Source organism: Noviherbaspirillum album (assembly GCF_035916955.1).
GTDB lineage: Bacteria > Pseudomonadota > Gammaproteobacteria > Burkholderiales > Burkholderiaceae_D > Noviherbaspirillum > Noviherbaspirillum album.
In genome coordinates this window covers 113658-169954 of the sequence record NZ_JAWIIV010000012.1, presented here as the reverse complement: position 1 = coordinate 169954, position 56297 = coordinate 113658, and the positions used below count along the sequence as shown (strand labels likewise).

Annotated in this window: 53 protein-coding genes and 1 pseudogene (2 of these 54 cut by a window edge); 13 read left to right on the top strand and 41 right to left on the bottom strand. The window is 61.3% G+C overall.

All coding sequences use genetic code 11. The features are described 5' to 3' along the window. The 24 genes from RY831_RS16125 to mnmG form a co-directional block, all read right to left on the bottom strand. Nucleotides 1–714, bottom strand: the 5' portion of a protein-coding gene (locus RY831_RS16125; protein ID WP_437126278.1) for an endonuclease/exonuclease/phosphatase family protein. The gene continues 30 nt to the left of window position 1, outside the view; 714 of the gene's 744 nt are visible here — the first part of the coding sequence; it begins with the start codon at nucleotides 712–714; the stop codon falls past the left edge of the window. Beyond that, nucleotides 714–2873, bottom strand: a complete 2160-nt coding sequence (locus tag RY831_RS16120; RefSeq protein ID WP_326507391.1) for a VTT domain-containing protein — start codon at nucleotides 2871–2873, stop codon at nucleotides 714–716. Before RY831_RS16120 ends, RY831_RS16125 begins: the two co-directional genes overlap by 1 nt. A gap of 130 nt (nucleotides 2874–3003) precedes the next feature. Then, entirely contained in the window at nucleotides 3004–3675 is a 672-nt protein-coding gene (locus RY831_RS16115; RefSeq protein ID WP_326507390.1) for a glutathione S-transferase, read from the bottom strand. A gap of 87 nt (nucleotides 3676–3762) precedes the next feature. Then, the gene (locus RY831_RS16110; protein WP_326507389.1) at nucleotides 3763–4275 is read right to left on the bottom strand and encodes a class IV adenylate cyclase; all 513 of its coding nucleotides are present in this window, start codon (nucleotides 4273–4275) and stop codon (nucleotides 3763–3765) included. Between the two features lie 17 nt (nucleotides 4276–4292). Continuing rightward, nucleotides 4293–6335, bottom strand: coding sequence for a primosomal protein N' (locus RY831_RS16105; RefSeq protein WP_326507388.1), 2043 nt, complete (start codon nucleotides 6333–6335; stop codon nucleotides 4293–4295). A gap of 747 nt (nucleotides 6336–7082) precedes the next feature. After that, nucleotides 7083–8165, bottom strand: coding sequence for a uroporphyrinogen decarboxylase (hemE, locus tag RY831_RS16100; RefSeq protein ID WP_326507387.1), 1083 nt, complete (start codon nucleotides 8163–8165; stop codon nucleotides 7083–7085). 132 nt (nucleotides 8166–8297) lie between these two features. Continuing rightward, nucleotides 8298–8795, bottom strand: coding sequence for a hypothetical protein (locus tag RY831_RS16095; protein WP_326507386.1), 498 nt, complete (start codon nucleotides 8793–8795; stop codon nucleotides 8298–8300). 30 nt (nucleotides 8796–8825) lie between these two features. Beyond that, entirely contained in the window at nucleotides 8826–9611 is a 786-nt protein-coding gene (locus RY831_RS16090; protein WP_326507385.1) for an SGNH/GDSL hydrolase family protein, read from the bottom strand. Between the two features lies 1 nt (nucleotide 9612). After that, nucleotides 9613–10419, bottom strand: coding sequence for a polyphosphate kinase 2 family protein (locus tag RY831_RS16085; protein WP_326507384.1), 807 nt, complete (start codon nucleotides 10417–10419; stop codon nucleotides 9613–9615). Nucleotides 10420–10649: 230 nt separating this feature from the next. Then, the gene (locus tag RY831_RS16080; protein WP_326507383.1) at nucleotides 10650–11072 is read right to left on the bottom strand and encodes a F0F1 ATP synthase subunit epsilon; all 423 of its coding nucleotides are present in this window, start codon (nucleotides 11070–11072) and stop codon (nucleotides 10650–10652) included. 100 nt (nucleotides 11073–11172) lie between these two features. Beyond that, nucleotides 11173–12573: a F0F1 ATP synthase subunit beta gene (gene atpD, locus RY831_RS16075; protein ID WP_326507382.1), complete on the bottom strand. Its 1401-nt coding sequence runs from the start codon at nucleotides 12571–12573 to the stop codon at nucleotides 11173–11175. Between the two features lie 60 nt (nucleotides 12574–12633). Further along, nucleotides 12634–13503 carry a F0F1 ATP synthase subunit gamma gene (gene atpG / locus RY831_RS16070; protein ID WP_326507381.1) on the bottom strand — a complete coding sequence of 290 codons (870 nt, stop codon included), beginning with the start codon at nucleotides 13501–13503 and terminating at the stop codon, nucleotides 12634–12636. 35 nt (nucleotides 13504–13538) lie between these two features. Then, complete coding sequence (gene atpA / locus RY831_RS16065; protein WP_326507380.1) at nucleotides 13539–15074, bottom strand: F0F1 ATP synthase subunit alpha; 1536 nt, start codon at nucleotides 15072–15074, stop codon at nucleotides 13539–13541. 71 nt (nucleotides 15075–15145) lie between these two features. Then, nucleotides 15146–15679, bottom strand: coding sequence for a F0F1 ATP synthase subunit delta (locus RY831_RS16060; RefSeq protein ID WP_326507379.1), 534 nt, complete (start codon nucleotides 15677–15679; stop codon nucleotides 15146–15148). Nucleotides 15680–15681: 2 nt separating this feature from the next. Further along, nucleotides 15682–16152 (bottom strand): F0F1 ATP synthase subunit B, encoded by a 471-nt coding sequence (locus RY831_RS16055; RefSeq protein WP_326507378.1) that lies wholly within the window; start codon nucleotides 16150–16152, stop codon nucleotides 15682–15684. A gap of 75 nt (nucleotides 16153–16227) precedes the next feature. Further along, complete coding sequence (atpE, locus tag RY831_RS16050; protein ID WP_326507377.1) at nucleotides 16228–16473, bottom strand: F0F1 ATP synthase subunit C; 246 nt, start codon at nucleotides 16471–16473, stop codon at nucleotides 16228–16230. 76 nt (nucleotides 16474–16549) lie between these two features. Then, complete coding sequence (gene atpB, locus RY831_RS16045; protein ID WP_326507376.1) at nucleotides 16550–17380, bottom strand: F0F1 ATP synthase subunit A; 831 nt, start codon at nucleotides 17378–17380, stop codon at nucleotides 16550–16552. Nucleotide 17381: 1 nt separating this feature from the next. Then, nucleotides 17382–17720 (bottom strand): ATP synthase subunit I, encoded by a 339-nt coding sequence (locus RY831_RS16040; RefSeq protein WP_326507375.1) that lies wholly within the window; start codon nucleotides 17718–17720, stop codon nucleotides 17382–17384. A gap of 411 nt (nucleotides 17721–18131) precedes the next feature. Continuing rightward, a complete protein-coding gene (locus RY831_RS16035; RefSeq protein ID WP_326507374.1) occupies nucleotides 18132–18686 on the bottom strand; it encodes an RBBP9/YdeN family alpha/beta hydrolase in 555 nt (184 codons plus the stop codon). Nucleotides 18687–18691: 5 nt separating this feature from the next. Further along, nucleotides 18692–19591, bottom strand: coding sequence for a ParB/RepB/Spo0J family partition protein (locus tag RY831_RS16030; RefSeq protein ID WP_326507373.1), 900 nt, complete (start codon nucleotides 19589–19591; stop codon nucleotides 18692–18694). A 17-nt stretch (nucleotides 19592–19608) separates the two neighbouring features. After that, complete coding sequence (locus RY831_RS16025; RefSeq protein ID WP_326507372.1) at nucleotides 19609–20379, bottom strand: ParA family protein; 771 nt, start codon at nucleotides 20377–20379, stop codon at nucleotides 19609–19611. Nucleotides 20380–20385: 6 nt separating this feature from the next. Further along, a complete protein-coding gene (gene leuE / locus RY831_RS16020; RefSeq protein ID WP_326507371.1) occupies nucleotides 20386–21018 on the bottom strand; it encodes a leucine efflux protein LeuE in 633 nt (210 codons plus the stop codon). Then, the gene (rsmG, locus tag RY831_RS16015) at nucleotides 21015–21680 is read right to left on the bottom strand and encodes a 16S rRNA (guanine(527)-N(7))-methyltransferase RsmG (protein ID WP_326507370.1); all 666 of its coding nucleotides are present in this window, start codon (nucleotides 21678–21680) and stop codon (nucleotides 21015–21017) included. Before rsmG ends, leuE begins: the two co-directional genes overlap by 4 nt. A gap of 12 nt (nucleotides 21681–21692) precedes the next feature. Next, nucleotides 21693–23618, bottom strand: coding sequence for a tRNA uridine-5-carboxymethylaminomethyl(34) synthesis enzyme MnmG (gene mnmG / locus RY831_RS16010; RefSeq protein ID WP_326507369.1), 1926 nt, complete (start codon nucleotides 23616–23618; stop codon nucleotides 21693–21695). A gap of 391 nt (nucleotides 23619–24009) precedes the next feature. Between mnmG and RY831_RS16005 the strand changes: the two genes are divergently transcribed. Next, nucleotides 24010–25185: an iron-containing alcohol dehydrogenase gene (locus RY831_RS16005; protein ID WP_326507368.1), complete on the top strand. Its 1176-nt coding sequence runs from the start codon at nucleotides 24010–24012 to the stop codon at nucleotides 25183–25185. Nucleotides 25186–25242: 57 nt separating this feature from the next. Here the strand turns inward: RY831_RS16005 and RY831_RS16000 are convergent, their stop codons facing one another. The 7 genes and pseudogenes from RY831_RS16000 to RY831_RS15965 form a co-directional block, all read right to left on the bottom strand. Next, the gene (locus tag RY831_RS16000) at nucleotides 25243–26229 is read right to left on the bottom strand and encodes a branched-chain amino acid ABC transporter permease (RefSeq protein ID WP_326507367.1); all 987 of its coding nucleotides are present in this window, start codon (nucleotides 26227–26229) and stop codon (nucleotides 25243–25245) included. Nucleotides 26230–26334: 105 nt separating this feature from the next. After that, a pseudogene (locus tag RY831_RS33415) lies at nucleotides 26335–27319 on the bottom strand (branched-chain amino acid ABC transporter permease). 356 nt (nucleotides 27320–27675) lie between these two features. Beyond that, nucleotides 27676–28881, bottom strand: coding sequence for an ABC transporter substrate-binding protein (locus tag RY831_RS15985; RefSeq protein ID WP_326507366.1), 1206 nt, complete (start codon nucleotides 28879–28881; stop codon nucleotides 27676–27678). A 44-nt stretch (nucleotides 28882–28925) separates the two neighbouring features. After that, nucleotides 28926–29636 (bottom strand): ABC transporter ATP-binding protein, encoded by a 711-nt coding sequence (locus RY831_RS15980; protein WP_326507365.1) that lies wholly within the window; start codon nucleotides 29634–29636, stop codon nucleotides 28926–28928. Next, nucleotides 29637–30407: an ABC transporter ATP-binding protein gene (locus RY831_RS15975; RefSeq protein WP_326507364.1), complete on the bottom strand. Its 771-nt coding sequence runs from the start codon at nucleotides 30405–30407 to the stop codon at nucleotides 29637–29639. 307 nt (nucleotides 30408–30714) lie between these two features. Further along, a complete protein-coding gene (locus RY831_RS15970) occupies nucleotides 30715–32427 on the bottom strand; it encodes a GMC family oxidoreductase (RefSeq protein WP_326507363.1) in 1713 nt (570 codons plus the stop codon). Nucleotides 32428–32783: 356 nt separating this feature from the next. Further along, nucleotides 32784–34292, bottom strand: coding sequence for a CoA-acylating methylmalonate-semialdehyde dehydrogenase (locus RY831_RS15965; RefSeq protein WP_326507362.1), 1509 nt, complete (start codon nucleotides 34290–34292; stop codon nucleotides 32784–32786). Between the two features lie 107 nt (nucleotides 34293–34399). On the opposite strand from RY831_RS15965, the gene RY831_RS15960 reads away from it, so the two are divergent. Next, a complete protein-coding gene (locus RY831_RS15960; protein WP_326507361.1) occupies nucleotides 34400–35275 on the top strand; it encodes a LysR family transcriptional regulator in 876 nt (291 codons plus the stop codon). A 345-nt stretch (nucleotides 35276–35620) separates the two neighbouring features. Further along, nucleotides 35621–36388: a 5'-methylthioadenosine/adenosylhomocysteine nucleosidase gene (locus tag RY831_RS15955; RefSeq protein ID WP_326507360.1), complete on the top strand. Its 768-nt coding sequence runs from the start codon at nucleotides 35621–35623 to the stop codon at nucleotides 36386–36388. A 731-nt stretch (nucleotides 36389–37119) separates the two neighbouring features. Here the strand turns inward: RY831_RS15955 and RY831_RS15950 are convergent. Together RY831_RS15950 and putA are read right to left on the bottom strand one after the other, a co-directional pair. Beyond that, nucleotides 37120–39096, bottom strand: a complete 1977-nt coding sequence (locus RY831_RS15950; RefSeq protein WP_326507359.1) for an AsmA family protein — start codon at nucleotides 39094–39096, stop codon at nucleotides 37120–37122. Nucleotides 39097–39319: 223 nt separating this feature from the next. Then, nucleotides 39320–43021 carry a trifunctional transcriptional regulator/proline dehydrogenase/L-glutamate gamma-semialdehyde dehydrogenase gene (gene putA, locus RY831_RS15945; RefSeq protein WP_326507358.1) on the bottom strand — a complete coding sequence of 1234 codons (3702 nt, stop codon included), beginning with the start codon at nucleotides 43019–43021 and terminating at the stop codon, nucleotides 39320–39322. Nucleotides 43022–43167: 146 nt separating this feature from the next. Here putA and RY831_RS15940 point away from each other — a divergent pair, with 146 nt between their 5' ends. After that, nucleotides 43168–43626 carry an Lrp/AsnC ligand binding domain-containing protein gene (locus RY831_RS15940; RefSeq protein ID WP_057288946.1) on the top strand — a complete coding sequence of 153 codons (459 nt, stop codon included), beginning with the start codon at nucleotides 43168–43170 and terminating at the stop codon, nucleotides 43624–43626. A gap of 10 nt (nucleotides 43627–43636) precedes the next feature. Here RY831_RS15940 and RY831_RS15935 read toward each other — a convergent pair whose 3' ends face one another. Beyond that, a complete protein-coding gene (locus RY831_RS15935) occupies nucleotides 43637–44614 on the bottom strand; it encodes a GlxA family transcriptional regulator (protein WP_326507357.1) in 978 nt (325 codons plus the stop codon). Nucleotides 44615–44709: 95 nt separating this feature from the next. On the opposite strand from RY831_RS15935, the gene RY831_RS15930 reads away from it, so the two are divergent. The 5 genes from RY831_RS15930 to RY831_RS15910 all read left to right on the top strand — a co-directional run bounded on the left by RY831_RS15930 (nucleotide 44710) and on the right by RY831_RS15910 (nucleotide 48715). Further along, nucleotides 44710–45018 (top strand): DUF1272 domain-containing protein, encoded by a 309-nt coding sequence (locus RY831_RS15930; RefSeq protein ID WP_326507407.1) that lies wholly within the window; start codon nucleotides 44710–44712, stop codon nucleotides 45016–45018. Nucleotides 45019–45160: 142 nt separating this feature from the next. Beyond that, nucleotides 45161–45364, top strand: a complete 204-nt coding sequence (locus RY831_RS15925) for a hypothetical protein (protein WP_326507356.1) — start codon at nucleotides 45161–45163, stop codon at nucleotides 45362–45364. Between the two features lie 351 nt (nucleotides 45365–45715). Continuing rightward, the gene (locus tag RY831_RS15920) at nucleotides 45716–46084 is read left to right on the top strand and encodes a response regulator (RefSeq protein ID WP_326507355.1); all 369 of its coding nucleotides are present in this window, start codon (nucleotides 45716–45718) and stop codon (nucleotides 46082–46084) included. A gap of 142 nt (nucleotides 46085–46226) precedes the next feature. Continuing rightward, entirely contained in the window at nucleotides 46227–46427 is a 201-nt protein-coding gene (locus RY831_RS15915; RefSeq protein ID WP_326507354.1) for a hypothetical protein, read from the top strand. Between the two features lie 62 nt (nucleotides 46428–46489). Then, nucleotides 46490–48715 carry a PhoX family protein gene (locus RY831_RS15910; protein ID WP_326507353.1) on the top strand — a complete coding sequence of 742 codons (2226 nt, stop codon included), beginning with the start codon at nucleotides 46490–46492 and terminating at the stop codon, nucleotides 48713–48715. A 128-nt stretch (nucleotides 48716–48843) separates the two neighbouring features. Here the strand turns inward: RY831_RS15910 and RY831_RS15905 are convergent, their stop codons facing one another. Continuing rightward, nucleotides 48844–49821: a LysR family transcriptional regulator gene (locus tag RY831_RS15905; protein ID WP_326507352.1), complete on the bottom strand. Its 978-nt coding sequence runs from the start codon at nucleotides 49819–49821 to the stop codon at nucleotides 48844–48846. A 187-nt stretch (nucleotides 49822–50008) separates the two neighbouring features. Here RY831_RS15905 and RY831_RS15900 point away from each other — a divergent pair, with 187 nt between their 5' ends. Together RY831_RS15900 and RY831_RS15895 are read left to right on the top strand one after the other, a co-directional pair. Then, the gene (locus RY831_RS15900) at nucleotides 50009–50326 is read left to right on the top strand and encodes a hypothetical protein (protein WP_326507351.1); all 318 of its coding nucleotides are present in this window, start codon (nucleotides 50009–50011) and stop codon (nucleotides 50324–50326) included. Nucleotides 50327–50408: 82 nt separating this feature from the next. Beyond that, nucleotides 50409–50795 (top strand): hypothetical protein, encoded by a 387-nt coding sequence (locus tag RY831_RS15895; protein WP_326507350.1) that lies wholly within the window; start codon nucleotides 50409–50411, stop codon nucleotides 50793–50795. 96 nt (nucleotides 50796–50891) lie between these two features. Here RY831_RS15895 and RY831_RS15890 read toward each other — a convergent pair whose 3' ends face one another. The 4 genes from RY831_RS15890 to RY831_RS15875 are packed head-to-tail and all read right to left on the bottom strand — an operon-like array spanning nucleotide 50892 to nucleotide 52289. Further along, nucleotides 50892–51314, bottom strand: a complete 423-nt coding sequence (locus RY831_RS15890) for a hypothetical protein (RefSeq protein WP_326507349.1) — start codon at nucleotides 51312–51314, stop codon at nucleotides 50892–50894. Nucleotides 51315–51372: 58 nt separating this feature from the next. Then, nucleotides 51373–51633 (bottom strand): DUF5985 family protein, encoded by a 261-nt coding sequence (locus tag RY831_RS15885; protein ID WP_326507348.1) that lies wholly within the window; start codon nucleotides 51631–51633, stop codon nucleotides 51373–51375. 4 nt (nucleotides 51634–51637) lie between these two features. Further along, entirely contained in the window at nucleotides 51638–51895 is a 258-nt protein-coding gene (locus tag RY831_RS15880; RefSeq protein ID WP_326507347.1) for a DUF5985 family protein, read from the bottom strand. 1 nt (nucleotide 51896) lies between these two features. Then, nucleotides 51897–52289, bottom strand: a complete 393-nt coding sequence (locus RY831_RS15875) for a hypothetical protein (RefSeq protein WP_326507346.1) — start codon at nucleotides 52287–52289, stop codon at nucleotides 51897–51899. Nucleotides 52290–52497: 208 nt separating this feature from the next. Here RY831_RS15875 and RY831_RS15870 point away from each other — a divergent pair, with 208 nt between their 5' ends. Further along, on the top strand, nucleotides 52498–55014 hold the full coding sequence (locus RY831_RS15870) for a penicillin-binding protein 1A (RefSeq protein WP_326507345.1): 2517 nt from the start codon (nucleotides 52498–52500) through the stop codon (nucleotides 55012–55014). 15 nt (nucleotides 55015–55029) lie between these two features. On the opposite strand, the gene RY831_RS15865 is transcribed toward RY831_RS15870, so the two are convergent. Then, nucleotides 55030–55470: a GFA family protein gene (locus RY831_RS15865; RefSeq protein ID WP_326507344.1), complete on the bottom strand. Its 441-nt coding sequence runs from the start codon at nucleotides 55468–55470 to the stop codon at nucleotides 55030–55032. 160 nt (nucleotides 55471–55630) lie between these two features. On the opposite strand from RY831_RS15865, the gene RY831_RS15860 reads away from it, so the two are divergent. Further along, nucleotides 55631–56101 carry a Dps family protein gene (locus tag RY831_RS15860; RefSeq protein ID WP_326507343.1) on the top strand — a complete coding sequence of 157 codons (471 nt, stop codon included), beginning with the start codon at nucleotides 55631–55633 and terminating at the stop codon, nucleotides 56099–56101. Nucleotides 56102–56128: 27 nt separating this feature from the next. On the opposite strand, the gene RY831_RS15855 is transcribed toward RY831_RS15860, so the two are convergent. Further along, on the bottom strand, nucleotides 56129–56297 hold the 3' portion of the coding sequence (locus RY831_RS15855) for a DUF2061 domain-containing protein (RefSeq protein ID WP_326507342.1). It continues 86 nt past the right edge of the window; 169 of the gene's 255 nt are visible here — the last part of the coding sequence; its start codon lies off the right edge, out of view — the gene reads right to left on this strand; its stop codon occupies nucleotides 56129–56131.

The window sequence follows — 56297 nt, the reverse complement described above, 5'->3', positions numbered from 1 at the left end:
ATGGTCCGATGCGATCCGGGCCAGCGGCGTGGCATGCACTTCGACATGCACCAGCCTGTGCCGCGGACGGATCCAGATGCGGTCGAGCGCGAACAGCGGACGCCGCGACGGAAAGGTGCGAGGCGCCGGCACCGCTTCGAAATGCGATACCAGCCAGCGCAGCGACTGTCCCCAGACGAACCATTCATTCAGGTCGCCCATCAGGATCACCGGCATTTCCTCGGTATCGAATACCTGCAGCAGGCGCCGCACCTGGTCGCGGCGCTCCGGGATGCGCAAGCCTAGATGGGTGGCCACCACGCGCAGCATGTGGCCGTGGCAGTTGATGTCGGCATCGAGCGCGGCGCGCGGCTCGTGGCTGCCGAACGACAGATCGACGTTGCGTACCGACACGACCGGATAGCGGCTGAGCACCGCGTTGCCGAAGCGCCGCTGCGGCGTGTCGCAGGCCGGCCCTTCGATGGCGGTGAACCCGGTGGCCTGCTGCAATTCCTTAAGCACGTTCGGCGACTTGCCGCCGCCGAGCGGCACTTCCTGCAGGGCGATGATGTCGGCATTGATCTCGCGCAGCACGTTCGCAACGCGGTCGGGAGCGAAACGCCGGTCGCAGCCGACCGCGCCATGGATGTTGTAGGTACAGACCGTCAATGGCCAGGGATCGGTATCGGGCACCGCGGTCGTTAGGCGCGGGGCGCTTGCGCTCATGTCATTCATCAGGCGGGTCGTTCCTCTCTTCGGGTTAGCAGTTTCTGCAGCCCGAGCGCAACGGCGATCAGCGACAGCGCCACGCCGATGAGGACGGCGACGGTGCTCGGGCTGGGGTTGCGCACGGCTTCCGCAAGGTGATGGACGAAGGTCACCGTCATCGCAATGCCGGGCAGCATGCCGAGCAGGGTTCCTATCAGGTAGTCGCGCAGGCGGATGTGCGAGGCGCCCGCAACCAAATTGACGACCGTAAAGGGCGCCACCGGCAGCATGCGGATGACGACGACGGCGACGATGCCGCGCCGGGCCAGGCGCTTGCTCAGGCGGTTGATGCGCGGCCCCAGCACTTTCTGCACGGTCTGCCGGCCGAGCCATGCGCCGATGCCGTAGCTTACCGTGGCGCTCAGCAGCGCGCCCGAGATCGCATACAGCGAACCGGCAACCGGCCCGAAGACGATACCGGTCACGGCGATCAGCAACATCACCGGCACCATCGCCAGGCCCGCCACCACGTAACTCGCGACCACGGCAAGCGGGGTGAACGGCAGTTCGTCAAGGTTGCGCGCAAAGGCCACCAGCGAATCCAGGTTGACCCATTCGCGCAGCGGCGTCCAGCGCCAGGCCACGGCGAGCAAGGCGAGCCCGATGGCGAACAGGCCGATGCTAGCCAGGCGGCGAGGCACCGGCTTGCGGGCTTCATTGGGCAGGAATTCGGTGACCAGTTCATCCGGATCGATCGGTTTTTCCGGATCGAAGATGGCTTGCTCGGGGATCAGGGCATCGAGCTCGGGCGTGGTCTCGGGATTCATTTCCCGCAGGCTGCGGCCATCGGTCCGCAGCGCCGCCACCGTGGCATGCAGGCTGCCGCTCCTGGCCATCTCCGCCTCCACCCGCTCCGGGGCCGTATCGAGATGCTCGCCGAGCAGGCGGCTGCGCAGGCGTGCGATGGCGCGCTGAATGATCGGGTCGCCGTTGGCCTCGATGGCGATGTTGCATTCGGTGTCGGTGGCCATGGAACGGCTGCTGAGATTGGCCGAGCCGATCGAAAACAGGTCATCGTCGACCGCGAACACCTTGCTGTGCACGTTCAGGCACTGCGGCGCCAGCCCAGGAATATGCGGGCAGACCATGCGGTAGCGGTCGAACCGGTCGGACGCCTTCAGCCGCTTGTGGGCACGGGCGCGCAGCACGCCCATGGTGGCCTGTTCCAGCCAGCCGCTTTGCGTCTGCGGGGTAACAATGAGCACCTCCGGCCCTTGCGGCTCCTGCAACCGCTGCGCCAGTGCATCGGCGATGGTGCCTGAAGTGAAGTATTGGTTTTCGAAGAACAGGTGCCGGCGCGCGGCGGCAATCGCATCCAGATGCAGCTGCCTGACTTCATGCACGCCCGCCCTGCCCTCGAATTCCGGCTCGGTGCGGGAGATGGCAATGTCAATGTCGGTCAGGTCTGGCTTGACGTGCGCCGGCCAGGGGTCATGGTCGGACTGGCAGACCACCACCGGCGTTTCGTTGCAGGCAAGCTGCCAGCGCGTGCGCGCAAGTTCCCCGAGCGAGCGCGCGGCATCGCCATCGACCATGGCCTGCACATCGTGAAAAGGGGCATGCGGCTTGCCGTCGCTGTCGCAGCGCAAGGGCGCGTGGCAGGCGTGTTCCGAGGTATCCCAGCGACTGCGGGTCAGGTCGAGGCCTCCGACGAAGGCCAGGCGGTCGTCGACCACGACGATCTTCTGGTGATGCGAGCCGCCGATAGGATGCTTGGCATCCATGCGGAAGGCCAGCCGGCGATGGGTGCGCCAGTCGAGCTTGTAGACCGGCAACCATTCCCGCTCCAGCGCGTACAGCATGGCGAAATCCCAGTTGAGCACGTAGATGCGCAGGCTGGGCCGCCCGGCCACCACCTGATGCAGGAATTCACCGAGCGGCTCCGGATAGCCGTCATTGGCGCCTTCCGGGACCAGGCGCATGCGGCTGTCGATATCCCAGCTCAGAATGAAGACGCTGTGGCGCGCGTTGCGGATGGCTGCGCGTACCGCGCGGAAATACGGTTGGGCGTCGACCAGCATGCTGAAGCGATGGGCGCGCTCGATGCGCCAGCAATTGCGTCCCGGCTGCAGGATGCGGAGGCCGGGCGGGGAAGCGGCGGGTTCGGAGCGCTGTTGTAAAGCCATGCGGTTGCTGTCAAGAAGGAAACTGTGAGCGTTCGACGCGACGCTCGGGATGAAGTTTCTCGACTTGATGCAGGACGCGTGCCCACCTGCGGGAGCTTGCCGCGGGGGAATGCCCTGCCTGGCAGTGCGCTCAGCTCAGCAATGCATATTCACCGCCGCGTTCCAGCGCGCGCCGGTAGGCGGGCCGCTCATGGATGCGCTGCAGGAAACCCATTAGTTTCGGGCGCGAGGCATCGAGCCCGGCGCGGGCGGCCGCAGCTTCCAGCGGGAAGCTCATCTGGATGTCGGCGGCGCTGAATTCCTCGCCGGCGAACCAGGTGCGCTGGGCCAGTTCGGCTTCCAGGAAATCGAGGTGACGGGTGATCTGGGGTTGGATGAAACTGCTTTTGGCACGGCCGGCAATGGCACGGGCAATCGGCTTCACGAAAAACGGCATGGGACCGTGCTCGATGCGGTCGAACACCAGCTTGAGCAGCAGCGGCGGCATCGCCGAACCTTCCGCATAGTGCAGGAAGTAGGTATAGCGCAGCCGGTCCTCGCCGCCGCGCGGAGGAGCAAACCGGCCGTGGCCGTAGCGGTCGATCAGGTATTCGACGATGGCGCCGGACTCGGCGATCGTCAGGCCGTCGTCGGTGATCACCGGCGATTTTCCCAGGGGATGAACCTGGCGCAGCGCATCCGGCGCCAGCATGGTCTTGGGGTCGCGCTGGTAGCGCTTGATCTCGTATTCCAGTCCGAGTTCCTCGAGCAGCCAGAGCACGCGCTGGGACCGGGAATTATTGAGGTGATGGACGATGATCATGGGACGGGGTTCCTCCTGGGGTCTGAATTCGATGGCGGGGCAAGGCGAGGCGATGTGGCTTGCCGATTGTGCCACGTCCGCCGCAGATCAGCCGGACCGCAGCAGATCGAGATAGGCCCCGTGCACCAGTTGATCGGCGGTGATGCCGAGCCGTCCCATCAAGTCATGCGCGACCGCCATGCCCTGCTCCGCCGCCTGCCCTTCGCCCAGCACCACTTCCAGTTCCATGAAATCGCCCAGGCCTTCGACGCGGTCGAGATGAATGCGGGTGGCGCCGGCCAGGTAGAGCGTGCGCTGCTTGATGACGCGTCCGATCTGTCCACAGGCCTCGCTCAGGGTGGCTCGCAGCTGGTCCGGCGCCGCCGTGGGCGTGATCAGGTAGTACGACTCTTTCGGCCCGGCGGTGTCGGCGCGACGGTAATAGATCAGCTGTCCTTCATCGGCGGAAAAAACGCGCAGTTTCAGGCGGCCGTTCGGGCAGGCGAAGAAGGTGTCGTCCTGCGTGATGAAGAACGGGCCCTGGTCGGCGATGGCCGCCGCGCGCGCTTCCAGCTCCTCCGGATGGAGAACGCGCGCCTTGATTTCGATATTGCGTGACATGTCGATGCCCGGTTCGCTCAGATATCCACCGGATCGACTTCCAGCGACCACCGGGCGCGGGTTTTTGTTGCTCTGAGCTGCGCCATCCAGGCCTTGAGGAAGGCTTGCAGCGCGGGGCGCGACGGCGACTCGGCCAGCAGCTGGGCGCGATCGACGTTGGAGACGCGGGTGACCGTCATCGGAATCGGATCGTTGATGATGATGCCTTCATGTTCGGTGCATTGCGCGGCATGCTGCAGGAAATCGAGCGCCGTCTGCAATTCCCTGGCCTCGGCGCGCAGCAGCGCCTGGTACATGAAGGGCGGCACGCCGGCCTGGCGCCGTTCCTCGAGCAGGTCGCTGGCGAAGCGGTCGTAGTCGTGCGCCATCACCGCGCCGTACAGCGGATGCGTCGGGTAGCGGGTCTGGATCAGCACTTCGCTGGCATTGCCGCCCTCCTTCTGTCCGGCGCGCCCGGCGCGTCCGGCCACCTGCATCAGCTGCGCGAACAGACGCTCGCTGGCGCGGTAATCGTGCGAGAACAGCGCGGTGTCGGGATTGAGCACGCCCACCAGCGTGAGGTTGCGAAAGTCGTGGCCCTTGGCCACCATCTGGGTGCCGATCAGGATGTCGACGTCGCCGCGGTGCACGCTGTCGAAGGCCGCCTGCGCGCTGCCCTTGAGCCGCGTGGAGTCGGCGTCGATGCGCATGATGCGCGCCTGCGGGAAGACCCGCTGCAAGCCTTCCTCCACCCGCTGCGTCCCGCGTCCCAGCGGCTGCAGGTCGATGTTGCCGCAGGTCGGGCAGGAACGCGGAATGCGCAGCTCCAGGCTGCAATGGTGGCAGCGCATCCGGTGTTCCGGCTTGTGCAGCACCATGAAGGCGGTGCAGCGCGGGCAGTTTCCGATCCAGCCGCAGGCATCGCAGGCCAGCACCGGAGCATAGCCGCGCCGGTTGAGAAACAGCAGCGATTGCTCGCCGCGTTCCAGCCGCAGCTTGAGGGCGCCGACCAGCGTCGAGGTCAGGCCCTCCCCCGGCTTGTCGCGTTCCATGTCGATCAGCCTCACCTTGGGCAGCACCGCCGACTGCGATGCCCGCTCGCGCAGCTCCAGCTGCCGGTAACGTCCCGACTGCGCGTGGTGCCAGGTTTCCAGCGACGGCGTGGCAGAGCCGAGCACGATGGGAATCGACAACTGGCGCGCGCGCCAGACGGCCAGGTCGCGCGCCGAATAGCGCAGTCCTTCCTGCTGCTTGTACGAGGCGTCGTGTTCCTCGTCGATGATGATCAGTTTCAGGTGCGGCAATGACGCCATGATCGCCAGCCGCGTGCCGAGCACGATGCGGGCATGGCCGAGGTGCGCGGCCAGCCAGTTGGTCAGGCGTTCGCCTTCGGCCAGGCCGCTATGCAGCGTGGCCACGGGTACACCGGGAAAGCGCGAGCGCACATTACCTTCGAGCTGGGGCGTGAGATTGATTTCCGGGATCAGGATGAGTATCTGCGCCTGGGTGCCCTGCTGTTCGGCCGCCGCCAGCACGCGCGAGGCCGCCTGCAGATACACCTCGGTCTTGCCGCTGCCGGTTACCCCGTACAGCAGGGTGGGCGCGAAGCCTTCGGCGGCGGCGATCGCATCGACCGCCTGCTGCTGTCCGTCGTTGAGGCGCGGCGCATCGGCCGGCGCGGGATCATGCGCATGGTCGAGCCTGGCCAGTTTTTTCAGCGCGCGGTCGAGCGATACGGATTTTTCGCCGCGCAGGTTCTTCGGCAAGGCCGGAATCGCGACTTCCCCGAGCGGCCGCTGGTAGTAGTCCGCGGCGAAGCGGCACAATTCCAGCCAACGCGCGGAAAGCGGCGGAAGCTGTTCGCGAATCGCGATGGCGTTCTTGATCTTGTCGGCGGGGACATCCGATTCCCCTTTCACCTCGACGATGATGCCCGCGGCTTCGCGCCGGCCGAACGGTACCAATGCGAGCTGGCCGACCTGCGGCTTGTTCCGCGGCTGGCTGCCATCTTCCAGCCACCGGTAGTCGAAACAGGTGTCCAGCGGAGTGTCAAGCGCAACGGTGATGAAAACGTCGGTCACGAAGTTAAAGTAATTCTTCAAAGATTGCGCTAACACTACGATTCATAAGGCTTTTTTCCGATGTCCACAAAGTCTGTGGATAACTTTGTGGAGAACTCCTGCTTGACAGCGGAACGCGTCAGGCGTGGCGCGGGTTTCAACAAATTGCCTAGCTGAAATGCAAAATTTTTTCCTTTTAAATTCAAAGACTTGGAAAGTGAGATTTTTATCAGGAAATTATTTTGTCCATTAAATGTTGTTGCTCTGCACAAAGCCAAGGTCTGTCCAATTTTGTGAATAAGTGATGGCGGCGGACGATGTTTGTCAATGTTTTTTCTCTTAAGCATCGCGTCGCAAATCCGACACCGCCAGGAATCACTTTCCTTATGGACTCGCGTTATGCGCCGCATCAAATTCGCATGGCCGTGCGGAAATTTAACGGTTTTCTTAAGGAACTGCTGTAAATACCGGTTTCATAAGTGCTTTTTCAACTGTCCACAAATTCTGTGGATAACTTTGTGGAAAAGCGATTTATAAGCGCTTGGAAAGCTTGATTTCATGCGGTTTCCAACAGAATGCCCTATTGAAAAGCAAAAATAGATCTCTTTTAAATCAATGACTTACATCTTCACTACCAGAAGGAAACAGTGTATTAATGCAACAGACGGCATGCTGTCCCGGTGCGCGGAAAATGTGAATAAACGCTGGTTTCCGTCCGGAAGTGTTGCGTCCGTGATAGTTATTCACAGGCGTTTGCAGAGGCTTTTTCTACCCGCGTTGCCTGCGGCTAAAACTGTGGACAGCCTCGACCAAGACCGTGACCGATTCGGGTGGCGTAAACTGCGAAATCCCATGTCCAAGATTGAATACATGGCCATTTCCCGCAGAGGGCGTTCCATAGGAATTGAGCAGCTTTTCCACTTCGGTGCGGATCTGGTCCGGGCCGGCAAACAGGACATTCGGATCCAGATTGCCCTGCAGCGCCACTTTATGGCCGACGCGCGCGCGCGCCTGGCCGAGGTTGACGGTCCAATCCAGGCCCACCGCATCGGCGCCACTGTCGGCGATCTGTTCGAGCCACAGTCCTCCGCCTTTCGTGAACACGATGGCGGGAATCTTTTCTCCGGCATGCTCGCGCTTGAGCTGGCCGAGCACTTCGCGCATGTAGGCCAGCGAGAACTGCTGGTAGATGCCGTCGGCCAGCACGCCGCCCCAGGTATCGAAAATCATCACGGCCTGGGCGCCGGCCTCGATCTGGGCATTCAGGTAGGCGGCAACAGCGGCGGCATTGGTCCTGAGGATGTGATGCATCAGGTCGGGCCGGTTGTACAGCATGGTCTTGACGGTGCGGAAGTCGTCGGAGCCGCCGCCTTCGACCATGTAGCAGGCCAGCGTCCACGGGCTGCCGGAAAAACCGATCAGCGGCACCCGGCCGTTCAATGCGCCGCGGATCTGGGTGACGGCGTCGAACACATACTGCAGGGAGCCTTCCTGCGGCGTCTGCAGGGCCATGACGGCTTTTTCATCGCGCAGGGGACGCTCGAACTTCGGACCCTCCCCTTCCGCGAAGTAGAGGCCGAGACCCATGGCATCGGGCACGGTCAGGATGTCGGAAAACAGGATGGCGGCGTCTAGCGGGTAGCGCTCGAGCGGCTGCAGCGTCACTTCCGTCGCATAGTCCGGATTCTTTGCCAGTCCGAGGAAGGAGCCGGCGCGCTTGCGGGTGGCGCAGTATTCGGGCAGATAGCGTCCGGCCTGGCGCATCAGCCACAGCGGCGTATATTCGGTGGGCTGGCGCAGCAGGGCTTTGAGAAAGGTATCGTTTTTTAGGGGGGCGAAATTGGATGGCATAGGAAGACTTTCAGTGATCCGCCATTATCGCCGATGCCGGACGATTCGACTGCATGCCCCGCCTTCTGCCGTGCATATTTCCTGGTGCGTTCTTGGTGTTCTTGGGCAGCGGGCATCGTCCTGCCTGCCTTGTCATCTTGCAACCAGGATGCCCTGGTGCTCTTCGTCGGCCACGCGCCGGATGTAGTTTGCGAAATCGGGATCCTCGCCGCGCAGCAGTTGAGGCAGCAGGTAGTAGAAATCCTCGCGCCGGCACCATTCGCGCATGTAGTCGTCCCACGAATTCCAGCGACGCAGCGCAACGCCGCTCAGATCCTCTTCGTAGGAAACGATGTAGGCGCGCTCGAACAGGGCGATCAGCATTTCATAAATGATCAGCGTGCGTTCGCGCTGTTCGTCGGTCAGGTTGCTGCTCTTTGCGGTGGTGCGCAGCTGCAGGTCGGGATTGTCGAGCACGATCTTCAGAAAATCGCTGTAGGCATTCTGCAGCAGTTGGTAAGCCTCCTCATCCTCGGCGTCGCGCTCCTTGCGCTGCTCGTACAGGAATAAAAAGATGGCGAACGGCAAACCTAAAGCCGTCACGATGAAGCTGGCCATCTCCCAGAAATCGGCACTGATCAGAAAATTCATAGGATTCTTAAACGCAATAGTGTTTGAATCCTATCGTACCGGCATTCCGCCGGTCTTCGGTAGCCTAGTCGGCGAACCGGAGGGAGGAAGACGCGCGAGTGCGGCCTCCGCCAGCAATTCGGCCCAGGCAGAATAGCCAGCCGCCGAGGGATGATAGCCGTCGCAGGCCAGCAAGGCGGCATTGCGCAGATCCAGTGCAAGCGGCACATGGAGAATGGCGTCGCTTGCTGCGGCGATGCGATGAAGGGAGACGTCGAGGCTACGGGCTTTCAAACCCATCACATAGCGCAGCGGCTGCGGCAGGACCGGCAGCGCGGCCATGGGCGGCACGCCGGACATCAGAATCTGGTGCGGCGTGCAGCGCCGGGTCACGACGTCCAGCAAGACTGAAACATCCCTTTCCCAGCGGGAGACCGAGCGAAACGAGGTGGTGTCGTTGACGCCGAAGGCCAGCAGCACGAGATCGACATGTCGTTCCGGGACGCAGGGCAGTAACTGTTCCAGCGCATCGGCGACCGTCGCGCCGTTCTTTCCGAATGCGCGCCAGCGCACCGGGCGCTTCAGGCGCTCGGCCAGGGCCGAGGCGAACCGGCTGCCGATGGCTTGTTCATAACTGCTGACGCCGACGCCCGCTACGGTCGATTCCCCGATGCAGAGCATCGACAGCGGCTCGGCATCATGTCCGGCCCCGGCAAGGCCTTCCGCAGGGCCGGACGCCTCTGGCAGGCGCAACGCCAGGCGCCGGGTACGCCTTCCCTGAGCAATCAGGTAGGGCAGGATCGTCAGCGCGACCAGTTCCGGCAGGAAGCGCCGCATGCTAGTCGATCTTGAGCTTGGCCAACTCGGTCTTCGGCGGCGGATACGCCAGCTGCATGCCCTCCATCGCCGCCTGCACGACGGTGGCGATCGCAAGATTGCGGTGCGTCTTGGAATCGGCCGGGACGACGTACCAGGGAGCGTGATCGGCATCGGTTTCGCGTATCGCATCTTCATAGGCGCGCTGGTAGTCGTCCCAGTGCTTGCGCTCCTCGATATCCTTGGCGTCGAACTTCCAGTGCTTTTCCGGATTGTCTATTCGCGCCTGCAGCCTTTCCTTTTGCTCGTCTTTAGAGATATGCAGGAAAAACTTCAGGATCGTGGTGCCGGTTTCCGCCAGCATCCTTTCGAAGTCTCGGATTTGCGCATAGCGACGGCGCCATTCCTTGTCATCGATCCAGCCATGCACGCGCGTCACCAGCACGTCTTCATAGTGGCTGCGGTTGAAGATCACCAGCTCGCCCTGCCCGGGCACCTGCTGATGGACGCGCCAGAGATAGTCATGCTCCTTCTCGACATCGCTGGGCGCCTTGAACGCGTACGAACGTATTCCAAGCGGATCGATGCGCCCGAACACGCCCTTGACCGTGCCATCCTTGCCGGAGGTATCCATGCCCTGGAGAATCACCAGCAGCTTGCGCCGGCGTTCGGCGTACAGGACGTTCTGCAGTTCGGCGATGCGCTCTGCCATCTGCTCCGTCTGCTCCTTGTCCCTGGCCTTGTCGCCGGTGCTGAACGGCTTTTCGCCGGCAGCGTTGTCGCCAAGCTTGAAGTTTTTGCCAATGCGCAGATCATCGATTTTCGCCATCGTTTTTCCTTGATTGTTGGAGTTGCCTCATAACAGCTTCTGAATTGGTCCGGACCTGGAATTGCCGATCCGTTCTCTCGTTCGAGCCTAGCATGCCGCCAAGCTTCAGGCATTTGAGAAGTGGCATATCTTGGCCAAGTGCCGTAAGGGCAATCCGTCTTCGCCGCATGGCGCGAGCAGGAAAAGAAAAAGGCAGCCGAAGCTGCCTTTTCATCTGCTGCCGTACTGCATTACCGCTTCTGGCGCAGCTTCTGGATTGCGGCCAGCTGCGCGACGGCTGCGGCCAGTTCGGCCTGAGCCTTTGCATAATCGATCGATGAGTCCTTGTTCGACAATGCTTCTTCCGCCAATTTCTTCGCTTCTGCCGCCTTGGCTTCGTCGAGGTCGCCGCCGCGGATGGCCGTATCGGCCAGCACGGTGACGCTGTTGGGCTGCACTTCAAGAATGCCGCCAGCGACGAAGACAAATTCATCTTCGCTCTGGCCCGGCACCTTGATGCGCACCGCACCCGGACGAATGCGCGTGATCAGCGGCGTATGCTGGGGATAGATGCCCAGCTCGCCCGCTTCACCCGGCAACGCGACGAACTCGGCTTCGCCGGCGAAGATTTCTTCTTCGGCGGAGACGACGTCTACGTGAATAGTGTTTGCCATGTCGGAGCCTTAAGTGTTCGTTCTAAGATCCACGGTGCGCATGCGGCCGCACCGGGTCACTGATTTGCTTCCTTCCCTCGAGGCAGGAAGCAAAACCGCTTTACTGGATCTTCTTGGCCTTTTCGATGGCTTCTTCGATCGTGCCGACCATGTAGAACGCTTGTTCCGGCAGGTGATCGAGTTCGCCCGAAGCGATCATCTTGAAGCCCTTGATCGTGTCCTTCAGCGAAACGTACTTGCCCGGCGAACCGGTAAACACTTCAGCGACGTGGAACGGCTGGGACAGGAAACGCTGCATCTTACGTGCGCGTGCCACCACCAGCTTGTCTTCCGGCGCCAGTTCGTCCATGCCCAGAATCGCGATAATGTCGCGCAATTCCTTGTAGCGCTGCAGCGTGCCCTGAACGGCGCGTGCGGTCTCGTAGTGTTCCTGACCGACGACGTTCGGGTCCAGCTGGCGCGATGTGGAATCGAGCGGATCGACCGCGGGATAGATACCCAGCGCGGCAATGTCACGGCTCAGAACGACGGTGGAGTCGAGGTGAGCAAACGTGGTTGCCGGGGACGGGTCGGTCAAGTCATCCGCAGGGACGTAGACGGCCTGAATGGAAGTAATCGAACCGGTCTTGGTGGAGGTGATGCGCTCCTGCAGGCGGCCCATTTCTTCGGCCAGCGTCGGCTGGTAACCTACCGCGGAAGGCATACGGCCCAGCAGCGCGGAGACTTCGGTACCGGCCAGCGTGTAGCGGTAGATGTTGTCGACGAAGAACAGGACGTCACGGCCTTCGTCACGGAAGGATTCCGCAATGGTCAGACCGGTCAGCGCCACACGCAGACGGTTGCCCGGCGGCTCGTTCATCTGGCCGTACACCATCGCGACCTTGGAGTTCGCGAGGTTGTCCAGGTCCACGACCTTGGAGTCGGCCATTTCGTGATAGAAGTCGTTGCCCTCACGGGTACGCTCACCCACGCCGGCGAACACGGACAGGCCCGAGTGCGCCTTCGCGATGTTGTTGATGAGTTCCATCATGTTCACGGTCTTGCCCACGCCCGCACCGCCGAACAGACCGACTTTGCCGCCCTTTGCGAACGGGCAGACCAGGTCAATCACCTTGATGCCGGTTTCGAGCAGTTCCTGTGACGGCGACAGTTCGTCGTACGCAGGTGCCTTGCGGTGAATCGATGCGGTGCGATCGGCAGAGACCGGACCGCGCTCGTCGATCGGATTGCCCAGCACGTCCATGATGCGGCCCAGTGTAGCGGGACCGACCGGCACGGAAATCGGTGCACCGGTGTTCTGGATGGTCATGCCGCGACGCAGACCGTCGGAAGAGCCCAGCGCAATGGTACGGACGATGCCGTCGCCAAGCTGCTGCTGCACTTCGAGTGTCAGCTCGGAGCCTGCCATCTTCAGGGCGTCGTACACCCTGGGCATGGCATTGCGCGGAAATTCCACGTCAACCACGGCACCGATACACTGAACGATTTTGCCTTCAGCCATTTTCGTTCCTTCAATATTTTTAAGTTTTAAGATTCTTTACGAGCAGTCGCCAGAAGCCGGTTACACCGCTGCCGCGCCGGCAACAATTTCGGACAATTCCTTGGTAATCGCTGCTTGGCGGGTCTTGTTGTAGACCAGTTTCAGTTCGCCGATCACGTTACCTGCATTGTCCGAAGCGGCTTTCATCGCAACCATGCGCGCCGATTGCTCGGACGCCATGTTTTCTGCGACAGCCTGGTAGATCAGTGCTTCGACGTAGCGCAACAACAACTCATCAATGACGGATTGCGCATCAGGCTCATAGATGTACTCCCATGCATGGGATGACGTATCCGCCTTGATTCGCTCCGCTGACAATGGCAGCAGTTGCTCCATCATCGGCTCTTGACGCATCGTATTGATGAACTTGGTGTAGCAAATGTAGACCGCGTCCAGACGTCCTTCTTCGTAGGCATCCAGCAAAACCTTGATTGGTCCAATGAGCTTATCAAGATGCGGGGTGTCGCCAAGCTGAACTGCATGCGAGACGACTCTTGCACCAATACGATTCAGAAAACTGAAGCCTTTGTTGCCGATTGCGACTGTTTCAACTTTATTACCCTGGCCTTCGAGCTCGCGCACCTTGTTGGTCACCTGACGCAGCACGTTGGTGTTCATGCCGCCGCACAGACCCTTGTCGGTCGTGACGACGATGATGCCCACCGTTTTTGCCGCGTCCTGCTTGACCAGGAACGGGTGCGTGTATTCGGGATTGGCCTGCGACAAGTGAGCTGCGATATTACGAATCTTGTCACTGTAGGGACGGGCCGAACGCATCCGGTCCTGCGCCTTGCGCATTTTGGATGCGGCGACCATTTCCATCGCCTTGGTGATCTTCTTCGTATTTTCTACGCTCTTGATCTTGCCGCGTATCTCTTTACCTGCAGCCATGAGGTCTTACTCCTTTAGCCTGAAGCTCCGGCGGCTCAGAATGTTTTCTTGAAGTCGGCGATCGCGGCGGCCAGCGCAGCTTCGCCGTCCTTGTCGAGTGCCTTGGTATCTTCAATCTTCTGCAGCAGGGCGCCGTGGCTGGTCTTCATGAAGTTGTGCAGGCCGGATTCGAATGCCAGCACGCGCTTCACTTCGATGTCGTCGAAGTAGCCCTTGTTCACCGCGAACAGCGATACAGCCATCAGCGAAATCGGCAGCGGCGAGTACTGCGGCTGCTTCAGCAGTTCGGTCACGCGTGCGCCGCGGTCGAGCTGCTTGCGGGTCGCTTCGTCGAGGTCGGATGCAAACTGAGCAAACGCTGCGAGTTCACGGTACTGCGCCAGGTCGGTACGGATACCGCCGGACAGGCCCTTGATGACCTTGGTCTGCGCTGCGCCACCGACGCGGGACACCGAGATACCGGCGTTGATCGCGGGACGGATACCGGCGTTGAAGAGCGAAGTCTCCAGGAAGATCTGGCCGTCGGTAATCGAAATCACGTTGGTCGGAACGAACGCGGAAACGTCGCCGGCCTGTGTTTCAATGATCGGCAGCGCGGTCAGCGAACCGGTCTTGCCCTTGACTTCGCCATTGGTGAAGGCTTCGACGTAGTCGGGGTTAACGCGAGCAGCGCGCTCGAGCAGGCGGGAGTGCAGATAGAACACGTCGCCGGGATAAGCTTCGCGGCCCGGCGGACGGCGCAGCAGCAGCGAAACCTGGCGGTAGGCGACAGCCTGCTTGGACAGGTCGTCATAAATGATCAGCGCGTCCTGGCCGCGGTCGCGGAAGTATTCGCCCATTGCGCAGCCGGAGTAGGCCGACACGTACTGCATCGCGGCGGATTCGGAAGCGGATGCTGCGACCACGATCGTGTATTCCATCGCGCCGTTGGCTTCGAGCGCGCGCACGATGTTCTTGATGGTCGATGCTTTCTGGCCGATCGCGACATAGATACATGTCATGTTCTCGCCTTTTTGGTTGATGATGGCATCAACCGCAACGGCGGACTTACCGGTTTGACGGTCGCCGATGATCAGTTCGCGCTGGCCGCGGCCGATCGGGACCATCGCGTCGATCGCCTTGAGGCCGGTTTGCATCGGCTGCGAGACGGATTGACGCGCGATAACGCCCGGAGCGATCTTTTCGATCGGGGCGGTCAGCTTGGTGTTGATCGGGCCCTTGCCGTCGATCGGCTGACCCAGTGCGTTGACGACGCGGCCGCGCAGTTCAGGGCCGATCGGCACTTCCAGGATGCGGCCCGTGCACTTGACGGTGTCGCCTTCGGAAATGTGCTCGTAATCACCCAGGATAACGGCGCCAACGGAGTCGCGCTCGAGGTTCAGCGCGAGGCCGAAGGTGTTGCCGGGGAATTCCAGCATCTCGCCTTGCATCGCGTCGGAAAGACCGTGGATGCGGCAGATACCGTCGGTCACGGAAATGACCGTGCCCTGGTTGCGAATCTCAGCGGTGTCGCCAAGGCCCTGGATCCGGCTCTTGATCAGTTCGCTGATTTCAGACGGGTTGAGTTGCATGTTAACTCCTAATATTTTTCACTCTGCCTGGCCTTGTGCCAGGAATCAGAAGCAGCCAGTGAGGCAGCCAATCACGACGCGAGGGCCACGTACATGTGTTGCAGCTTAGCGCGCACGGAAGTGTCGAGCACTTCGTCGCCTACTGCCACGCGTACGCCGCCGATCAGGGAACTGTCTACCGTCACGGTCGGATTGAGCTTGCGGCCAAATTTCTTCTCCAGCGTCGCGACCAGATCGTTCACCTGGGCATCGCTCAACGCGAATGCGCTCGTAATCTCCGCATCTGCCGCGCCTTCGGATGCATTCTTCAATGCATGAAACTGCGTGCCGATTTCCGGCAACAGCGTCAGGCGTCCGTTTTCGACGAGCATCGCGACGAAGTTTTTGGCTTCGGGGCTGACATTCGTCTTCAACAGGGACAGAAAGGTATCGACGACCTGCACATCCGTAAGTTTCGGATTGGCGGTGAAAGACTTGACGTCGGGAAGAGCGGCAACCGCAGCCATTTCCGACACGACATCGGTCCAGGCGGCGAGGTTGCCGGTTTTGGCAACACGGAACAGTGCTTCTGCGTATGGGCGAGCAATGGTTGCGAGTTCGGCCATGATTACAGCTCAGTCTTGAGTTGGTTCAGCAGATCGGCGTGCGCCGTTGCGTTCACCTCACGCTTGAGGATCTGCTCGGCGCCGCTGACCGCGAGGGCGGCCACCTGCGCGCGCAGTGCTTCGCGTGCCTGGATGACTTGCTGCTCCGCATCTGCCTTGGCTGCGGCGATGATGCGCGCAGCTTCGTCGGATGCAGTTTTCTTGGCGTCTTCGATAATTGCCTGAGCACGCTTTTCAGCGTCGTTGATACGCTTTTGACCTTCGTCACGAGCGGAAGCCAGTTCAGCTTGAGCACGCTTTTCAGCGGCTGCCATTTCTGCCTTGCCCCGGTCGGCGGCGGCCAGACCGTTCGCAATCTTCTCGGCGCGCTCATCGAGCACTTTCATCAACGGCGGCCACACGAATTTCATCGTGAACAGCGCGAGGATGAAGAAGACCACGAACTGTGCAAACAATGTTGCGTTGAGGTTCACGGTTATTTCCTTCTCAGAATGACGTTTGCCGGGCAATCTGGCCCGGCAGAATGAGACTCAGCGGTAATAGAAGGATTACGCGCCAGCGAACGGGTTAGCGAATGCGAACAGCAGAGCAACACCAACACCGATCAGGAACGCCGCGTCGATCAGACCGGCCAACACGAACATCTTGGTCTGCAGGGAGTTCATCAGTTCAGGCTGACGAGCGGATGCTTCGAGGTACTTACCGCCCATGATAGCGATACCGATACTTGCGCCGATAGCGCCCAAACCGATGATAAAACCGCAAGCCAGGGCAACAAACGCGATGTCAGTCATGACAATTCCTTTAGAGTTAAAGTTGAAAATTAAAAATTGAAACCAAAAAACAAAACCGAAAGGGTACTAATGAATCTTAATGAGCCTCGTGAGCCTGTCCGATGTACACCAGGGTCAGCATCATGAAGATGAAGGCCTGAAGCACAACAATCAGAATGTGGAAGATGGCCCAGACCGAACCGGCAATCACATGGCCGACAAAGCCGAAGATCGTTGCCATGGAACCGAGCAAGGCGATGAGCAGGAAGATGAGCTCACCTGCATACATGTTGCCCCAGAGTCGCATCGCCAGCGATACGGTCCTTGCCACATATTCGATCAGGTTCAGCAGGACATTGAAAGGCGCCATCCAAGGGCCAAACGGTGCCGCAAACCATTCATGGATCCAGCCACCTAGACCTTTTATCTTGATGTTGTAATAAAACACCAGGGCAAGTACGCCCAATGCCATGCCAAGCGTTCCATTGAGGTCGGCTGTGGGGACGACACGGTGGTAGGGAATCACGTCACTCAAACCAAGCCAAGTGAAGAGCTGACCAAACAAGTCAACCGGCAGGAAGTCCAGCGCATTCATCAGTGCAACCCAGACGAATACCGTGAGAGCTACCGGTGCGATGAAACGGCGGTCGCCGTGAACGATGGACTTGGACTGGTCTTCCACCATTTCAACGAGGATTTCCACCATTGCCTGGAATCGACCCGGCACGCCTGCCGTCGCGCGCCTGGCTGCTTTCCACATAAAGAAGCAACCGACCACGCCCATGGCAATCGACCAGAATATCGTATCAATATTGAGGATCGAAAAATCGATCATCTTTTCCTGATGGCCAGTCGACAGATGGCCAAGATGGTGGGAAATGTACTCCGATGCGGTGGGCGCGTGCCCTCCTCCTGCTGTAGATGCCATATCAGTGCCTAAATAATAAGATGATGTAACTTTTCAGCGCCACGATGAAAGCGGCGATCAGCGCCAGCCAGTTCAAATCGTGGTACAGCCAGACCACCGCACCCAATGATGCGAGGGTCAATGCAATCTTGATAAATTCGCCGATGAAAAACGTCATCGGATTGACAGCGCCCGGCTTTCTTGCGCCCATGAACAGCCGCAAGGCGAACAAGCCGTTTGGCACCACACAGCACAGTCCACCCAGAAGCGCCGACACCAGCGCATGCACTCCGCCAAGCAAGCCGGCAATCAGTCCGGCGATGACCGTAGTTGTTAATTGCAAGACGACGAGATGCAGCATAAGAGTCCGAGTCGTGCAATCCGTCGGTACGAAAATCAGCTTCCGAACCGGCTACGGGCCGCGGTGTTTCAACGTGGTGCGTTCTGTGAAACCACGGGATTATAAGTGTTTTCCGCAGCCAGCGTCAAACAATTGCCGGGTTTCAAGCGGCGTTCTGCCTACAGTAAAACTACGATGCGGCTTCCCGGATTTCTGGTCAGCGCAAAGCCCTGATCAACCCGCCCACAGGGAGAGAGTCCGGGCGGCATGTCTCGAAACCATCTTAGTGAAACAAAAGAGTGATTCCAATTACCCGAAAAGTCATGAACCTGCCTCCAATCGGGTCCGTCCGGGCGCTTCCGGAGACTAACACCACGCATCGGACAGTGTGCCCGGGGCATGGAAAGTTTTGTGTCAACGAACGGGCAAGGGTCAATGCGCCAGCTCTTCCAGCTTTTCCAGCCATTCCCGGCCCTGCGGCCAGTCGCCCAGGCCGCTGTCGCCATTGATATGGCCGCGTGCGCCGATCTCGTGAAACCCGGCACCCCAAGCCTCGGCCCAGTCACGGGCGCGCGGCAGCGCGCACCAGGGATCGTTGGACGAGGCAATCACTTTGGCCGGGAAAGGCAGGCTTGTGCGCGGCATGGGCGCGAAACCGGTGACGAATGCCGGAAAATCCTCGCGCTCCACGTCGGGCGGCGCCACCAGCAAGGCACCGCGGACCTTGGCCGCATGCGGCGCATGGGCCCGATCGCTTGCCCACCATGCGGTCAGAGCGCAGCCGAGGCTGTGGGCAGCAAGCAGCACCGGCCCCTCCGACGCGGCAATGGCAGCATCCAGCGTCGCGACCCAGTCCAACCGGTCGGGCTTGCTCCATTCCGTCTGCTGCACGCGCCGTGCGTTCGGCAGGGTTTTCTCCCATAAGGTCTGCCAGTGCCCATCGCCGGAATTGAACAGGCCGGGAAGGATGAGAACGGTCTGCGTCATGGTGGTCAGGCGGGCTGCTTTTCGATGCGGATCTTGGCGATCAGATCATCGAGCGCATCGAGATTGGCAAAGTCGATGATCAGCTGGCCCTTGTTCTTGGCGCCGAGCTTGATCGATACCTGGGTGGCGAGCGTGTCCGACAGCTCTTCCTCCAGCCTGGCGATATCGCGTGATTTTTCCCTGCCGGGTTTCTGCTTGTTGGCGGCAGCCTGCTCGGTGCTGGCGCGAACCACCAGCTTTTCGGCTTCGCGCACCGACATGCGCTTGGCAACAATCTGGTTGGCCAGCGTGATCTGCGTTGCCGAATCGACCGCTAGCAAGGCGCGCGCATGACCCATGTCGATGTCGCCGGCCATCAGCATGGTCTGCACCGGCTTGGCGAGGTTCATCAGGCGCAGCAGGTTGGAGACCGCGCTGCGCGAACGGCCGACGGCGTTGGCGGCCTGCTCGTGGGTGAAATCAAAATCCGAAATGAGGCGATGGATGCCCTGCGCTTCTTCCAGGGGATTGAGGTCCTCTCGCTGGATGTTTTCGATCAGCGCCATCGCCGCGGCGGCCTGGTCGTCGACATCCTTGACCAGCACCGGCACTTCGGACAGGCCGGCGATCTGGGCAGCGCGGTAGCGGCGCTCGCCAGCGATGATTTCATATCTGTCGGAGCCGCTGCTGACCGGGCGTACCAGGATGGGCTGCATCAGTCCCTGGGCCTTGATCGAGGCGGCCAGTTCATTGAGCGCCCCTTCGTCCATGCGGGTTCGCGGCTGGTACTTGCCGGCCTGCATCTGCGCGACGTTGAGGATGGACGGCGCGCCGGGCACGTTCGGCACCGCCTCGGCGATGTCGGAAGAGCCGCCCAGCAATGCCTCGAGTCCGCGTCCGAGTCCCTTGGATTTCTTGATAGCCATGATCAGCCTTACAGTGCCTACAGTGTATGAATGCGTTCAACCATTTCGGCGCCGAAGGCGATATAAGCCTGCGCACCCTTGGAAGATGGATCGAACACGACGCCCGGCATGCCGTAGGACGGCGCTTCTGCCAGCCGCACGTTGCGCGGAATGATGCTCTTGAATACCTTGTCGCCGAAATGCTGCTCCAGCTGCGCCGATACCTGCTGCGACAAGGTCATGCGCGGATCGAACATGACACGCAGCAGGCCGATGATCTTGAGATCGGTGTTGAGCTTGGCATGCACCTTCTTGATGGTGTTGACGAGGTCCGACAATCCCTCCAGCGCATAGTATTCGCACTGCATCGGAATGATGACGCCGTGCGCGGCGCACAGGCCGTTGAGGGTGAGCATCGACAGCGCGGGCGGACAGTCGATCAGCATGAAGTCATATTCGCCCTCGACTTCGGCGAGCGCCAGCTTGAGGCGCTTTTCGCGGTTGTCGAGTTCCACCATCTCGACTTCGGCGCCGGCCAGTTCCCGGTTGGCCGGCAGGATGTCGAACTTGCCGGTTTCCGAAGTCTTGCGCGCGGTCTTCACATCGCTCATGCCCAAAAGCACCTGGTAGACCGAGCTTTCCAGGTCAGCCTTGTTGATGCCGGCACCCATTGTGGCATTGCCCTGGGGGTCGAGGTCGATGAGCAGCACACGCTGGTTGAGCTGGGCCAGTCCGGCTGCGAGATTGACGGCGGTGGTCGTCTTGCCGACGCCGCCTTTCTGGTTGGCGACGCAGAATATTTTGGCCATTTGTTCTTAGTTGGTGGTGAGTTTGATGCCGAAGCCGATCAGGAAAATTCCCGCCGCCTTCGAGGCAAAGCGCGCGATACGCCGGTTCTGTCCAAGGCGTCTTGCCGCGGCGTTGCCGGCGACGACCAGCAGGCTCCCATAGAACAGCGTGCAGCAGGAGATTACCGCACCCATCGCCAGAAAGGTGACGCTTCCCTGATGCGTCGCCGGATCGATGAACAGCGGGAAGAAGGCCATGTAGAACACGATGGCCTTGGGGTTGATGATCGTGACCAGGAAGCCGCGGCGGAAGTCGGCGGCATTCGAGAACGGCACCGGAGCGGCGCTGCCGTCCTTGCCTGCCGTGAGCAGCCTGTAGCCGAGCCAGGCGAGGTAGGCGGCGCCTATGTATTGCAATCCTTGGAACAGCAGCGGGTTGGCCTGCAGCAGCGCTGCAACGCCGAGCGCCGCCATCAGCATCAGCAGCGCATCGCCCGCCATCAGTCCCGCCAGCGATGCATAGCCGCCGCGCAGGCCGTGCCGACCGGTGCTGGTCAGCACGCAGAAGGTGCCGGGTCCGGGCAGCATCAGAAATACCATGGTGGCGATGATCATCTGCCAGACATCGGTGATGCCCAATGCATGAAATGCTTCGGTCATGACTCCCCTTCCCTCTCAATGAAAACCAGATGGCGTTCCGCATCCAGGTTCGGCACCTTGAGCGGCTGCACCTGCGTCACCTTCCAGCCGGCGGGCAGCCGCGCGATCTCATCCTGCGGCATGACGCCCTTGAGCGCAATGAAACGCCCGCCCTGTTGCAGCAAGTGTTGCGACCAGTTGACGAAATCCTTGAGTTCGGCGAAAGCGCGCGAGGTAATGACGTCGAATGGCTGCTGCACGTGCATCCCTAACTGCAGCTGCTCGACGCGAGCGGTATGCACGGTGACGTTGGCCAGGCCAAGCTCAGCCTTGGCCTGCGTGAGAAAGGCGGTTTTCTTGTGGACTGTGTCGATCATCGACACCTGCATGTCCGGCCGGGCGATCGCCAGCACCATGCCCGGCAGTCCGCCGCCCGCCCCCACGTCCAGGATATTAACGGCACCGACAAACGCCGGAACCACGGCCAGGGAGTCCAGCAGATGCTGGGTCACCATCTGCGATGGATTACGCACGGCGGTCAGGTTGTACACAGCATTCCATTTTGACAACAGGCTCAGATAATCCATGAGCCGGCCGATCTGGGCATCGCTCAGATCGAGTTGCAATGTACGCACGCCGTCAGCGAGGGCGGCTGTCAGTTCAGCCCGGGAAGATGCGGTCATCGGACTGCTTCCTCAAGCCGCGGCCGGAGCGGAGACAAAATCCTTGAAGCCGCCTTTTTTCAGATGCACCAGCAGCAGGGAAATTGCTGCCGGTGTCACACCGGAAATGCGCGATGCCTGCCCCAGCGTTTCGGGTCGATGTTTGTTCAGCTTCTGCCGCACTTCCATCGACAGGCCGCGCACTTCCAGGTAATCAAGTTCCGCCGGAAGGCGCAAGCTCTCGTAATGATCGTGGCGTTCGACTTCCCGGGCCTGGCGGTCGATATAGCCGGCATACTTGACCTGGATTTCAACTTGCTCGCGAACCGCATCGTCGGCCACTCCCGGCCCTGCCAGGTCCTGCCCCTCGCTGCCTTTCAGTGTCATCAGGGTCGCATAGGTGACGTTTGGTCGGCGCAGCAAATCAGTGAGCGCATACTCGCGCTCTATCCCTTTGCCAAGAACGCGTTCTGCTTCTGTTACGGGAATAATGCGGGGATTGACCCAAGTCGATTTGAGCCTTTCCATTTCACGTGCAACCGCCTCGCGCTTTTTCTCGAACAGCTCCCATTGGACATCGCTTACACAGCCGAGCGTGCGACCGATTTCGGTCAGGCGCATGTCGGCGTTATCCTCGCGCAAGCTGAGACGGTATTCCGCCCGGCTCGTAAACATCCGGTACGGTTCCTGTACACCCTTGGTGATCAGGTCATCGACCAGTACGCCTAAATAGGCTTCATCGCGACGAGGAGTCCAGGCCTCTCGGTTCGAAGTTTGCAGTGCGGCATTAATTCCGGCCAGCATGCCTTGCGCCGCTGCTTCCTCGTAGCCGGTGGTGCCATTGATCTGGCCGGCGAAGAACAAACCCTGGATCGCCTTGGTTTCCAGCGAAGCCTTCAAGCCGCGCGGATCGAAATAGTCATACTCGATAGCGTAGCCGGGGCGAAGGATGTGCGCATTTTCCAAGCCGCGCATCGAATGGACGAGCGCCAGCTGCACATCGAACGGCAGGCTGGTCGAGATGCCGTTCGGGTAAAACTCGTTGGTGGTCAAGCCTTCCGGCTCCAGGAAAATCTGGTGCGCCGATTTGTCCGCGAAACGATGGATCTTGTCCTCGATGGACGGGCAGTAACGCGGTCCAACGCCTTCAATGACGCCGGTGTACATCGGGCTGCGGTCGAGTCCGCCTCGAATGATGTCGTGGGTGCGCTCATTGGTATGCGTGACCCAGCATGGCAGTTGCTTCGGATGCATGGCAACCGAACCCATTACGGAAAATACCGGGATCGGATCAAGGTCGCCCGGCTGCTCTTCCATAACCGAGAAATCGATGCTGCGTCCGTCGATGCGCGGCGGCGTGCCTGTCTTCAGGCGGCCCTGCGGGAGCTTGAGTTCTTTCAGGCGCGAGGAAAGCGATACTGCCGGTGGATCACCGGCGCGTCCGGCGGCGTAGTTGTTCAATCCCACGTGGATTTTGCCATCGAGGAAGGTGCCGGCGGTAAGCACGACAGCACGGCTGCGGAATTTGATGCCGACCTGGGTAACGGCGCCGACCACGCGATCGCCTTCCACCATCAAATCATCGACGGCTTGCTGGAACAGCCAGAGGTTCGACTGGTTTTCCAGTCGGCTGCGAATGGCCTGCTTGTACAGGATCCGGTCCGCCTGGGCACGAGTAGCGCGCACTGCCGGGCCTTTCGACGAGTTCAGGATGCGAAACTGTATGCCGGACTCGTCGGTGGCGATAGCCATTGCGCCGCCCATGGCGTCGACTTCCTTTACCAGGTGCCCCTTCCCTATTCCTCCAATCGATGGGTTGCAGGACATCTGGCCCAAGGTTTCGATGTTGTGCGTCAGAAGCAAAGTCTTTTGTCCCATACGCGCGGACGCGAGGGCAGCTTCGGTGCCGGCATGGCCGCCGCCAACGACAATGACATCAAATTCGGATGGAAAAAACATGGTGTGCCTGTTTTGGGACTGGATGGGGGTGGAAATATGAAGCAGACCGAGGCGAGATTATAAGCGGTTTTCAACCACTCCCGCAGACCAATGGCTTGCCTGTAGTTTTTGTTTCACGTGAAACATGAGGCAAGGCTTTCGATGTTTGACCGGCTGAGTCTCACTTCTTTGAGAATAGGGTTAGATATGGACGAAATCGGTTTTATAGGATGGCGTAAAGAACCAAAGGCAATTGTTTCACGTGAAACACCGTCATCCTCGCTGCGGCAAGTTTCATACGGCGTTATGATGGAGCTTAGCGATGAACACAATCCGCAGTAGAGCGATAGACGCAATGCAACGGGGATTCGGCGGCCACAATCCCCATTCAATAACATAGCCTGGAGACCATATGATTACCAACGCCAATTCTTCGCCCTTTACCTTCAGTACTGTCCCGAATATCGTTTCGGAACCGGGCATTGCAAAGCGCCTGGGAGACCTCGTCACCCAGCATTTTCCTCAGGCCCGCCGGGCACTACTGGTTACCGACAATGGCTTTCTCAAAACCGGGCTCGTCGATGCGCCGATTGCCAGCCTGAAGGGTGCCGGCCTCTGCGTCGCCATCTACTCGGATGTAGTCGCCGACCCTCCGGAAGCCGTTGTCCTGCACGCCGTTAGTGAGGCACGGCAAAATGACACAGACCTCGTCATCGGCCTCGGTGGCGGCAGTTCGATGGATGTGGCCAAACTGATTGCTGTCCTTGCCGGAAGCGACCAAGAGCTGAAGACCATGTACGGCATCGGCAACGTCAAAGGCTCACGTCTGCCGCTGATCCAGATCCCGACCACCGCGGGAACCGGATCGGAAGTCACTCCGATTTCCATTGTGACGACGGGAGCAACAACCAAAATGGGCGTTGTATCCCCGAAACTGTATGCGGATCTCGCCATTCTTGATGCGGAATTGACGCTCGGCCTGCCTTCCAAGGTCACGGCAGCCACCGGCATCGATGCAATGGTGCATGCGATCGAAGCCTATACCACCAAGCATAAGAAAAATCCCTTGTCCGATATGCTGGCCCAGAAGGCGCTGGAATTACTTTCCAGAAATATCCTCGCAGCCTGCGAAGATGGGAAAAACCTCGCGGCACGGCAAGCCATGCTGCTCGGCGCGATGCTGGCAGGTCAATCCTTCGCCAATGCGCCGTGCGCCGCCGTCCATGCCCTCGCCTACCCAATCGGCGGAATTTTCCACGTGCCACACGGGTTGTCGAATTCCCTGGTGTTGCCGCATGTCTTGCGCTTCAATGCACCGTCTGCGGCGGGGCTTTATGCCGAACTAGCGGACATTGTTGCGCCCGGTGCAAGCGGCAGCACGGAAGCCAAGACCGAGGCGCTGATACGGCAAATGGACGAGATTGCCCGCCGCACCGGCATCGAAACCCAGTTGCGGCAAGTCGGCGTAGCCGAATCGGATCTCGACCGCATGGCGGACGACGCCATGCTGCAGACCCGCCTGCTGACAAACAACCCGCGCGAAGTCACGCGCGCAGATGCCCGCGCCATCTACGCCGCAGCGTTGTAAAACAGAAGAATCAGGGGAAGAAAGCCGGCAGCAGGACGCTGCCGGCGAAGTAAGGACTTAATGCGAGGACGACGGTGCTGCGGAGCCGCGCTTGAACAGCGCGCCGATCTCACCGACGATGCCGCGGCGGAAGGCCAGCACGCAGACGATGAAGATGAAGCCGGTCACGATGGTCACTGATTCGCCGATCGAGCGGAACCACTCGATACCGCTGACCGAGGCCAGGAAATTGCCGAAATCGCCCAGCTTGTTTTCCAGCGCAATGATCAGGATCGCGCCGACGATGGGGCCGGTCAGCGTACCGAGCCCACCCACAAGCGTCATCAATACCACCAGGCCGGACATTGACCAGTGTACGTCGGTCAGCGTCTCGAAACCGAGCACTACGGTTTTAGTAGCACCTGCCAGCCCGGCAAGCGATGCCGACAGCACGAAGGCCAGCAGCTTGTACTTGTCGACGTCATAGCCGAGCGAGATCGCGCGCGGCTCGTTTTCCTTGATCGCCTTGAGCACCTGCCCGAACGGCGAATGCACGGTACGCACGATCAGCGCAAAGCCCGCAATGAAGATTGCCAGCACCACGTAATACATCGTCATGTCGCTGGAAAGATCGATCGTACCGAGCAGGCTGCCGCGCGGCACCCCTTGCAAGCCATCCTCGCCGCCGGTGAACGGAGCCTGCAGGCAGACGAAGTACAGCATCTGGGCCAGCGCCAGGGTGATCATCGTGAAGTAGATGCCCTGGCGGCGGATCGCCAGGCCGCCCATGAGCAGGCCGATCACCGCCGCCACCGCGATACCGGCCAGCAGGCCCAGTTCGAACGGCAGGCCCATTACCTTCAGCGCATGTCCGGTAATGTAGCCGGCCATGCCGAAGAAGGCCGCATGGCCGAAGGACAGCAGACCGGTGAAGCCGATCAGCAGATTGAACGCGCAGGCAAACAATGCAAAGCACAGTATCTTCATCAGAAATACCGGGTACACCAAGAACGGTGCAGCCAGTGCGATCGCGATGGCGACCGCGTATCCAAGCGACTTATTCATAACCCAACCTCTTCAAACCGTACAAACCGATATTCAGACGCCGCGAAAACCCGTCGGCGCACGTGTGTCGATGCAGGCGGCTGCCCGCCTGCCCTTCTTTCCGATCTATTTTTCCTTGCCGAACAGGCCGGCCGGACGAATCATCAGCACGATGGCCATGATGATGAACACCACCGTGGCCGACAGTTCCGGGTAGAACACCCGCGTCAGGCCCTCGATCACGCCCAGGCCCAGGCCGGTGAGGATGGAACCCATGATCGAGCCCATGCCGCCGATGACCACCACCGCGAACACAACGATGATGAGGTTCGAACCCATCAGCGGCGATACCTGGATCACCGGTGCGGCGAGCACGCCGGCCAGCGCCGCCAGTGCCACGCCGAAGCCGTAGGTCAGGGTCACCATCAGCGGTACGTTGATGCCGAAGGCTTCCACCAGCTTGGGGTTCTCGGTGCCGGCACGCAGGTAGGCGCCAAGCTTGGTCTTCTCGATCACGAACCAGGTGGCAAAGCACACCACCAGGGACGCCACAACGACCCAGGCGCGGTATTTCGGCAGGATCATGAAGCCCAGGTTGAACGCCCCCGACAAGGCCTCANCAGGTGGCAAAGCACACCACCAGGGACGCCACAACGACCCAGGCGCGGTATTTCGGCAGGATCATGAAGCCCAGGTTGAACGCCCCCGACAAGGCCTCAGGCACCGAATACGGCTGCCCGGAGACGCCGTAGAAGGAACGGAACAGGCCTTCGAGCATGAGCGTGATGCCGAAGGTCAGCAGCAGGCCATAGAGATGGTCCAGCTTGTACAGCCAGCGCAGCATGGTCTTCTCGATGATGATGCCGAACAGGGCCACCAGCAGCGGCGCCACCAGCAGCATCACCCAGTAATTGACCTGGAAATAATTCAGGCCCATCCAGGCCAGGAATGCGCCCATCATGTACAGCGCGCCATGGGCGAAGTTGATCACGTTGAGCAAGCCGAAGATCACGGCCAGGCCGAGCGACAGCATGGCGTAGAACGAACCGTTGACCAGGCCGAGCAGGAGCTGGCTGAGCATGGCCTGTAGAGGGATGCCGAATATATCCATAGACGATAAGAGAAAATGCTTGAATGCGAACGCTTTTCCGAGCTGCAGAAAAGGCCGGTGCAGGGATGCAGATGGAATGCGCCGGCTCGAAAGATGCCGGTCGAGTCCCTTCCCTTTTCCCCTCCCAGCGATAGGAAGGGAATCATGACGCCAAACCTGTTGCCAATAAAACAATCACCGCATGAGCCATGGGGTACCGAACACTGAGGCACCGGGTCATGTGCCGCCTGTTCGCCACGCCAATGCGGTAATTGGAGCACGGCGCGCAGGCGGCATCGTTGCCGTCTGCGCGCCGTGGTTTGCCTACCGCGGTATCTCGTCCTGCCTGATACCGCTTGATGCTGCCTAAGCCCGGCTTACTTCCACAACGCGCACTTCGACTCGGCCTTGGTGGTGAATGCCTGGTCGCCCGGGATGGTCTGCACCACCTTGTAGTAATCCCACGGGTACTTCGATTCCGAAGGCGACTTCACCTGCATCAGGAACATGTCATGCACCATGCGGCCGTCCGGGCGGATCACGCCGTTCTTGGCGAACATGTCGTTGATCTTGGTGTTCTTCAGATGCGCCATGACCTTGTCGGCATCGTCGCCGACTGCCTTGACCGCGTTCAGGTACTGCATGGTGGCCGAGTAGTCAGCGGCCTGCAGGCTGGACGGCATCTTCTTCATCTTCTCGAAGTAGCGGCGCGCCCACTTGCGGGTCTCGTCGTTCTGGTCCCAGTACCAGGCGTCGGTCAGGTACATGCCCTGGGTCAGCGCCGGTGTCAGCGAATGCACATCGTTGATGAACATCAGCAGGCCGGCCAGCTTCATCGACTTGTTGATGCCGAACTCGTTAGCCGCCTTGATCGCATTGATGGTGTCGCCGCCCGCATTGGCCAGGCCGAGGATCTGCGCCTTCGACGACTGGGCCTGCAGCAGGAAGGACGAGAAGTCCGAGGCCGACAGCGGATGGCGAACCGCGCCGGCCACGGTGCCGCCGGAAGCCTTGACGACCGTGGTGGTGTCGTTTTCCAGCGAGGCGCCGAATGCATAGTCAGCGGTCAGGAAGTACCAGCTCTTGCCGCCCTGCTTCACGACCGCGGACCCGGTGCCCTTGGCCAGCGCCACCGTGTCATAGGAATAGTGAACCGTGTACGGCGTGCATTCCTCGTTGGTCAGGCGAGCGGTGCCTGCGCCGATGGAGATGAAAGGCTTCTTCTTTTCCGCCGCGACTTTCGCCATCGACAGGTTGGTGCCGGAATTGGTGCCGCCGACCAGCATGTCGAGGCCTTCACGGTCGAACCATTCGCGCGCCTTGGAGGCGGCGACGTCGGCCTTGTTCTGGTGGTCGGCCGTGATCAGTTCAATCTTCTTGCCGTTGACCGTGCCGCCGAAGTCGGCGATCGCCATCTTGATCGCTTCGACGCCGCCCTGGCCGTCGATATCGGAATACAGGCCCGAAATGTCGGTAATGAAACCGATCTTGACCACATCGCCGGAAATCTGGGCCGATGCGGAACCGGCCATCGCCAGCGACAGGGTTGATGCGACGGCAACTGCAATTGCTTTCAACTTCATTTCAATCTCCTTTGTTATACAAAGCCATTGTGTGGCTTGCTTGCTTATACCCCGAGCAGCGAATTCAGCACGGGCATCTTGTTATTGAGTTCGGATGCGGCGAAGGATTCTACGATCTGGCCATGTTCCACCACATAGAAGCGGTCCGCAAGCGGCGCGGCGAAGCGGAAATTCTGCTCCACCATGACGATCGTATATCCCTTTGCCTTGAGCATGGTGATCATGCGCGCAAGCGCCTGCACGATCACCGGCGCCAGTCCTTCGGAAATTTCGTCGAGCAGCAGCAGGCGCGCGCCGGTACGCAGAATGCGCGCCACCGCCAGCATCTGCTGTTCGCCGCCTGACAGCCGCGTGCCCTGGCTGTTGCGGCGCTCCTTCAGGTTGGGGAACATGTCGTAGATCTCTTCGATCGACATGCCCTTGTCGGTGCTCGATACCTGCGGCGGCAGCAGCAGGTTTTCCTCGGCCGACAGCGACGAAAAAATGCCCCGCTCTTCGGGGCAATAACCTACGCCGAGATGCGCGATCCTGTGGGTCGGAAAACCGATGGCTTCGGTGCCGTTGATCTTGATCGAACCCTTGCGCGCGCCGGTCAGGCCCATGATGGCGCGCAGCGTCGTGGTGCGTCCGGCGCCGTTGCGCCCGAGCAGGGTCACCACCTCGCCCTGGTTGACCGAGAAATTGAGATCGTGAAGGATATGCGATTCGCCATACCAGGCGTGAAGATTCCTGATTTCCAGTGCCGGTACAGCCATTCAGTGCGCTCCTTCCAGTTCGCCGCTGGTGGTGCCCATGTAGGCTTCCATCACCTGCGGATTGCTTGAAACTTCCTCATACGTGCCTTCGGCCAGCACCGCGCCGCGCTGCAGCACGGAAATGCGGTCGCTGATGCCCGAGATCACGCTCATGTTGTGCTCGACCATCAGGATGGTGCGGCCGACCGATACCTTCTTGATCAGCGCGGTCACGCGGTGCACGTCTTCATGGCCCATGCCCTGGGTCGGCTCATCGAGCAGCATCAGTTCCGGCTCCATGCCCAGCGTGGTGGCAATTTCGAGCGCGCGCTTGCGGCCGTAGGGCAGGTCGACCGTCATCGTGTCGGCGAAGTTTTCCAGATCCACCTGGGCAAGCAGCGCCATCGCGCGGTCGTTGAGGGCATTGAGCTTTTTCTCGCTCTGCCAGAAGGCGAAGGAATTGCCGAGCGGGCGCTGCAGGCCGATGCGCACGTTTTCCAGCACGGTCAGGTGCGGGAAAACGGCGGAAATCTGGAACGAGCGGATGATGCCCTGGCGCGCGATCTGCGCCGGCTTGGACATCGTGATGTCGCGGCCGTTGAAAAGGATCTGTCCCGAGGTCGGGACCAGGAACTTGGTAAGCAGGTTGAAGCAGGTCGTCTTGCCGGCGCCGTTGGGGCCGATCAAGGCATGGATATGCCCGCGCTGCACCTGCAGGCTAACGTTGTTGACGGCAGTAAACCCCTTGAACTCCTTGGTCAACTGCCGCGTCTCCAAAACCACATCCGCCATGGGTTCTCCCTGTTGACTGTTATTAGGTCAGGCCAATACTGCCCGCTGTTTCAGCGGAAGGTCGTGCATAACGAAAATGCACAGTACACAGTACGACTGGGGGGGTGGCAATACAGTAGAGAATTCATCCACCGATTGTTTGGCCTGTATCAATCGTTCTGGTTCGTATAGATATATTGACTACAGGCAAGTCGAGCCAATGTTAGCATGAAGAAAACAGCGATGTCAGCTAATCCTTTGCAGAAGGCCTGCGTCGGCATCCGGCAATCAAATGAAAAGCGCTCCTTGCGGAGCGCTTATTTTTTCTTCAGCTTCGCAGCAGCGCCTGCTCGGGCTGCACCGGCTGCACCCCTGCGCCAACGTCGACCGTCTTGATGATGCCGGCGCCCTGCCCGCGCCGCGCCGCCTTGATCCATTCAGCCGCCTTCTCCGCGATCATGATGGTCGGCGAATTGGTATTGCCAGAAGTGATCGTCGGCATCACCGATGCATCGACCACGCGCAGGCCGCGTATGCCCCTGACCCGCAGCTGGCTGTCTAGCACCGCCATCGGATCGTCGGCGCGGCCCATGCGGCAGGTGCCGACCGGATGGAAGATGGTGGTGCCGATATCGCCGGCGGCTTTCGCCAGTTCTTCCTCGGTGCGGTAATGCACGCCCGGCTTGAATTCCTCGGGCATGTACTTCTGCAATGCCGGCGCGGCGACGATGGTGCGCGTGCGCGTTAATGCATTGGCCGCCACCTTGCGGTCTTCCGGCGTGCTCAGGTAATTCGGCGTGATCTTGGGCGCGGCGAACGGATCAGCCGATGCGATGCGGATATGCCCGCGCGCGGTAGGCCGCAGGTTGCAGACGCTGGCGGTGAAGGCCGGAAAAGGATGCAGCGGCTCGCCGAAACGCTCCAGGGACAGCGGCTGCACATGGTATTGCAGGTTGGGTGTCGGCTGCGATGGATCGGAACGGGTGAAGGCGCCCAGCTGCGAGGGCGCCATCGACATCGGCCCGCTGCGCGACATCGCATACTGCATGCCGATGCGCATCTTGCCGAACCAGTTGGCAGCCATCGTATTGAGCGTCTTCGCGCCCCGGATGCGGAAGGCCATGCGCAATTGCAGGTGGTCCTGCAGGTTTTCGCCGACGCCGGGCAAATCCATCACCACCGGAATGCCGTGCTTGTGCAGCAGTTCGCCGGGACCGATGCCCGACAACTGCAGGATCTGCGGCGAACCGACCGCGCCCGCGGTGGAAATGGTTTCATGCGTGCATTCGGCAAACCATTCCCTGCCGCCGCCGGTGAATTCGACGCCGGTGCATACCTCGCCCTGCTCGCCTTTCTGGATGCGCAGCCGCTTCACATGGCAGCCGGTCATGATGTCGAGCTGGCCCTTGCGGTTGTGGGTCGGCTTCAGGAAGGCGCGCGCGGTGCTCCAGCGCAGCCCCTTCTTCTGGTTGACCTCGAAATAGCCGCAGCCTTCATTGTCGCCGCGGTTGAAATCCTCGACATTCGGAATGCCGACCTGGGCAGCCGCCTCCCGGAATGCATCCAGGATTTCCCAGGACAGGCGCTGCTGCTCGACCCGCCATTCCCCGCCGGCGCCATGGAATTCGCTCGGCCCCTTGTGATAATCCTCGGTCTTCTTGAAAACCTGCAAGACCTGGTCCCAGCGCCAGCTGTCGTCGCCGGTGATGTCCGCCCACAGGTTGTAATCCCTGGCCTGGCCGCGCATGTAGATCATGCCGTTGATCGACGACGATCCGCCGATGACCTTGCCCCGCGGGTATATCAGCGCACGGCCGTTCAGGCCGGCATCGGCTTCGGTGCGGAATAGCCAATCGGTGCGTGGATTGTCGATGCAATACAGGTAACCGACCGGAATGTGGATCCAGAGATAGTCATCCTTGCGACCAGCTTCCAGCAGCAGCACCGAAACGCCCGCATCCTGCGCCAGCCGGTTGGCCAGCACGCAGCCGGCACTGCCGGCACCGATGATGATGTAGTCGTATTTTCCAGCGGATTCCATGAATGCTCCTGTTTGTTCCTGTATTCCTGCGTGCATTGCTGCCGTTTTCAGGCTTTTCTTTGCGCCAGAGACCGGCCAATGTGGTTTTGCGGTTTTTTATATTGAAGTTGAAGTATACGAATAGTAGTAATGGTTAACTGCCTGCCCTTCCTGTGGATAAGCCGGTAAACCCGTTTCCATTCAACCGCTTGAAGAATGCACAAGCACCTGCACAACCCGTGTATGGCGAGAGGATGGATTCGGGATAAAAAAGCGCTGCTGCGTTTTTCCCGGCTTGTCCCGTTTACATCCACCCGCTATCCAAGGGTTTATCCACAGCGTACCTCGCTTGCCGGCAAGGAAAACCCCGGCTTTTCCTACTTCGCCACCGGCATGGTGAATTCCGCACCTTTCACGATGGAATCGGGCCAGCGCTGCATCACCGACTTGTAGCGGGTATAGAAACGGATGCCTTCCTCGCCGTAGGCATGGGTATCGCCGAACAGCGAACGCTTCCAGCCGCCGAAGGAATGCCAGGCCATCGGCACCGGGATCGGCACATTGATGCCGACCATGCCGACTTCGATGCGGCGCGAGAATTCGCGCGCGGTATTGCCGTCGGAGGTGAACAGCGACACGCCGTTGCCGTATTCATGCGCATTGATCAGCTGCACCGCCGATGCGAAATCGGGAACGCGCACCACGCACAGCACCGGGCCGAAGATTTCTTCCTGGTAGATCTTCATCTCGGGCGTCACATGGTCGAACAGCGAGCCGCCGAGGAAAAAGCCGTTTTCATGGCCGGCCACCTTCAGTCCGCGGCCGTCGACCAAAAGGCGTGCGCCGGACTGCACGCCATCCTCGATGTAGCCTTCGATCTTAGCCTTGTGCTGGGCGGTGACCACCGGGCCCATTTCAGCCTCGGCTTCCATGCCGTTCATGACCTTCAGCGCCTTGACGCGCGGGATCAACGCCTCGACCAGCTTGTCGGCCACGCTGCCGACCGCCACCGCCACTGAAATTGCCATGCAGCGCTCGCCGGCCGAACCGTAGGCCGCGCCGATCAGGGCATCGACCGCCTGCTCCAGGTTGGCATCGGGCATCACCACCAGGTGGTTCTTGGCGCCGCCCAAGGCCTGTACCCGCAGCGGATAAGGACCCTTGCGCTTCGCGCCTTCGGTATAGATGTATTCCGCGATCGGTGTCGAGCCGACGAAGGACACCGCATTGACCTGCGGATGCTGCAGCAGCGCGTCCACCGCCACCTTGTCGCCCTGCACCACGTTGAACACGCCGTCCGGCAGGCCGGCGCGCTTGAACAAATCGGCGATCATCAGCGACGGCGACGGGTCACGCTCGGACGGCTTGAGGATGAAGCTGTTGCCGGTGGCAATCGCCATCGGCGCCATCCACATCGGCACCATGAACGGGAAATTGAACGGCGTGATGCCGGCGGTCACGCCCAGCGGCTGGCGCAGCTGCCAGTTGTCGATGCCGCCGCCGATGTTGTCGGTGAACTGGGTCTTCATCAGTTGCGGAATGCCGCAGGCGAATTCCACCACTTCCAGGCCGCGAGTGACTTCGCCCTTGGCATCCGAAAACACCTTGCCGTGCTCGCGGGTGATGGCGGCGGCGAGGTCGTCATGATGCTGTTCGATCAATTCCTTGAACTTGGACATGATGCGCGCGCGCTTGAGCGGCGCGGTATCCGCCCAGGCTGGGGCCGCCGCCTGCGCCGCCGCAACGGCGGCATTGACTTCCTCGGTGCTGGCCAGCACCACCTGGCCGCTGACTTCGCCGGTGGCCGGATTGAAGACATCCTGCCTGCGTGCGCTGGCCGATTCGGTCAAGCGACCGCCGATGTGATGTTGGATGAGCTGTGTCATAAGGATTCCTTTGGCAATGTAACGATTTTTCAGCAGGATATCGCCGCCCCACCGCCAAATCCAATCAGTTATTATCAAAGCGATATAAGCATTCCTTATGGTGGACCATGGATTTGATCCAATTGCGCGCCTTCGTCACCGTCGCCCGCGAAGGCAATCTGACCCGCGCCGCCGAGCGCCTGCACCTGACCCAGCCGGCGGTGAGCCTGCAAATCAAGTCGCTGCAGACCGGCCTCGATCTGCAGCTGTTCCATCGCACCCCCGCCGGCATGGTGCTCACCGACGACGGCGCCAAGCTGCTGCCGATCGCAGAGCGGGTCATGGAAAGCGTCGCCGAATTCCGCCAGCGCGCGGCGGCCCTGCATTCGACCCTGTCCGGCGGCTTGTCCATCGGCACCATCCTCGACCCGGAATTCATCCGCCTCGGTCCTTTCCTCAAGCGCCTGGTGGAAACCTATCCGCAGCTGTCGACCCAGCTGCAGCAGGGCATGTCCGGCTGGGTGCTGCAACAGGTCAGGGCCGGCGAACTCGATGTCGGCTACTACCTCGGCACGCCCGGCAAGGAATTCCATGCGCAGGTGCTGACCTCCTTCACCTACAACGTGGTCGCGCCGCAGGGATGGAAGGCGCGCGTCGCCGGCAAGGACTGGGCGGCGCTGGCCGCCTTGCCCTGGATCTGGACGCCGCCGGAATCGGCGCACAACCGCCTGCTGTCGAAAGCCTTTGCCCAAGCCAGGGCGCAGCCGAACAAGGTGGCGCTGGTCGACCAGGAAATGTCGATGCTGGACCTGGTCAAGTCCGGGGTCGGCTTGTCGCTGGTGCGGGAATCGATCGCGCTGCGGGAAGCCCATGCGCATGGACTGGTGATCGCCGACAAGGTCAGCCTGTCGACCGAGCTGTCCTTCATCGCGCTGGCCAAGCGCAAGCAGGAGCCGACGATTGCAGCCGTGTTCGGCCTGCTGCAGGGAATTTGGCCGCGATAACAACACTTTGCCAAATCGGCCTGTGGATAACTGTATGGATATGCGCTTGAGCGCTTGGGGAGAACTCGAAATCTCAGATGACTGGATTTTCTTATCCAGATTCCATCCTTTCGCCATACACGGTTTGTGCAAGCGCTTATGCATGCGCTAGAAAATTGATTGCAAAGGGGTTTACCGGGTTATCCACAGAAAGGTGAGCACGTTAACAACTACTACTATTTTTAAATACCAAACCTAATTTAAAAACCCTCACTTCCTCATCGGCCACCCGGCTGCGCTGAATGCAGTAATGCAAGTACACTTGCCGGCCAAGCACTGTTCCAACCCTTCATTGTCAGGATTTGCATGCCACCACCGATTCCACGTCTCGGACTGATCAGCGTTCTGCACCAGGAACAGGCTGGCCTGATCGACAACATGGCTCAGCGGCATGCTGTTTCCCGTGGCATGCGTGACTATGTAAGCGGCCGTTTATGGGACATGGACACCGTTTGCGTGCTTTCCAGGATCGGCAAGGTCGCGGCGGCGGCTACTGCCGCCACCCTGATCGAGCGTTTCGGCGTCACGCATATCGTGTTCACCGGCGTGGCCGGCAGCGTCGATGCGGGAGTCAAGGTCGGGGATATCGTGATTGCCGATGCGCTGGTGCAGCACGACATGAATTCGGCGCCGCTGTTTCCGCGTTTCGAGGTGCCCCTGCTCGGGCAAGCCCTGTTTTCCTCGGACCGGCACCTGAGCGACTGGCTGTTCGATGCTGCCGGGCGGTTCGTTGCCGAGGATGTCGACCGGATGGTGGCGCAGGCCGACCGGGAATTGTTCCGGCTGGACCGGCCGCGGGTGCATCGCGGGCTGATCGGTAGCGGCGACGAATTCATCCATGGGCCGCAGCGGCGGGGCGAACTTCGGCGGGCGTTTCCGCAGTTGCTGGCGGTGGAGATGGAGGGGGCGGCGGTGGCGCAGGTGTGCTTTGAATTCGGGGTGCCGTTTGCGGTGATCCGCACGATTTCCGACGGCGCGGATGAATCGGCGCCGGGTGATTTCATGCAGTTCATCGAGCGGGTGGCGTCGCGGTATTCGTTCGGGGTTGTGAGGCGGCTCTGCGGAGTCGGATGAGGCTGGGTAGTGCAGGCCTCCGTGCCTGCACAGAGGGCTTTGTCCGGAGAGATGTTGATGGTTGTTTTCTCCGTGGGGCCTTGCTTTGCCGGGACTGGCCCCGGCGGGCCACCTACTTTTTTGCTTCGCCAAAAAAGTAGGCAAAAAAGGCGACCCCGCTGCCGTCGCCCCTGCGGGGTTCCCAAAAGTACCCAACGTAAAGCGGGAAGCGCAGAAACTCGCCTTCGGCTCAAACATCTGCGCTTCTTTATCCGCTTTACGTTGAGCACTTTTGGCGTCGTCAGAGGGGGATTCCACAGCCACTTTGCGCTGACGCAGCCAATTTTTAGTGAACCGGTCCTTTACTTTTTAAGTTGCAGGGTGGATCCGCGTTAACGAAAAGAGGTTATTCCGACAACCAGGCTGAATGAGTCAGCGCAAAGAGGCTGTGAATTTCCCCTTCTGACGACGCCAAAAGAGTGCAGCGCCGGGCGGATAAAGAAGCGCGGACTGTCTGAGCCGAAGGCGAGTTTCCGCGCTTCCCGCCGGGTGCTACGCTCTTTTGGGAACCCCGAAGGGGCGACGGCAGCGGGGTCGTTTTCTTGCCTACTTCTTTGTTGACACAAAGAAGTAGGTGGCCCGCCGGGGCCAGTCCCGGCAGAGCAAGCCCTCACGGAGAAAATAACATTCAAGCTCTCTCCGAACAAAGGCCCTCTGTGCAGGCACGGAGGCCTGCACTACCCAACCAAGCCTCACTTGCCCGCCGGCTTGAGCAACCCCGCACAATCACTCCCCTCCTCCGGACCCACGTGCACCAGCGGCAGCAAGGCCGCCGCCGGCCCAAGCAACCCGAGCGCAACCGCAGCCCCCGCCTTCAATGCAAGCGTCCCCCGATCCACCGTCACCTCCCGCTTCCTGAAATTGCCGTCGACATGGATCGGCGAGCGCAATGAAAGCAGCCGCCAGCCCTTGCTTTCCGGGTGCACCGTCAGCGCCACCTTTTCCCGTCCGAGATCCACCGTGCCGTCGACACTGATGCGCGCCTCGTCGGTATCGATAACGAAGGCGCGCGGCCGCATCACGCCCTTGGCAATTTCGATATCGGTCAGCGCGCAATTAATCTTTACCTGCTTGTCGCCGAACATCTGCGCCGCGACCATGCTGCTCACGTTCAGTCCCACTTTGTCGAGGAACAGCCGGCTCACCGTGCCGCCGTTGACTGCCGAGCGCAGTTCGCCGTCGGCGCCGGCCAGCAGGCCGGCGATCGACTTGCCGCTGCCGCGCAGCGAGGCATCGGCATTGATTTCGCCGGCGCTGCCCTTCATCAGCGGATCGTCGAACAGCCTGGCCAGCTTCAGATGCCGCGCAGACAGTTTCATTTCTCCCCGCAGCGGTTGCCTGCCGCCGTCCAGCCGCAGCGTCGCGCTGAGCTTGCCGCTGGCCATGCCGGCCTCCAGCGGCGCCAGCGTCAGCACGCCTTCCTGCAGCCGGATGCGGGTGACCAGGCTGTCGACCGGCAGCAGTTCCCTGCGCGCCATGCTGCGGGCAGTGAATTCGATATCGGTGTCGATCTTCCTCCAGCGCTCCGGACGCCAGGGGCGGTCGGGCAGGAGCCGGTCGGATGGCTTGTCCGTAGGGTTGCCGGGCTTGATGCCGACCAGCGGTGCCAGATCGCCGAACTGCAGCCGGTTGGTGACGATCCTGCCTTCCAGGCGCGGCCTTGGCAGCGCTTCCCCGCCGCGGCCATCGGTGCCATCCGTCTTCAAGCGGAAATGCAATTCACCGGCGATATCGGTTTCGCCGATGCGGCCGTCGAAATCACGATAGGTCCAGGACAGGCCGGGCGTGCCCGTCAGCCGGCCGCGCGTGACATAGTGGCGGGTATCCGGCAAGGCGATGCCCAGCAGCGGATAAAGCTGGGCCAGGCTGGCGCCTTTCACATCGACCCGCAGATCCAGCATCGGGCCGTCGCGCGGCCGGTCGAGGTAGCCCTGCAGATCGACTTGGGTTTGCGCGGCCGCCGGCCCCAGCTTCAGGCTGGCTTCGATCGGATAGCGGGCATCGCTTCCCTGGATCGCCAGCTGGCCCGAGCGCGCGTTGCCGCGGATCGGCTCGCCCTGGTAATTGCCTTTGATGCGCCAGCCGAGCAGGTAGGGATTGCCAGGGTCGCTATTGCGGCCGTCGAGGGTATCGACTTCGCCCTGCAATTCAAGGCGGCGCTGCTGGTCGGACAGCCGCACGCTGCCCTTGCCCACCGCGATCCGGCCGATTCGCGTCTGCCAGCCTGAATCGTCCTTGGGCTTGAAAGTCCAGTTGACGATGCCGTCCTTGCGTCGCTCGAGCAGCACTTGCGGCGCTTCGAGCGACAGGCTGGGAATGCGCAGTTCCTTGTGCAGCAGGCCAAGCGGATTGACGGAAAAGCGGACCTGCGCGACTTGCGCCATCACCGGCTGCGACGACCAGCCGGCATTGCCGAGCACGATGTCGGCGGCTTGCAGGTGCGGCCAGGGAATCCAGGCGCGCCAGCCGGCTTCGCCTTCCGCCGGCCGCCACACCAGCGACAGGTCGCCGCGGATCTCGAAGGAACGGCCGCTGGCTTCGGCGATGCGCTCGCCGACCCAGGGGCGGGCGCGGTTCCAGTCGAACGCGAAGAGAAAGGCGACGACAATAGCAAGCACAGCAGCAAGGCCGAGGCTGCCGCCGATCGCTATGTGGGTCGCGCGTGACATACGGTTAAGACGTTGACGGACTGTCAATGGTTCAGGGAGGAGCTAAGCGGGAAACGAGGAAGCTGATGCGCCTCACGAGGTCTTCCGCAAGGCAACCTGGCAAGGGATGCAAGCCTGCGGCAGACGATGCGGCCACGGCCGGCCAAAAAGAAACAGGGCGGGAAATCTTCCCGCCCTGCCGCACCTGTCCAGGTAGCTGCAGCTGCCTGCTCGGCGGCGAAGCTTACGCGCCGAGTGTCATCAGGCTGGCATTGCCTCCTGCAGCAGTGGTGTTGACGCATACCGCGCGCTCTGCCACCAGGCGCCACAAGGCGATCGGTTCGGCTTCGGCGGTCTCCACCAGCGGCACCAGCGCGCCGTCGCGCGCCGCCAGCGCCGCCAGGGTGTGCGCCATCTGCGTTGCATCGACCAGCGCGATCTGCAGCGGGGTCTGCGGCAGCTGCCGGATCTCCACGGTGGTCACCGCGCGCCTGACTTCCTGCGGCAGGCCGGCCGGCAGCAGACGCGCCGTTTCCGCCGTCATCACCGCTGTATTGCCAGTGGAAAACACCGCGGCCAGCTGGTTAAGCAGCGCCGGAGTGGTCGCGGCCGCGCACAGCACCGCGCCGCGCGGCGCGAAGCTCAGCGTATTGCGCTCGCCGGTCGGGCCGGGCAGCACCAGCGCGGTATCGAGCAGCGTAGCATGCGCATAGCTGTCGGCCAGCGCGGCGATGCGTTCGTGGCCGTGGGTGCCGGCCCAAGCCAGCAGGCTGTTGAAGGCCGGCTGCGACGATGCCGCATCCTTCTGGTGGATGGTGTGCGCAGCCTGCGTCACCGCGGCGTTGCGCTGCAGCCGCTTGAGATAGAGCGGTCCGCCGGCTTTCGGGCCGGTGCCCGACTTGCCTTCGCCGCCGAACGGCTGCACCCCGACCACCGCGCCGACGATGTTGCGGTTGACGTAGATGTTGCCGACATGCGCGCGCGAGGTGATGAAGTCGATGGTTTCATCGATGCGCGAATGCACGCCCAGCGTCAGGCCATAGCCGCTGGCGTTGATCGCATCGATCAGCGCCGGCAGTTCGTCGCGGCGGTAGCGCAGCACATGCAGCACCGGGCCGAACACTTCGCGCTGCAGCTCGGACAGCGAATTGATCTCGATGACTGTCGGCGGCACGAAGGTGCCGTTGTCGCAGGCGGCCGGCAGCGCCAGCTGATGCACCTTGCTGCCCTGGGCGCGCATGCGGTCGATGTGGCGCAGCAAGCCCTGCTGCGCTTCGGCGTCGATCACCGGGCCGATGTCGGTGGCGAGGCGGTCGGGGTTGCCGATGCGCAGTTCCTGCATCGCTCCCTTGAGCATCTTCACCGTCTTGTCGGCGATGTCGGCCTGCAGGCAGAGCACGCGCAGCGCCGAGCAGCGCTGGCCGGCGCTGTCGAAGGCGGAAGTAATGACGTCGGTCACCACCTGTTCCGGCAAGGCGCTGGAGTCGACGATCATCGCATTCTGGCCGCCGGTTTCGGCGATCAGTGGAATGTCGTGGCCTTCCTCGGCGATGCGCTTCGCCAGCACCCGGTTGATCAGCTGCGCGACTTCGGTTGAACCGGTGAAGATGACGCCCCTCACGCGGCTGTCGGCGGTCAGGCGGGCGCCCACCACTTCGCCGCGTCCCGGCAGGAATTGCAGCGCGCCGCGCGGAATGCCGGCTTCATGCATCAGCTGCACCGCGCGGTGGGCGATCAGCGGCGTCTGCTCGGCCGGCTTGGCCAGCACCACGTTGCCGGCGGCCAGCGCGGCGCTGACTTCGCCGATGAAAATCGCCAGCGGGAAATTCCAGGGGCTGATGCAGACCACCGGGCCGAGCGCGGCAGTCTGCGACCCATTGGGTGCCTGTCGGGTCTCGGCGGCGTAGTAGCGCAGGAAGTCGACCGCTTCGCGCACTTCGGCAATCGCGTTCGGCAACGACTTGCCGGCTTCGCGGATGGCCAGCGCCATCAGTTCCAGGCTGTTGTTCTCCAGCAGGTCGGCGGCGCGCACCAGAGCATCGGCGCGCATGGCCGGCGGCGTGGCCTGCCAGTCGGCGGCATAGGCTTGCGCCTGTTCCAGCGCGGCATCGACTTCTGCGACGCCGGCTTCGATCACCTGGCCGACCACATCTGCATGGTTGGCCGGATTGCGCACCGGCTGGGCCTGGCCGCTGGTGAAAGCGCCGGTGCCCAGCAACGGCAAGGCCTGCCATTGCTGCGCGGCGAAGCGGGTGAATGCGGCATCGACTTCAGCCAGCGTGTTTTCGTTGCTCAGGTCGAAACCGGCGGAATTGCGGCGCTCGGCGCCGAACATGTCGACCGGCAAGGCGATGTTCGGATGCACGGCGCCGCCCAGCTTGGCCGCGACGTCCAGCGGATCGGCGATCAGGGAGTCGATAGCCACGTTCTCGTCAACGATCTGGTTGACGAACGACGAGTTGGCGCCGTTTTCCAGCAACCGGCGCACCAGGTAGGCGAGCAGGGTTTCATGGGAGCCGACCGGCGCATAGATACGGCAAGGTTTGTTGAACTTGTCTGCGCCGACCACCTGGTCGTACAGGGTTTCGCCCATGCCGTGCAGGCACTGGAATTCATAGTCGTTGACGCCGCGCTCCTGGGCCCAGGTGTAGATCGACGACAGCGTGTGCGCATTGTGGGTGGCGAACTGCGGATAGATGACATCGGTCGAGGCCAGCAGCTTCTGCGCGCAGACCAGATAGGACACGTCGGTGTACACCTTGCGGGTATAGACCGGATAGCCGGGCATGCCGTCCACCTGGGCGCGCTTGATTTCCGCATCCCAGTAAGCGCCCTTGACCAGGCGCACCATGAACTTGCGGCCGCTGCGGCGCGCCAGATCAACCAGGTAATCGATGACGAACGGGCAGCGCTTCTGGTAGCCCTGCACCACGAAGCCGATGCCGTCGAAGCCGGCCAGTTCCGGATCGTGGGCAAGCGCTTCCATCAGGTCGAGCGACAGTTCCAGGCGGTCGGCTTCCTCGGCATCGATGTTGAGGCCGATGTCGTAGCGCTTGGCCAGCAGGATCAGCTGCTTCAGGCGCGGCAGCAGTTCGGCCATGGTGCGCGCGCGCTGGGCGCGGGAATAGCGCGGATGCAGTGCCGACAGCTTGACCGAAATGCCGGGGCCGTCCTTGATGCCGCGGCCGTTGGAGGCGCGGCCGATGGCATGGATCGCCTGCTCGTAGGCGGCGTAGTACTTCGCGGCATCTTCCTCGGTGAGCGCCGCCTCGCCCAGCATGTCGTAGGAATAACGGTAGCCGCGCTTTTCATTGTCGCGGCTGTTGTCGAGCGCTTCCTCGATGGTCTGGCCGGTGACGAACTGGTTGCCCAGCATGCGCATGGCCAGGTCCACGCCCTTGCGGATCAGTGGCTCGCCGCCCTTCGCGATGAGCTTGGTCAGCGCCGAGCCGAGGCCCTGCTCGCTATTGGTGCCGACCAGCTTGCCGGTGATCAGGAGGCCCCAGGTGGCCGCATTGACGAACAGCGACGGCGATTCGCCCAGGTGCTTGCGCCAGTCGCCCTTGCTGATCTTGTCGGCGATCAGGCGGTCGGCGGTCTGGTGATCGGGAATGCGAAGCAGCGCCTCGGCCAGGCACATCAGCGCCACGCCTTCTTCCGACGACAGCGAGAATTCATGCATCAGCGCATCGACGCCGGAGGCGCGGGTGCGCTTCTGGCGCACCGCCTCGACCAGCGTGCGCGCCATCTGCCGGATGCGGGCCTGCGCCGCATCGCTGGTTTTCGCCTCGCCCAGCAGCCATTGCACCGCTTCGCGTTCATCGCGGCGATAGACGGCGGTGATGGCGGCGCGCAACGGCGATTGCGCATGGTTGACATCGGCGTGGAAAGCCGAGAACGGAACGGAGGCGCTGGCGCGCGGTGCTGTTTCAGTAGCGGTGAGCATGAATGGGTCGAATCACAGAGATGAAAAATAATGATTCGATTGTAGGCAGGATCGCTAAGGATTAATTCTGGAAATCTCGTTCGCTATCTGAATTTTGTATTTTGTGGGACAATCCAGCCGAAGAAAATTTTCGGTGAATTGACACCATGCTCGACAAGATCAGCAAAAAAATCCTCTCCGAACTGCAGAATGACGGCCGCATCAGCAATGTCGAGCTGGCGTCACGCGTCAATCTGTCGCCGGCGGCTTGCCTGGAGCGGGTGCGCAAGCTGCAGGAAGCCGGCTATATCGTCAATTACACCGCGCAGCTCAATCCGCAGCTGCTCGACGTGTCGCTGCTGGTGTTCATCGAAGTCGTGCTCGACCGCACCACGCCGGAAGTCTTCGAAGCCTTCAAGCGCAGCGTGCAGGTGATTCCGGAAGTGCAGGAATGCCACATGGTCGCCGGCGGCTTCGATTACCTGGTCAAGGCGCGCGTCAAGGACATGAATGCCTATCGCGAATTCCTCGGCAAGTCGCTGCTGCAATTGAAAGGCGTGCGCGAGACGCATACCTATGCGGTGATGGAAGAAGTGAAGAACACCACCAAGCTGCCGATCCGCTGACTTTCCCGGTTCAAGCTTTTCGTTCCCCTGCCCTGCGATGCGTTTCCCGGAACAGCAGCGGGCTCACGCCGAAGCGCCGTTCGAACGCTTTCGACAGCCGCGCCGCCGTGCCGAATCCCGATTGTGCCGCGATCTGCTTCAGGCTGGCCGGCGTCGCCAGTAATTCGCGCGCCCGGTCCAGCCGCAATGTCTCCACCATCCGCGCCGGCGTCTCGCCGGCCGCCTCGGTAAAGCGCCGGTAGAAGCTGCGTTCCGACATCGCCATGCGCGCCGCCAGCTGCGGCACATCGAGCGGCTGGTCGAGGTGGGCCGCCATCCATTCCAGCAGCTCTGAAAACGGCGCGCCGGCGCGGCTCTGCAGACGCAGCATCGGACTGAACTGGGACTGGTAGCCCGGCCGCCGCGCATACAGCACCAGCCGCTCGGCGATGCGGTTGGCCGCGGCTGCGCCGAGGTCGCGTTCCACCATCGCCAGGCACATGTCAATGCCGGTGGTGACGCCGGCCGAAGTCCAGATGCTGCCATCCTCGACATAAAGCGCATCGGCGTCGACCTGCACCTCCGGAAAATGCTCCGACAGCCAGGCGCAGGCCGACCAGTGGGTAGCCACCTTCCTGCCGGCCAGCAGACCCAGCCGCGCCAGCAGCAGCGCGCCGGTGCATACCGAACCGAAGCGCGCCGCGCGCCGGTGCGCCTGTTCCATCCAGCTGCGCAGGTCCGGCTGCCCGGCGAGGCCGAGCAAAGCCTCTTCGTCGCCGCCGGCGACCAGCAGCACATCGACCTCATCCGGCGCGACCTCGGTCAAGGGATCACTCATCAGCACGGCCGCGCTGCCGCTTTTCACCGGCCCGCCGCCGGTCGACACGATGCGCACGTCGTAATGCGGAGAGGAACAGGCATCGTTGGCGGCGGCGAATACCGCCGCCGGCCCGGTGACATCGAGAATCTGGACCTTGTCGTAGACGAGAATGGCAATCAGCTTGGGCATTGGCAGAATTTAATGCATTCATGTCATTTCCGCCATTGCATGCCGGACTAGAATCCAATCAGCTTTTCTTTTTCTTCCAGATGAAGGATTTCCCCATGCTTGAACTGCGCCCCACCTGTGAACATTGCAATAAGGCACTGCCACCGTCTTCCACCGACGCCATGATCTGCAGTTTCGAATGCACCTTCTGCCGTCACTGCGCAGAGGTGGTGCTTTCGGGCACCTGCCCGAATTGCGGTGGCGGTTTCGTGCAGCGCCCGGTGCGGCCGGTGAACAATTGGATAGGTGACAATTTTCTGGGCAAATACCCAGCCTCGACGATTATCAAGTACCGGCCCGCCGACCTCGCCGCGCATGCGCTATTGCTGGAAAGACTCGACAATATTGCCCCGGAGCAGCGATAGTGCCGCCATCCGGCCGAAGCAAGGGTGAAATCCGCCGTCGGGCTGGCTTTCTTTGAGGCTTGTCAACAGCGCCCAGTCATTGAATCGGTAAAACAGAAAAAAGTTAGACGATGATAAACGGGAAATGACAGGAGATACCGCTATGACATGGTTCCATGCCCTCCCCTGGCAATGGCTTGAATCGCTGGCCATGGTGCTCTTCTGGACGCTGGTGATCGTGCTGGCGCTGGCGCCGATCAATTACCTGCGCGACCAGCTCAACGAGCAGATGCAGGAAAGCGATCCCTCCCTGCCGCAAGCCGATGCAGCCGGCCGCACCGCTTCAGGCCTCCACGGCAAGACATAGATGGGTTGTCTAGACGCGCCTGGACACATCTAGACACACCGGTCGAATCATCAAAAGACCGGGCATAAGTGATATCACGTATGCCCGGTACTGCCTTCATTTCCCTAATGAATTCCTCGTTTGAGCGATCTCAAATGCGGCGCAGTTTGCGGTCATTGCGGATTGTCATCTACCAGACGTCTGAGAAAATACAGCCCGCGCTATCAGCAGCGTTTTTTCCAAGTAACAGACAGGCGGTTATCAGATGCAGGATCCAGCACGTGTTCGACTTATCTCCCCCAGCCCTTCCGTTATCGCCGATACCGGCTCAGTCTGCCCGGCACGCACGATCACGGGATGTGCCTGATGGAGATGGCGTCACTTCGGATCCTGGTTGTCGAAGACAACGACTCCCTGCTGGAAATCCTGTGCGAAATGCTGGCTTCCCTTGGTTACCAGACCGTGGCCGCCGCCAGCGGAGAGGAAGCCCTGGAGCATTTGCGCGCCGGCTCCTTCAGCGTGCTGCTGGCCGATATCAACCTGCCGGGCATGTCCGGCATCGATCTGGCGACGATGGCCATAGAAATGACGCCCGCCATCAAGATCATCTTCTCTTCCGGATTCGGCTACCTGGTATCGGAACGGCTCGATTTCGATTTCGTGCTGCTCAACAAGCCCTACTATATCCATGAGCTGGCGCATGCGATTCGCAGCTCGGTCAAGCAGATGTCGGAGCAGTGAAACGCAGCTGCGCGCCGTCATCCAATTGTCATCCTCTCTTCATGTCACCGTAACAAATCCTCCGTAGCATCCCGGCTCGTGAAGTAAGCAGGCGGCTTGCCCGAATTGACCAACTTGCTCTTGGCGTGCCGGAGGAAACATCATGAATCCCGATATCGTAATCGTCAAAGAAGGTGACGGTTACCGGCTGCTGCACGGACATCTGCGACTGGCGACCGAACTGGGACGGACCGGTGAAGTGGATGTCGACGTGCGGGGCGAAGGCAAGATAACCATAGTCCGGGTCCAGGATGAATTGCACGTACGACAGGAGGGGCAGCAGTTGCCGCTCTACCGGCAGTAATGCAAGGGAATCGTCGGCCGGTTCAGGTCACGCGACGTAACAATCCAACTAGGACAACAGCCATGAACGACCTGACCCGCAGCGAGTTGCTGGAACCGGAAGAGTTCGGTACGAACACTTCGTCCAATCCTTCCCTTGAAAGCGTTCTCAATGCGCGTCTCAGCCGGCGTTCGATCCTGAAAGGCACTTTCGGCCTTGCCTCCACCGCATTCTTCAGCACCAGCGTCGTTGCCTACGGCGGCAGCGATGCCGTCGCCACCACCACTGCGCCGGAAGTCACGAAGAGCCTCAAGCTGAACTTCAATGCGGTCGCCAAGAGCCTGGCCGATGCGGTCACCGTACCGGCCGGCTATACCGCCACGGTGCTGTATCGCCTGGGCGACCCGACCGCCGCCGGCGTTGCCGAATACAAGAACGACGGCACCGAGAGCGGCGCATCGTTCGCGCAGCGCGCCGGCGACCATCACGACGGCATGCATTTCTTCGGCCTGGGCAGCGACGGCAAGTACAGCGCCTCCGCCAGCGACCGCGGCCTGCTCGTGATGAACCATGAATCCATCACGCCGAATTACCTGCATGCGACCGGCCAGACCATCGTCAACAACGTGCGCACCGTTGCCGACGAAGTGACGAAGGAACTGAACGCGCACGGCATCAGCGTGATCGAAGTCGTCCGCAACGGCAGCAGCTACAGCTACAAGAAGGACTCCAGCTTCAACCGCCGCATCACCACCTTTACCGAGATGACACTGTCGGGTCCCGCCGCCAAGAGCCCGATGATGATCACCGCCTATTCGACCGATGGTTCGAAGACCCGCGGCACGGTCAACAACTGCGCCAACGGCTACACGCTCTGGGGCACCTATGTCACCTGCGAAGAGAATTGGGCAGGCTACTTCCGCCGCGTCGCTGCAACCGATGATGCCAACCGCAATGCCAAGGAAAGAACTTCGTTCGCACGCTACGGCGTCGCCGGCAACGGCAACCACCTGTGGGCGACCGCGACCGCAGCGGGCGCGGACGATACCTCCTTCAGCCGCTGGAATGCGATGAAGATCGGCGCCAGCACCAACGGCAGCGACGACTTCCGCAATGCTCCCAACACCTACGGCTGGATCGTCGAGATCGATCCTTTCAATCCGACATCCACACCGAAGAAGCGCACCGCGATGGGTCGCTTCGGCCATGAGAACGCAGCCTTCCTGCCGGTAGTGGCAGGCCAGCCGCTGATCTATTACATGGGCGACGATTCGCGCGGCGAATACCTGTACAAGTACGTGTCCAACGCGCTGTGGGATCCGGCCGACGCGACCAGGGGCATGACCGCCGGCGACAAGTACCTCGATGACGGCAAGCTCTACGTCGCCAAGTTCAACGCCGACGGCAGCGGCAGCTGGGTCGAGCTCAAGTTCGGCAGCAACGGCCTGACTTCGTCCAACACCACCTATGCCTTCGCCGACCAGGCCGACGTGCTGATCAATGCCCGCCTGGCGGCGGATGTGGTCGGCGCCACCAAGCTGGATCGCCCGGAATGGGTGGCGGTCAATCCCGCCAACGGCGACGCCTATCTGACCCTGACCAACAACAGCAACCGCGTGCTGGCCAATCCGACGTCCAGCCAGCAGCTGGTCGATCCTGCCAATCCGCGCTTCTACAACGATCCGAAGGGCACTGCCGCGACTGCGCAGAAGGGCAATCCGAACGGCCATATCATCCGCTGGAAGGATGCAACGGCCGCCGCCACCACGTTCCAGTGGGATGTGTTCCTGTTCGGCGCGCGCTCGACCGCGAATGCGGCCAACATCAACGTTTCCAACCTGACGGCCAACAACGACTTCTCCAGCCCGGACGGTTTGTGGTTCTCCAACAATACCGGCCTGCTGTGGATCCAGACCGACGACGGAGCCTACACCGACGTCACCAACTGCATGATGCTGGCTGCGGTAGCCGGGAAGGTTGGCGACGGCGGCAAGAAGACCATCAACAATATCGACGGCGCGACGACCCGTGCGGTCGACACCTACGTCGGTGCGGCGCCGGGCGACACCAACCTGCGCCGCTTCCTGGTCGGCCCGAAGGAGTGCGAAATCACTGGTGTGGCCGAAACGCCCGACGGCAAGGCCATGTTCGTCAACATCCAGCATCCGGGTGAAGACACCAGGCCGACCTACACCAATCCGGCCAGCTTCGGCAGCCACTGGCCTGACGGCGGCAACGCCCGTCCGCGCTCGGCGACCATCGTCATCACCAAGAATGACGGCGGCACCGTGGGTGGCGGACTGGCTTAAGGATCAAGGCTTAAGGCTTCAGGCTTCAGGCGCCGAGCGGCAATGGGAAAAGCCCGCTTCGGCGGGCTTTTTGTTTTTCATCCATCTTTTCAATGCGGCGAAGGCATCGCTTGCCACTGCCGCTCTTTTCAGACCGCGCGTTTCTCGGCGACGCTGCTCAGCTTGACGAAGTTTTCACTGGTGGTGCCGCTCAGGTGGGAACGCAGCCACTTGTGCGCCGGGCTGCGGGTATCGCGCTCGTGCCAGAGCATGTCCACATGCACGTTCGGCGTGGCGAAGGGCAGTTCCTTGGTGATCAGCGCGCCGGTGATGCCGGTCGATGCGATCAGGTGGCGCGGCAGCACGGTGATCAGATCGGAAGTCGCCACCACGCGGCCGGCGGTGAAGAACTGGTTGACGGTCAGCAGGATGCGGCGTTCGCGTCCAAGCTGGGCCAGGGTTTCATCGATCAGGCCGTGCGCCCGCCCGGAAAAGCTTACCAGCAGGTGATTGGCCGAACAGTAGCTGTCGAGCGTCAGCTCGTCTTTCGCCAGCGGATGATTCTTGCGCATCACGCAGACGTAATGCCCGGAATACAGCTGTTCATGGCGGATCGGGGATACCGAGACGCCCTGCCCGCCGGCGAGCTGGGCGACGACGCCGGGGAAAAAACCGACCGCCAGGTCGATATCGCCGCGCAGCAGCATCGGCCGCGGTTCGCGGGTGGTGAGCGGCACCATGCGGATCGTCAGGCTGGGCGCCTCGCGCTCGATGGAACGCACCAGTGCCGGCAGCCACAGCGCGGCGGTCGCATCGGCCATTGCCATGCGAAACGTATTGCTCGCGGTTGCAATATCGAAATTCTGTTCCGGTGTGATCGCCTCTTCCAGTTCCGACAGCGCACGCCGCACCGCCGGCCACAGGGTCTCCGCGCGCAGCGTGGGCTTGACACCGTGCGCAGTGCGGATCAGCAGCTCATCGCCCAGGGCTTCCCTCAACCGGCGCAGTGCGTTCGACACGGCGGGTTGTGTCATTGCAAGGCGGCTTGCCGCGCGCGTCAGATTCTGCTCGGTCATTACCGCGTCGAAGACGCGCAGCAGGTTCAGGTCAAGGGTGAGGAAACTCATAGTCTGGCTCGTAAGGAAGATGCTTCAAGACATAAAACAAATCAAAGCAAGTCGCAGGTTCAGCCGTTGATATTCATGCAAAGTATAGCTGATATGCAAAATGTAAATTGGTTTTATAACTCCCCACTATTTATACTGCAATGCAGCAAAAGAAGATAGTAGCAAGTAAAAATATTGGGAGTAAATCATGTCTTTGTTAACCCTCGCCTTCCCCGTTGAAGCCGCATTACCCGCCCTGCAGGTATTCGCCGGCAATGTCGTCAGCTTTGTGCGCCCGCTGCTGGGGCTGAGCCTTCTCGCCGCCCTGCTGGTTGTTTTCAAGCCGCTGCTGGTCGGCCTGCTGCGCGCCGGACTGCTCCTCCTCAAGCCGCGCCAGACCCTGGAACAGCGCTCCGCCCGCAGCGCGCTGCGCAGCATCCTGATACTCAACAGCATGGCGCGCGACCTCGACGGCGTGCAGCCCAATCTCGCCAACGAACTGCGCTCGCTGGCGTCGCGCAGCTGAACCGGACAACTCGCCCATCTTGCATATGAATACGCTGTCACCACTATCACGTTCAGCCCGTTCACCTGCAGCACCGGCTGAATTGCCGCGCTTGCTGGTCGAATGCGCCCAGTTCGTACGCCATTCCCGCAGCCTGGCCTCGATGATGCCGGCGCTGCTCCTCAGCGGCGCCGCCAGCCTCCTGGTCGGCGTGCTGCTGCATGCGGTGGCGCCTGATGTCGTCGATGCCGCCGGTGTTCCCTTGCTCGGCTGGCAGGAAGCCTGGATGACGCTCTGGCCGCTGCTGTTTCCCCTGTTTTATCTGGCTAGCCTCGTGGTACGGAAGGCGCGGCATCTGGCTGCCGTGCGCATGACATGGCAGCCGGGGCTGGGCTTAGCGGAGATCGCCGCTGTCAGCAGGCAGATCGATGCAGGCCTGGGTCGACCGGTCCTGCGCGGATTGAAGCCACGCAACGACTATCTGGCCTGATCAGATCCCGATTCATTGTGAAACAGCCCTGCCGGCGCAAGCCCGCAGGGCTGTTTTCATTCCGTATGCCCGAGCCAGCGCTCAGCGTGTCGGGCATTACAGCCCGCTCAACAGCATATGGGTATCGATGACGCGCATGCCGTCCTGCATCTCGAGCCCGTCCGCCGCGCGCTGGACAACAAAGGGGCCGTAACCGGTTTCCTGGCGGATGGCAAACTGGAAAATCGCATCCCAGTCCATGTCATGCGGCATGACCCACACCACCTGGCGCCCGTTGTCTTGAGCTATGCCCGCATGTCTCAGGTTGGGGCAAATCATCCGGGCCCTTTCTTCCCGGCTCTGCGCATAGACGCCATGATCATCAGGAAGGGGCAGCACCGCAGGCACGCGCTTTTGCGTAAGCGATGCCGCGCCGGTGCGAAATCTTGCCCACGGCCCCAGCAAGATGCCGCCAACGATGTCCAGCTCGCCCTTGGAGAGAGGTTCATCGAGGTAATAACAGGAAAGTATGCGGGGCATGAATCGCGCTTTCTACAGGGTATGGAACCACCGGCAAGCTCGATGATAGCCCCCGGATTCAAGTCTTGGGCCGGTTCTTGTCGTAGATGGCGAACAGGATCAAGCCATAGCTGATCAGGCGGATCAGGTAATAGGCCGGCGAATTGTCTTCCATCGGGGTGGCCGGGCCAAGGGTCACCCGGTTGACGGCATCGATGAAAAAGGAGAGCGCAAAGAACAGGAAGAACCGGTCCCCGGTACTGCGCCAGAAACGCAGGAAGAACAGGCCGATGACCGACGAGGCCGTGACGATCGCGCCGAGCAGCATGGTATTCATCATGGTTTTACTCCTCCCAGATCAGGCCGTAGAGCAGCGGCAGCAAGGCGATCAGTGCCGATGCCAGGCGCCAGGGAATCAGGTCGACCGAGGTGGGGAATACGATGCGGTCCAGGATCAGCAGGATATTGTTGACGGACATGCCGGTGAAGCACAGCCCGCTCCAGAACAGCAGTCGGTAACCATTGCGCCGATAGGCGCGCAGCAGCATCCACGTACAGAGCATCGAGGTGATCGCGCACAGCGAATAGATAAAGGCAGGCATGTCAGGAATCCTTTCGCCATTTGAAGGCATCGGCAAACTGCTGTGCCTTCCTTGCGGAAGTGGAATGAATCAGGTGAGTGATTTCGACCAGATGGGTGGAATAGGCTGTGGCCAGGCGGTCGATGATGGCACGCAGGCTGTCGGACTCGGGCGCATAGAAATACAGCGCGGGCGCATCGCCCTCCGCGCGCAGGATGCCTGCTTCCTGCAGGTCCGAAAGCAACCCGGCCGCGGTCTTTTCGTTCAGATAGAGGCGTTGCGCGAGAGCGCGATTGTCCCAGCCAGTGCCTACTTCATTGCGCAGCAGCAGCATGGCTTCGAGATAGGGAATCGAAGGCACGCTGGTCAGTACGAAGCGGCGGACATCGTCGGCAATGGCGGTAGCTTTGATCATCCAATAAATTGCTGGGAAGAAAAGATGCAATGAAGAAATCGAATCTTACTGAGTGCAGCGCCGAATGTCGATTCGATGGAAGCTGTGATTGACATGGCTCAAATTAAACGCGCGAATTCATGGCAAGACGTTAAGCTTTTTCCAATGAAGGGGTAAAACCAAACAAGGTACCTTTTGTCCAAATGACCATCCTATAGAAAAGGCAGCGATGGTGGACAACAAGAGCAAGCCAGGCCCGAATCCGCATCAGTTCCCCAAGCCGCACCCATCCGCTCCGCGCCGCATACTGAGACGCGTCGTGCTCATCGTGACCGCGCTCGTGGTCACGCTACTGGTGGCGACGGCGGTGGCGATCAGCAGCTATATTGCCAAGATCGCGCCGACCACGCCAGGCATCGAAGGCCTGCAGGCGGTGCGGGAGGCACAGCCGAGCATACTGCTGTCGGCGGACGGCACGCATCTGGCCACGTTTGCCCGCGGCCAGCAGGAGCAGGTCACGCTGGCGCAGATTTCGCCGAATGTGATCAAGGCGCTGATCGCCACCGAAGACCACCGCTTCTACGATCATCCTGGCATTGACGTCAGTCGCTCGCTGTCGGCCATCGTGCATACGCTGCGCGGCGATGCCCAGGGCGGATCAACGATTACCCAGCAACTGGTGCGCAACGTATTTCCGGAAATCGGCCGCTCGCGGACCATAGAGCGCAAGGTCAGGGAAATCATCACCGCCATCAAGATCGAAAAAGCGTACGGCAAGGACCAGATCCTGGAAACCTACCTCAACAGCGTGCCTTTCCTGTACAACGTCATCGGCATCGAGATGGCGGCGCGCACCTATTACGACAAGCCCGCGGCCGAACTCGACGTGCTCGAGAGCGCCACCCTGGTCGGCATGCTCAAAGGCACCAGCTATTACAACCCGGTCCTCAATCCCGACCGTGCGCAAAAGCGGCGCAACGTCGTGCTGGCGCAGATGCGCAAGCATGGCGCGCTCTCGGCGGATGAATATGACGCGCTGCGCGAACAGCCCCTGCAGGTGAAGCTGACGCGCCAGCCCGATCCGCTCGGTTCCGCGCCGCATTTCGCCGGCTATGTGCGCCGCCAGATGCTGGAATGGGCCGACGCCAACGACTACAACCTCTACACCGACGGCCTGACCATCTACAGTACGCTCGACGACAAGCTGCAGAGCGCGGCGGAAGCCTCGGTGGAACGGCAGACCAAGGTGCTGCAGGATATCGCCGATGTGGAATGGGGCAGCAAGAGCAAACGGGTTGCTTCGCATACGCCTGCCGCCTATGCCGCGCTGCGCAAGAAGGTCGAGCCCTTCAGCTATTTCTGGACCGAACGCGCCGACCTGCTCGACGCCTTCATCCGCGAAACCGGTGAATACAAGAAGGCGGTTGCCGCCGGGCGCAGCGAGGAGGAGGCGCTGGCCGGCCTCAAGGCCAACGAAAAGTTCATGACCCGCCTGCGGGAAGGCAAGACCCGGCTCGAAGCCGGTTTCCTGGCGATGGATCCGGTCAGCGGGGAGGTCAAGGCATGGGTCGGCAGCCGCGATTTCGAGATCGACCAGTTCGACCATGTCGCCCAGGCCGAGCGCCAGCCGGGTTCCACCTTCAAGCCCATCGTCTACGGCGCCGCGCTGGAACAGGGTCTGCGTCCCGACCGCATCTATCCCGACGGCCAGGTCGAAATCCGGCTGGTCGACGGCGGCGTCTGGCGCCCGACCGACATGAGCGGCTTCAGCAACCGCATGATGAGCATGCGCGAAGGCCTGGTGTATTCGAAGAACACCATCACCGCGCAGGTCATGCAGGATGTCGGCCTGCCCAATGTACTGCGCATGGCGCGCGCCGTCGGCATCGAGCACAGCCGTCTCGATCCGGTGCCGTCGCTGTCGCTCGGCACCAGCCCGGTCACGCTGTTTGAAATGGTGTCGGCCTATTCGACGATCGCCAGGGTCGGCGAATACCGCAAGCCGGTGGTGGTGCGCAAGATCGCCGACCGCCACGGCAATGTGATCGCCGAATTCGGGTCGGAGCCGCAGCGGGTCATGTCGGAAGAAACCGCGATCGAGCTGATCGACATGATGCGCGGGGTGGTCCGCTTCGGCACCGGCACGGAAGTGCGCAGCCGCTTCAACATCGCCGCCGATATCGCCGGCAAGACCGGCACCACGCAAAACAATACCGACGGCTGGTTCATCATGATGCATCCGCGCATGGTTGCCGGCGCCTGGGTAGGCTTCAACGATTCGCGCGTGACCATGCGCAGCGACCACTGGGGCCAGGGCGGCCACAACGCGCTCCTGCTGGTGGGCGATTTCTTCCGTGACACGCTCAAGGCGAAGCTGGTCGATACCAAGATCAAGTTCCCCCAGCCCAAGCGTCCGCCGCCATTGATCGTCCAGGAACCGTCCCAGGAATGGGTCGACCGCGTGACGGAAAACATGGAATTGACGCCGCCGCCCGGTTATGGGGTGATCCAGCAGAATGGCACCACCGTCGTGGTCGGACCCGCCGGACAGGATCTGCCTGCCGAGCGCGCGCCCTCCCCCTCTTCCGGTTCATCGCAGGGTGAGGATGAGGCGGGCCGCTATCTCACCGACAGCGGACGCCGGCCGGCATTGTCCGGCATTCCCGTCGAAAGCAGCGGCAGCACCCCGGCCGGCACCTGGAACGCAGGCGGCGGCGACCTGAATTACCCGGTGCCGGGCCAGTAGGCTTTCGCGAGCACATCACAGGCTCACCTGGTCTTCCGGTTCGAGTATCGGCGGCGACTTGAACATCTTGGGGATATGCCGGTCCATGTGCGCCCAGGGCAAGGCATCGACCGTCCAGATATCGGCGACCGGCTTGAAGGCATCGGCGGACGCCATTGCGGCCGCATGCACCAGCAGCACGGCGGGATTATTGTCCGGCAAGGCGAACAGCGGCGATCCGCATTCGGCGCAAAAAAGCCGGGTCGCATGATTGCCTTGCGCCTTCGGCGGCCGATGTTGCCGGGGCGTGCCGGCGATCCGCAGCACCTGCCTGGCCACCACGAGCAGCGGCGCCCAGGCGCTTCCGCTTGCAAGCTGACAACTGCGGCAATGGCAGTTGTACATGGCCAGCGGCGAGCCCGACCACTGGAAGCGCACCGCGCCGCAGGCACAGCCGCCTGAATATTCCTTCATCATGGCAAGCCTCCTCCAATCCACTCCATGTAGACCGCGCCCGCTGCGCAAAAATCTGCGCCGGCCGGCTTCGCTGCCGCGATATGCCGACGAACTGGCGCAGGGGCGGATGGTCGTAACGTTGGAGTACTGGCAGTACGACAAGCGAACAGGAGAATTACGCATGGAAATGGACATCGGAATTTCCGAACAGGATCGCCGCAGCATCGTCGACGGATTGTCGCGCCTGCTGGCCGATACCTACACGCTGTACCTCAAGACGCACAACTTTCACTGGAACGTGACCGGGCCCATGTTCCAGACATTGCACCTGATGTTCGAGACGCAGTACACCGAACTGGCGGCGGCGGTTGACGTGATCGCGGAAAGAATACGCGCGCTGGGCAGCTTCGCGCCGGGCACCTACGGCGACTTCGCGCGGCTGTCGACGATCAAGGAACCCGACGGCGTGCCGAACGCGCAGGAAATGATCCGCCAGCTGGTGCAGGACCAGGAAGCGATCATCCGTACCGCCCGCTCGATGTTCAAGGCCGTGGACCAGGCTTCGGACGAACCTACCGCCGACCTGCTGACGCAGCGCATGCAGATCCATGAGAAGACCGCGTGGATGCTGCGCTCGCTGCTGGAAAACTGATCCCGGCCGGAAAGCCGCGCACTGAAGTCATGCGTTGACGGGCAGGACAGTGTTGCGGGCCATGCCCGACAGCTGTTTTCCCGCCTGTTTGCGCGCTTCCATCCATTGCTGGATGCGCACCCACAACTTTTCGTGGAAAGGCATCACGATCACGTTGCAGATCGGTTCCAGCAAGGCGGCAAGGCCGCCAAAGGCG

Bases quoted from the DNA above. Each gene is read 5' to 3' on its own strand.
- RY831_RS16120 (WP_326507391.1), bottom strand. From the start codon at position 2,873: ATGGCTTTACAACAGCGCTCCGAACCCGCCGCTTCCCCGCCCGGCCTC.
- RY831_RS16115 (WP_326507390.1), bottom strand. From the start codon at position 3,675: ATGATCATCGTCCATCACCTCAATAATTCCCGGTCCCAGCGCGTGCTC.
- RY831_RS16110 (WP_326507389.1), bottom strand. From the start codon at position 4,275: ATGTCACGCAATATCGAAATCAAGGCGCGCGTTCTCCATCCGGAGGAG.
- hemE (WP_326507387.1), bottom strand. From the start codon at position 8,165: ATGCCATCCAATTTCGCCCCCCTAAAAAACGATACCTTTCTCAAAGCC.
- RY831_RS16095 (WP_326507386.1), bottom strand. From the start codon at position 8,795: ATGAATTTTCTGATCAGTGCCGATTTCTGGGAGATGGCCAGCTTCATC.
- RY831_RS16090 (WP_326507385.1), bottom strand. From the start codon at position 9,611: ATGCGGCGCTTCCTGCCGGAACTGGTCGCGCTGACGATCCTGCCCTAC.
- RY831_RS16085 (WP_326507384.1), bottom strand. From the start codon at position 10,419: ATGGCGAAAATCGATGATCTGCGCATTGGCAAAAACTTCAAGCTTGGC.
- RY831_RS16080 (WP_326507383.1), bottom strand. From the start codon at position 11,072: ATGGCAAACACTATTCACGTAGACGTCGTCTCCGCCGAAGAAGAAATC.
- atpD (WP_326507382.1), bottom strand. From the start codon at position 12,573: ATGGCTGAAGGCAAAATCGTTCAGTGTATCGGTGCCGTGGTTGACGTG.
- atpG (WP_326507381.1), bottom strand. From the start codon at position 13,503: ATGGCTGCAGGTAAAGAGATACGCGGCAAGATCAAGAGCGTAGAAAAT.
- atpA (WP_326507380.1), bottom strand. From the start codon at position 15,074: ATGCAACTCAACCCGTCTGAAATCAGCGAACTGATCAAGAGCCGGATC.
- RY831_RS16060 (WP_326507379.1), bottom strand. From the start codon at position 15,679: ATGGCCGAACTCGCAACCATTGCTCGCCCATACGCAGAAGCACTGTTC.
- atpE (WP_326507377.1), bottom strand. From the start codon at position 16,473: ATGACTGACATCGCGTTTGTTGCCCTGGCTTGCGGTTTTATCATCGGT.
- atpB (WP_326507376.1), bottom strand. From the start codon at position 17,380: ATGGCATCTACAGCAGGAGGAGGGCACGCGCCCACCGCATCGGAGTAC.
- RY831_RS16040 (WP_326507375.1), bottom strand. From the start codon at position 17,720: ATGCTGCATCTCGTCGTCTTGCAATTAACAACTACGGTCATCGCCGGA.
- RY831_RS16035 (WP_326507374.1), bottom strand. From the start codon at position 18,686: ATGACGCAGACCGTTCTCATCCTTCCCGGCCTGTTCAATTCCGGCGAT.
- RY831_RS16030 (WP_326507373.1), bottom strand. From the start codon at position 19,591: ATGGCTATCAAGAAATCCAAGGGACTCGGACGCGGACTCGAGGCATTG.
- RY831_RS16025 (WP_326507372.1), bottom strand. From the start codon at position 20,379: ATGGCCAAAATATTCTGCGTCGCCAACCAGAAAGGCGGCGTCGGCAAG.
- leuE (WP_326507371.1), bottom strand. From the start codon at position 21,018: ATGACCGAAGCATTTCATGCATTGGGCATCACCGATGTCTGGCAGATG.
- rsmG (WP_326507370.1), bottom strand. From the start codon at position 21,680: ATGACCGCATCTTCCCGGGCTGAACTGACAGCCGCCCTCGCTGACGGC.
- mnmG (WP_326507369.1), bottom strand. From the start codon at position 23,618: ATGTTTTTTCCATCCGAATTTGATGTCATTGTCGTTGGCGGCGGCCAT.
- RY831_RS16005 (WP_326507368.1), top strand. From the start codon at position 24,010: ATGATTACCAACGCCAATTCTTCGCCCTTTACCTTCAGTACTGTCCCG.
- RY831_RS16000 (WP_326507367.1), bottom strand. From the start codon at position 26,229: ATGAATAAGTCGCTTGGATACGCGGTCGCCATCGCGATCGCACTGGCT.
- RY831_RS15985 (WP_326507366.1), bottom strand. From the start codon at position 28,881: ATGAAGTTGAAAGCAATTGCAGTTGCCGTCGCATCAACCCTGTCGCTG.
- RY831_RS15980 (WP_326507365.1), bottom strand. From the start codon at position 29,636: ATGGCTGTACCGGCACTGGAAATCAGGAATCTTCACGCCTGGTATGGC.
- RY831_RS15975 (WP_326507364.1), bottom strand. From the start codon at position 30,407: ATGGCGGATGTGGTTTTGGAGACGCGGCAGTTGACCAAGGAGTTCAAG.
- RY831_RS15970 (WP_326507363.1), bottom strand. From the start codon at position 32,427: ATGGAATCCGCTGGAAAATACGACTACATCATCATCGGTGCCGGCAGT.
- RY831_RS15965 (WP_326507362.1), bottom strand. From the start codon at position 34,292: ATGACACAGCTCATCCAACATCACATCGGCGGTCGCTTGACCGAATCG.
- RY831_RS15960 (WP_326507361.1), top strand. From the start codon at position 34,400: ATGGATTTGATCCAATTGCGCGCCTTCGTCACCGTCGCCCGCGAAGGC.
- RY831_RS15955 (WP_326507360.1), top strand. From the start codon at position 35,621: ATGCCACCACCGATTCCACGTCTCGGACTGATCAGCGTTCTGCACCAG.
- RY831_RS15950 (WP_326507359.1), bottom strand. From the start codon at position 39,096: ATGTCACGCGCGACCCACATAGCGATCGGCGGCAGCCTCGGCCTTGCT.
- putA (WP_326507358.1), bottom strand. From the start codon at position 43,021: ATGCTCACCGCTACTGAAACAGCACCGCGCGCCAGCGCCTCCGTTCCG.
- RY831_RS15940 (WP_057288946.1), top strand. From the start codon at position 43,168: ATGCTCGACAAGATCAGCAAAAAAATCCTCTCCGAACTGCAGAATGAC.
- RY831_RS15935 (WP_326507357.1), bottom strand. From the start codon at position 44,614: ATGCCCAAGCTGATTGCCATTCTCGTCTACGACAAGGTCCAGATTCTC.
- RY831_RS15930 (WP_326507407.1), top strand. From the start codon at position 44,710: ATGCTTGAACTGCGCCCCACCTGTGAACATTGCAATAAGGCACTGCCA.
- RY831_RS15925 (WP_326507356.1), top strand. From the start codon at position 45,161: ATGACATGGTTCCATGCCCTCCCCTGGCAATGGCTTGAATCGCTGGCC.
- RY831_RS15920 (WP_326507355.1), top strand. From the start codon at position 45,716: ATGGCGTCACTTCGGATCCTGGTTGTCGAAGACAACGACTCCCTGCTG.
- RY831_RS15915 (WP_326507354.1), top strand. From the start codon at position 46,227: ATGAATCCCGATATCGTAATCGTCAAAGAAGGTGACGGTTACCGGCTG.
- RY831_RS15910 (WP_326507353.1), top strand. From the start codon at position 46,490: ATGAACGACCTGACCCGCAGCGAGTTGCTGGAACCGGAAGAGTTCGGT.
- RY831_RS15905 (WP_326507352.1), bottom strand. From the start codon at position 49,821: ATGAGTTTCCTCACCCTTGACCTGAACCTGCTGCGCGTCTTCGACGCG.
- RY831_RS15900 (WP_326507351.1), top strand. From the start codon at position 50,009: ATGTCTTTGTTAACCCTCGCCTTCCCCGTTGAAGCCGCATTACCCGCC.
- RY831_RS15890 (WP_326507349.1), bottom strand. From the start codon at position 51,314: ATGCCCCGCATACTTTCCTGTTATTACCTCGATGAACCTCTCTCCAAG.
- RY831_RS15885 (WP_326507348.1), bottom strand. From the start codon at position 51,633: ATGATGAATACCATGCTGCTCGGCGCGATCGTCACGGCCTCGTCGGTC.
- RY831_RS15880 (WP_326507347.1), bottom strand. From the start codon at position 51,895: ATGCCTGCCTTTATCTATTCGCTGTGCGCGATCACCTCGATGCTCTGT.
- RY831_RS15875 (WP_326507346.1), bottom strand. From the start codon at position 52,289: ATGATCAAAGCTACCGCCATTGCCGACGATGTCCGCCGCTTCGTACTG.
- RY831_RS15870 (WP_326507345.1), top strand. From the start codon at position 52,498: ATGGTGGACAACAAGAGCAAGCCAGGCCCGAATCCGCATCAGTTCCCC.
- RY831_RS15865 (WP_326507344.1), bottom strand. From the start codon at position 55,470: ATGATGAAGGAATATTCAGGCGGCTGTGCCTGCGGCGCGGTGCGCTTC.
- RY831_RS15860 (WP_326507343.1), top strand. From the start codon at position 55,631: ATGGAAATGGACATCGGAATTTCCGAACAGGATCGCCGCAGCATCGTC.